Below are 57671 nucleotides of genomic sequence, written 5' to 3' on the forward strand. Positions count from 1 at the left end.
CTCCTGAGACTGTCATAGCGGGCGCAGTCGGCGACCGGCTCGTGAGCCAGCGTCAGGGCCTGGGGAATGGAAAGGATCGTGCCCGGCGCCGGATCGCGGCTGCGGGCCAGGATGTTGAGGATCACCGCCGCCGAACAGACGCCATGCTCGAGCGCTTCCTGGCAGGCGCTCTCGACCGCGCTCAATCCGTCGGTCAGAACGCAGGTGAGGATCGACACCATCTGCCGGTCGCCGTCATCGGCCGCCCCTAGCTTGCGGCGCACCTTCTCCATGGCTGATGGCAGAACCCATTCCCGGAAAGGCGCGCCGTTGCGCAGGCCGTTCGGTTTGCGGGCCAGCACCGGCACGTAGTGCCAGGGATCGTAGACGACCTCGTTGCGGCCGAAAGAGCGTGCGTGCTCGCCGACGACCGCGCCATCCTGGCGGATGACGATGCGGTCGGCATAAGCATGGATCTCGACCGGCCGACCGACGGCGCTTGACAGCACCGAGTATTTGTTGTTGTCGAAGCGCACCGTGCAGGTCTTCGACACCGACGCGGGAATGCAATGGTAGCCGTCGAAGCGACCGGCATAGGGAATGAAGCTGGCGCGTTCTTCTTCGAATACGTCCCAGATCGTGCGCTCACCCTGTTCGGGATGCCGACGCGCCTTGGCATTAGGCAACGCATTTGTCGGCCAGCCAGCCGTTGAGATCCTCCAACGTCTTGAAGCGCAGCCTCGGTGTGAAGAAGCGCTCGCGCACCAGCCCGACCTGGTTCTCGACTTGCCCCTTCTCCCAGCCGGCCGCCGGTGTGCAGGCCTCCGGCTCGACAAGGTAATGCCCGCACATCTGCGCAAAGCGGCGGTTGTAGCGGCGATCCCTGCCGATGAAGATCGCGTCCACCGCCGTCTTCATGTTGTCGTCGTAGATGCCGCGCGTGCAGGCGCCACGGAAGAAGGCGAACGCCCGGTCATGCGCGTCGAACACCATCTCCTGCGTCTCGCGCGGATAGGCCTTCACGAAGAACATGCGGCTGTGGCAGAGCCGCATGTGCGCGACCTTCACTGTCACCGTCACGCCGTCGAGCAGGACGATCTCGTGACTCCAGTCGAACTGGTAGGCCTCGCCAGGTGCAAAACTCAGCGGAATGTAGGCCTCGGCCACGGCGCTGCCGCGATCCGCCGCCCAGCTCTGAGCATGCCGCCACCCCGAACTGTAGCTGCCGTCATAGCCGAGGCCGCGAAGCTCCTCGAAAATACGGATCAGCGTCAGCCGCTCCCGCTGCGGCTTGGCCGCATTCGCCGACAGCAGCCGGTCCAGCGTCTCACGCCAAGCTCCCATGCGGGGATAGGGCTGGTGCTTGCGCTCGTAGCGGAACTCCGTCTCCTCAGAACGCAGGACCTTGCGCACCACCTTGCGCGAGATCTTCAGCTCACGGCAGATCGCTTTGATCGACTTCCCCTGGACCAGCGACAGCCGACGTATCTTTGCAATCGTCTCCAAAACCAACATCCAAAACACAAATGCCTCCGATCAAACCGGAGGCATCTTGATGACCCCATCGTTAAGGGGTCCCGTTTGGACGAAAATCACCCCTTAAACAGGGTCCTCATTCCACGAAAAATCAATGCACTACCTTCCAAAGCTGAGAGAGATCGCCACCGACCGCTTTGAAGGGGCTTTCGGCGGTCTCGTCAGCGAGGTTGTGGACATGAAGAAACATCAATCCACCGCATTGGGCCGAAGCATGCCACGGGCTCATGCCGCGGAGAGCGGGAAGATATTCTTGAAAGAAGCGGTCTCCGACATCAATACCGACAGGATCGGCAGCTTTCTCACGTCACTTGAGGTCGAGCGTGGCAGTTGCGACCCGCAATGCAAGGCTGGCGGCGATGCATACCTTTGCGCGGTCCCTGATCTCGGAGCACCCCGAATATATGGATACGCTGCAACTGGTGGTGACACTTCCCTTCAAGAGGGCGCGCGGGTGGCACCTGTCGAATATCTCGAAGGGCCCGGAAATCAAGAGCGTCCTGGCGCGTATCGACCGCCGCACGCCTTCTGGACAGCGGGATTACGCGCTGTTCTCGCTGATGTTCAATACGGATGCACGAGTTCAGGAAATCCTGAAACTTCGAATTTTGACCTTCGTCTGGTATCGCCCTGTCCCGCCGAGCAAAGGGGCTTTCTCAACGACCGCGGCACACCGCTGACCCGGTTCGGTGTTGGATACTTGCTGCGCAAACATTTTGATATGGCTGCGGGGGAAGGAACCACCCTGGCGGAAAAAAGCATCCATCACCGCTCTTTGCGGCACACGACGGCCATCCACCTTGTCAAGGCGGGTGTTGACATCGCCACCATCAGTCAATGGCTAGGCCACTCGGGGCTGAACTAACGATGCGCTACGCCCGGGCCGGTATCGATATGAAGCGGCAAACGCTCGAACAAGTCTTTCCCGACGTGATGTCATCGGCAAAAGATCAGACGATCATCGCTATGATGGCGGGATGTTAGGCTGGCTGCACCGCTTGTAGACGCTCAGTTATGTGGAGTTGTATCGTGGGAAGTCGCGCGTCTGTGGGCTCTTGCGGTGTCAGCTCCACATCTCTCCGCAGTGCACGTTGTCGCTGTCGAAGAGCCGTCTGTTCATGTCTTCGTGCTGGCACGGCAAGGATTGTCCATATTGTGGGCGTCTTGCGCTTGCCGAGCTTGTCCGAAATCCAGCGCCGGATCAGGCGTGAACACTGTTGCGTAGTTCGTCAGCCAGAGCGAGGAGAACGTCGGCGCTCCCTTCCAGCGCCGTAAAAGCGTAGGGATTGAGGAACTGTCGGCCCCAGAACAGATTGCGATCTGTGCCGGATAGCGTAGCTTCCTCGCTGACACGCGGCCAATTCTCCGCAATGCATCGGAGCTGGCCTTCAACAATCGCAAGAGCTTCCGGCGCGCTGAGCAGGAAGTGATGCGCGGCTTCAAGGCAGGACGCGATCCGGCTCATGCGGTTATTGCCGCTGATGAGCATGGCCTGGCTGGCCTCCTGGCCACTGCGGGCCTGCGGACAAATATCGTAAGCAGGCGTGAGGGTGAGCTTAGCCCCGTCCCAGAATGCCGCATGGTTGCGGGCATGATCGTCGGTGTTGCCGCAAAGTATGTTGAAGACAATGCGGCTGAATAACTCGCGCAGAGTTTCCGACGGCGCGGTGAATCGGTGGCGAATGATCTCCGCCAAATCCTGGTAGCTGGCGTAACGCGCCATCATCTCATCGAGCGCGAGCATCGTCAGCGCTGAGACCATGGATTTGCGTTGCCAGCCGCCCGTGACCTTGATCCGGTCGAATCGCTCGACGAGCAACACGTCCTTGCCTGCGGCGCGAACGAGCGAGACGGATGCCGCTCTGATGCCGCACAAGGCGGCAAGCCGCATGGCTATGAATTCTCCTTTGACGACGCTGTAAAGGTCGGCAGACGAGGAAAATTTCGCGACATGCTTGATGGCGTCGTCCTCGATCAGCGCCTTTGGCCTTGCGCCGCCGATCGAGCTGCCGTGATGCAGCGCCTGATCTAATTCGGGGGTGAGCGGAATACCTTTCTCTACCCGCTCCGCCGATTGGACAAGCTCTTCGAGAGTGGCATTGGCCAGTGCGCGCGGCTCGTAATTCGTGGGCGAAAACTGAAAATCGAGCGCGCCGATGCGGTCCGAGCCTGATTCCAGCAGGAACGTCAGTTCTGAAATATCGAGCCGCGCGATTTCATCGCCCTTCACACCGAATTTGCGGTTTAGGATAACCCGTCGTCCCCAGGCATCGGGGGCAGCATCGCGGATGCATCCCGGCATGGTTAGGCCAGGAAGCAAAGGCAATTCGCCTGCCTTCAGGGGCAGTTCCGGGAGATAAAGCGGGATCGCGCTGCCCAGTTCACGAAAGCTCCTGCCATAGTTGAAGCTGACGAGTCCGTCATGGGCATATAGCCGCCCGGCGACAACCGGCGCGGTCTCGCCCGGCAGCCAGACCCAGACATAGGCTTCGTCGTACTTGGGGACCTTAGAACTCATCGACGATCTGCTTGCCGGCCTTGTAGACGTGCTTCGGCAGCAGCGCGATGCGATCGTCCATGCGGCCTGTGAGGGCTGTGATGCCCTTGCCGTCCGCATCGAACAGCTTCACACCGACAATGGCAGCAGCTTCGAACATCAGTCCGATTTCAACTTTGGGATCGCCCTTCTCGATGCGCTGCAGGGTGCTGCGTGAAACACCGATTCTCTCGGCTAACTCCTGTGCGGTTAACCGGTGCTGCATCCGGCCTAGCCGGATGGTCTTACCGAAAAGGCCAAGCGCTTCCATTGCGTAGCGCGAATAGGTGCGTTTATGCGTTGCCGTCATTCGGGTCTCCGTGACCTGTCCATGAGCCATATCACCTCATTTCGACCTTTATATAGGTAATGTCGCAGAGCGACTGCCAAAGTCAAGCCTCCGTATTGTATGATCCAAATCCCCCTGATTCGACTTTATATGCAGCAAGAGTTCGCATCACGGCTACGTTCGGAAAGCGAGGTAGAATGCGACGGGAGACGCAAGCGTTACCCATCCGAACAAGGACGGCGAATATTGCCTACGGCTCCTGCACAACCGGCCAGCTCTGCGCGCCTCGGGCGAGGCGGAGATCTGGCGCTGGACCGCGGACAGCCTTGAGATGCCTCGCATGAGTCATTCGATGGGCGGTCCCTGGTGCCACTACGCCAAGCGCGATGAAGCGTTGCGGTCTTCGTCGCGCGCAACGGCGAAAGCGTGCAGGAGGATGGCTCGGGTCAGGGTGGACAAGCATCTGCGTAACAATTTGCTTTTCGAGGACGGGACGAGTCCAGGTTGGCCGCTGCTCAAGGCGCTGGCTCCGCAGCAGAGCCGAGTGAACTGGAGGGTCTGGTCCGGCGTCGAGGCACGGCGCAAGGCCTGCCGCGACGGGCGCGGATAGTGCTGCTGGCCAGCGAGAGGATGTAGAACAAGGAAATTGCCTTACGCCTTGGTGCAACGCCCAATACAGTGGGCACATTGCGTCGGCGCTTTGCCGAACAGCGGCTCGATAGCCTTTACGATGAACCGCGTCCCGGCGCGCCCGATGAGGAGATTGCCGAGACGATCCGGTTGACGCTGGGAGACGACGCCGCGGGACGCAACCCACTAGCCTGACTCTGCAATCTTGAGGAGCGCCAAGTTTATTCTGGCGTGCGGCGAGCTCAACGCCGAGCCGCTTGGCATCGATGCACGACACGACGTGATGCGGCGGTGTCGCACGGGTTCTCACGGTTTGTGGCTTCGGGATCGCGCGGAAGGCCACGCTTTTCTGGCGGCTCGCGCACCGGTGCCAGACGGCCGTCGGGACCTTAAAATCGACGGGATGACCGGCGGACAACACCTCCACGCCGGCCATACCAGGCCTGGCGGACCGCCCGGACAATCCTGAGATCCTGGCCGACGTCGGCGCCGCTTGGATAGCCGCGATTGAATGGATTGCGCGCAGAGGCATTGTGCGTCCTTAATGCACGCATGGTCTTACGTGCTCAGCGTCAGAAATGACTGCGCTTAAAACGTCAGCTTGAAGCCGGCCGACAGGGTCAAGGCATAGAAGTCCATGCCAGCGCTATCCTTGTGGGCTCCTTGTTCGCCGGTCGCGATGCTGTAGGCCGTTTTCTAGCCTTTGTTGCGAAAATATTTGTCGACATTGCCGGCCAGGAAGACGCTGGCGCGGTCGGTCATCTGATAATCGATCTTGGCGCCGGCCGAGATGAACGGCACCGTGAAGAAGTCGTCCTCAAATCGCAGGCCGCGCCCCTCCTCGCGCAGCCAGTGATGGTCAACAGCGCTTGCATCAACGGTGAAGCCGCTGCGGAGCAGACCCGAGAGCGTCAAGTTCCCGAGCGTCGTGGTCGCTTTCGCGCCAAGGAACAGGCCGAAATAGCGCTGTTCGTAATCGATGACCGGTTCGCCGTCCGGGAACTTGCCGCGATCCTCGCGAAAGCCGAAGCCGTCCCCACTCTATATGTACGAACCGCCATAGGCCTTCCACTTCATGTTGGTGTATTTGAAGCCACCATGAAGGTTGATAACCGTGGCATCGTTGATCACGAAGTCTGGGCCTGCTGCCATGTCAAGGTTGATGTAGCGGTCAAGGCGGGTGTCGGGGTGGATTGACTGATCCGACCAATCCTGTCCGGCAATACGCCGTTGTCTGAGATGGTCCAGTTCTTCCAGACCTCGGCCTTTAGCCCGGTGGTCAGAACCGGCGCGCCGGTTTCCCAGATCAATTTGCTGATACGATTGCCCACTTCGTCGTAGAAAAGCTCGTTGCCCTTTAGCCAGGTGTAGCCAACGCCACCAAGAAACACGACGCTCTTGTCGGGCGCTGAATAGGTGGTCGAATGCGCCGCCATGGCGATGGTCGACGATGTGCAGAACGTGCCGGAAGCAAGAATTGCAAATGCTGATGTGCAGCGATTCATGGGGCCTCCTCGGGACATCCGTTGGTGATCTTTCGTTGAACGACGGCGGCTCACAGCGCCCGTTTGCAGGCGTTGTTTGTCGCGGCGACCATTGCTGGGCATTGGTGCAAAGACGTTGAACTCCGATGCGATGTCCGGGACGGCTTTGGTCATTGCCCTTTGTCTGGTGCGCTGCATAGAACGGCTTGGTCCGCCCACTACCGCGTTGCCGGACCATATAAGAGATTTGGCCCGACGCGAGAGGCGGCACTCGTGGCCAGAGAACGGGATCGCACCGGCCGCCACGCTGTCAAAATGCCGAAGTTGGTGATCCGGCACGACGCTTAGCTTCTTCCCGCTCTTTGGCGATGAAGCGTTCCAGCGTGTGAATCTTGAGCACACCTGAAATCACTTCGTCGCCGAGAACCAACGCCGGCGTGACGTTGATGTACAGCTCCTTGGCGAGCGCGCAATTGCGCTCGAGGACGTTTTCGATGGCGCGGTCTTCCATGTCCCGCTTGAGCTGCTCAACCTCGAGGCCAACGTGTCGTGCGATAGTCAAGATGTCGAATTCGCTGAGCTGCGCGACCGCTCCGGGACGTGGGACTTTCAGTAAGCGCCCCGAACCAGCCTATTTCCTTTCACAGCCAACCGCGCCGCTTGAAAAAGAGATACGGAACCACGGCGGAGAGCACCATCAGACCCAGCGCAAAAGGATAGCCCAGAAGCCATTTTAGCTCGGGCATGGCATCGAAGTTCATGCCGTAGATCGAGGCAACCAGCGTCGGCGGCAAAAACACGACGGCAGCGACCGAGAAAATCTTGATGATCTGGTTCTGCTCCAGATTGATGAGACCCAGCGTCGCGTCCAGCAGGAAGTTGATCTTGTTGGACAGGAAGGTCGCATGGTCGCTGAGGAACGTGGCATCGCGCTGGACGAGCTTGATACGTTGCCGGATTTCCTTCTGCAACTTGCGACCGGACGACGCGACTGCCCAGCTGGTCGAGTCACTCGCGCTATGGTAGGCGACGAGCCGCGCGATGCTCACGAGACTCTCCTGAATTTTCGTCAGCAGCTCACCCTTCCGGCCGATTCGCTCGACAAGGGATTGAAGGTTGCGTGTTTTCTTCGAGGCGCTCGGAGACGTGTTGCGAAAAATTTCGCGTGAGAGTGCATCAATCTCGTCGCCGATGCGCTCAAGCGTGTCGGCCGCGCGGTCGATGATCGCTTCGATCAGACCCAGCATCACCAATTCGCCGGACGTGCAGGGAGGGCCGCTAGTACGCTGTGCTTTCGCCGCATAGATCAAGAACGGCTTCGGTTCGGCGTGGCGGACAGTGACGAGCGTCTGGCCCTTGATAACGAAGGTAACCGGCGCTTTGACAGGGTCCTCGCCCTCGATATTCGCGACCGCGGTGATCGTCATGAACTCGGCGCCGTCTTCATGATAAAGACGGTCCGACAACTCGATTTCCGCCATCTCGTCGCGCGTCGGGATATCAATGGCCAGATGCGCCTTAACAAGCTTCACTTCCTCAACAGTCGGGTTGAGGAGGTCGAGCCAGAGAGCACCGAGAGCTTCGGCCTCCGGCAAGCCGTCAATTGCTGTCAGATGGCCGTTCTGGCCCGTGTAGATGCGCAGCATTTATGGCCCCTTCGGCAAGGCAGTATGCCGCCCGCGGAGCCTTTCCGTAACCGGGGCTGAAGCGCTCTACACTGATCTCGGTCATTTCGGCCGCCGGCCGATTGTGCTGGCTTGGCTGGCGATCGCATTTCCGTGCCTGCTGCTTAACAATTTCGGGCAGGGCGCGTTCGTTCTTTCCCGAGGCGGGACGATCTGACATCCATTCTTCGAGATGACCACGGCTGGACGTTGGTGCCGATGGTGGTGATGGCTACGGCGGCAACTGTGATCGCCAGCCAAGTCGTGATTCCGGCGCTTATTCACTTGTGCGACAGGCCGTCCAGCTCAACATGCTTCCGCGCTTCGAAATCCGGCATACATCCGAAATGCAATTCGGGCAGATATACCTGCCGCGCGTCAACCTGCTGCTCGCATGGTCGGTCATGTTGCGGTCATCGGCTTTGGTGAGTCCAGCGCCCTCCCGTCAGCCTATGGCATATCGGTCACGGGCGAAATGGTTGTGACGACAATCCTGCTCCACATCGTGATGAGGCGTATCTGGAGGTGGACGCTCCTCCCGGCGCTCGGCCTTGCGCTCGTCTTCGGGGTGGTCGATGTCGGCTTCTTCTCGGCGAATATCATGAAAGTGCTCGACGGCGGCTGGGTCTCAATCCTTGTCGCCGGCGTGTGGTCGCGATGACTTGGGTTCGCAGAACCCGCCTCCTCTTCGAGAAGTCCCGCAAGAGCGAAGTCCCGCTCGATTTGATTGCCGAGCAGATGACTGCCAAGGTGCCGTCGCGGGAGTGGTTGGAATTGTGAGTTGGCGTAGTCTCCGGGGTGTCAACCTCGAATCATCCGGCCTTGCGGTGCCGGACAGGATACTACGCCATGACAAGGACTACCATGAAAGCCGAAGCCGTTCATCCCGGGGGATGAGGCGACGAGCTATCTTTTCGACAACTGGTTTGATCCGATCGAAGCTGGCCTGCGCGAGCGGGTGCGCGGCTTCATCGAGACGATGCTCGAGACCGAGTTGGAAGCGGTGCTTGCCCGTCCCCGTTATGGCGGCAGCCGGCGGCGCGCCAGTGATGAGACCACCGGTGTCGCCGGCCACCGCCACGGCAGCCGGACGCGCACGCTGACGGGGACCTTCGGCACCACTGAGATCACGGTTCCGCGGGCGCGCCTTGATGTCGACGAGGACAAGACGGTGGAATGGAGGAGCAAGGCTCTGCGCGCCTATCAGCGGCGCACGAAGGCCGCCGACGCACTGATCGCGTCGAGCTACCTGGCGGGCACGAACACGCGACGCGTCCGTCGTGCGCTTGCCGCCTTGTTCGGCGGCGCGATCGGCAAGGACGTCGTCAGCCGCACCTGGCGCAAGGTGAAGACGGACTGGGACGCCTGGAATGGTCGCTCGCTGGCCGACGAGCCCGATCGTGCGCCTGATCCTCGACGGGACGGTGGTTCGTGTCAGGCTCGACCGCAAGGCGACCTCGATCTCGCTGCTCGTTGTCATCGGCGTGCGCGCGGACGGCCAGAAGATCCTGCTCGCGGTCAAGAACATGGGCGGCGAGACGACCGAGGCCTGGCGGGCGATCCTCGACGATCTCGTCGCACGCGGCCTCCGCCGCCCTGAGTTCCTCATCGTCGACGGCGCACCCGGCTTGGACGGGGCGATCGCCGGGCTGTGGACGGGGTGCCGGTTCAAAGATGCACGGTTCACAAGCACCGCAACCTGCTCGCCCACGCTCCCGAGCGCCTGCACGAGGAGATCAGCGCCGATTACACCGACATGATCTACGCGGCCACGCCGGAGGAGATCGAGAGCCGCCGCAAGGCGTTCCTGCGCAAATGGCGGCTCAAGTGCCGGGCGGTGGCCGACAGCCTGGAGGAGGCCGGTGAGCGCCTCTTCGCCTTCACGCGCCTGCCGCCGAGCCAGTGGAAAAGCACCAGAACTACAAACGCGATTGAGCGTCTGCATGAAGAGTTCAAGCGGCGCATCAAGACCCAGACCGTGCTGCCTTCGGCCGAAACCGCGGCAATGTTGTTCTGGGCGTTGATTGCGTCCGGCCAAATCTCGATGCGAAAAATCGACGGATGGCACACGCTCCCCGCCAAGCCACTCGATCAGCAGATTGACCTCGCCGCATGAACCGATAACCTCAATTTACCGGAGGCTGCTCCGCCAAATTCCAACACGATCCGCTACGGCACCGACGCCAGGCCTTCTATGACAAAATATTACACGCCCAGCAACGCCGTCCTAGTGGTGGCCGGCGATGTCGAGCCGGAAACGGTCAAGGCGCTGGCCGATAAGACGTAGGGAACCGTGCCGACGGCTCCTGGTCTAACCCGCATCCGCCCAGTCGAGCCGGAGCAAAACGCCAAGCGCACGGTGACGCTGACCGACGTGCGCATTTCGGTGCCGCGCTTTTCCACGCAATGGATGCTGCCGTCCTATCATACGGCCGCACCCGGCGAGGCCGAGGCGCTCGACTGCTGGCCGACATCCTCGGCGGCGGGACCCGCAGCCGGCTATACCAGCAGTTTTCGACCGCATACGCGCCCAGCTTCTCTCCGAAATCATTGCCGATGAGCGCGAACCTCACGCGATCCCCGAGCTGGCCTGGCGGCGCGGACTCTACGGCACGCATCCGTATTCGAGACCGCCCAAGGGAGCCTGACCAGCGTAACGCCCGCCGATCTAAGCGCCTTCCACAAAGCCGCTTTCGCCCGCGACGGGCTGCATGTGGCGGTCGTAGGCGACATAGATGCCAAAGCCCTGAGAGCAAGGCTCGACCAGCTGTTCGGCGATTTGCCTCAGAAACAGGCGCTCGCCCCCGTACCTGATGTCACCCCGAAGCGGCGAGCGGACGCAGGTCGCAACGCCCTCCCCCAGACTTCGCTCCAGCTGGCTTTTCCCGCCATGGGACGCAACGACCCGGAATTCTACGCGGGACAGCTGATGAACGATATAGTCGGAGGCTCACGATTTACCTCACGTCTGTTCCAGGAAGTGCGCGAAAAGCGCGGCCTTGCCTACGGTGTCTCGTCCAGCTTGGAAGACTACCAGCCCAACATGCTTGTCGTGACGACGTCGACGCGCGCCGACAGGGCGGCCGAGACGCTCGACCTGATAAGACAACTAATCAAGGAGTTGGTGGACACAGGCCCAACAGCGGCCGAACTCGAAGCGAGCAAGAAGTATCTGATCGGCGCCTATGCTATCGACAATCTGGGTTCCTCCAGGCCGATTTCCGCCACGCTTGTCGGGTTGCAGCTCGACAAACTCGGCATAGACTACATCCAGCGCCGCCCGGCCCTCATCGGGCAGGTGATCCTCGAGCAGGCAGGGCGGCGGCGAAGAAGCTGCTTTCGGCCGAGCCCGCGATTATGGGCGTTGGCCCGTGACAGCGAATAATCCCACGCTCTACAATAGCTGAAGGACTCGCCGACCTACGTGTGGCTGATCCGACTATGGTGTGGCAGAATGAACGCCTTGAGTTCTGCCTGCTCGCCTTCGCAGACCAAGTTCTCTCCCGTGGTTCGATTCCCGACCCGAAGAACGCCGTCGTTCCGAGAAAGTATTCTAACTTTTGCGTATACCAAATACGGGAAAGTTAGAAACTCTTGAATATGAAGCCGATTATGCTAGCTTTCCCGTATATCAGATACGGGAAAGTTAGAAAATGGCCCTTCACCTCGTTGGGGAAAACATCGATAAAACCCGCAGCCACTATCAGGCTGAAACGGGCAAGCTCGTCCAGCTAATGCGCGGCATCTATGTCGATGCCGGGGAGGATATCGAGGCCACGATACTCAAGCACGCCGTCCGCATCGCCAAATACCTGTATCCCAACGCTTACCTCTCGGCGGCGAGCGCTGTGCTTCTCGGCCCGACCCGGGATGGCCGCCTGTTCCTGAGCGGGCGACGAATACAGCGCAGGCGCTTGCGCTTGCTGGAAATCATTCAGAACGCAGCTCCCGACCACCCATCAGTCGCTCAAGCGATTGTCGATGATGGAATGGGAGAAATCCGGATCGACGTCTCCTCGATGCGCCAGCGCTTCCTCGAAGCTTTCCGCCTGCGCAGCGAACACGCGGCATCCATCGACGAGACGATGCGCGAGGCAATCGCGAACCGCCTCATAGAACAATACGGCAGCGCCCAGGGCGCTGCCGACGCGACATGGGCGCTTGCCCGCGCGAACCAGTGGTATCGCGAGGGCGAGCACGCCGAGCGCTTTTTCCTCCGCCCTCCACTGACCACAGAACCGGCACGCAACGGAGCCGCGCTCGATCTGATCGTGGCGTGGCACGGCGCTCCGCTCGGAAATCTCACACATGATGGTTTTGAGTGGCGCTGGAATGCAGACGATCAGGGCCCGCCACTTGTTCGCCAGACCACGCCGGGCAAGCTCCCTCCTTTCATTCTGTCGCTGCTGCCTGAAGGCTGGCTTGCGTCAGTGTTGAACGACCGCGACGAGCGCGCGACGCTACGCTCGGGCAAACGCTACATGTCCAACATCACCATCGTCGAGCGTGCGAGCGATCTCTCCGCCCTGCCGCCCGACATCCTGTTAACCCGGCTCAATGGCTTCACTAGAAACACTGTCTTCACTGGCCAGTATGCAGGGCCGGGTCGCGGCGACCTGGAGCAGAGTTTCGAACGCAATCTCGCACAGATATTCGAGCGTACTGATACGCCTCGCCTTTCGGGTGTTCAGATCAAAGCGCCTATGTTCCTCAGTGCGGATGGCACCCTCTCTCCCAGTATCGGCCGGCCTTTTACCCACATTCTCAAACCTGCGGGTACGGGCGGATTTGAGGCCCTGCCAGTTATCGAATGGCAGTCGCTCGCTTTGGGCAGCGCGGCCGGTTTCAAGACGCCCGCGACAGCGCTCGTCCCGATGCCTGACGGGATGCCTCCGGCGCTACTCGTGGAGCGGTTCGATATCAGAACGAGCCTTGAGGACAAACACCTGCTCGCGCTTGAGGACTTCTGCTCGGTACTTGGCGTGCCCACCGAAGCAAAATACGACGGCACGATGGAGCGCATCGCGCGGGCACTAAGGCCGCTATCGACCTCTCCCGAAGAAGACGTCCTGCTTGTCCTGAAGCGATCCTTATTCGCCTGGCTGATCGCCGATGGCGACATGCACCTGAAGAACATGGCACTGCTGGAAATCGCAGAGCCCGGCAGCACGCAATTCAGCTCAGTTCGCATGGCTCCGCTCTACGACGCGGTCACGACTCGCGTGTTTCCACGCCTCGAAAAAGACCGGATGGCCCTCAAGCTGAACGGCAAGGACGATCGTCTGCGGCGCGCCGACTTCAAGGCTTTCGCGAGCACGGCTGGCCTCAAGGCAGCCGATGCGGATACCAGCATCGACGATCTTGTTGCAGCCCTCTCACGCGCGCTCAACCACCTCGAATTGCCGCCGCCTCTATCAGACGGCTCTCAAGGCGCGAAGATGGCGGAGCAAATGCGCGCGATTGTCCACGAACGCATCGAAGGGTTTGCATAGATGATCGATCTAACTGATACGCCGGTTTCCATGGACCGCACTTCCCAGCCGTGATGGGCGAGACCGCCCCGACAAAGCTTGGCAAGGGCTCGAAAGTTCAGGCTAATGATAGATGCTCAGTGGAGGGCCTATTTTCTAGCGCCGGCGACGTAACCGCTCGATCGTCTGCACAATCCCTTCGGGCGTCGGCTGGCGCAGTCGATGCGGTCGAGATCTCTGCTCGTCGTGGCAATGTTCACGGTGGTCTTTTTGGAGATCCATCCATTCCAGGACGGCAATGGAAGGCTATCGCGTTCTGACGACGCTTCTGCTGATGCGCAGTGGCTATGCTTATGTGCCTTACTCTTCGCTCGAAAGCGTGATCGAGAACAGCAAGGAGGGCTACTATCTGGCGCTTCGGCAAACTCAAAAAACGATCCGCAGTCCGAGGCCTAATTGGCAGCCCTGGGCTGTTTATTTCCTGCGCGCTCTTCAGCAGCAAAAGCAGCGGCTTGAGAAGAAAATCGAGCGCGAGCGTCTCGTGCTCGGTACGCTTCCGGAACTCTCCCTTCAAATAGTTGAAGCCATCAAGGAGCGCGGGCGAATGACCATTGGCGAGATCGTCAACCTGACCGGTGCAAACCGGAACACCGTCAAAAAACATGTGGCAACCCTGGTCGAAATAAACATCTAGCCCCAACATGGAACCGGCAAGGGAACGTGGTACGGCAGACGTTAACACAGACTACTTTATGTGATTCAACCCACGAAACGCACCACGTCCATTTACTTTGAACACAATATGATAAGGAACACTCTTTCCGAGCTTAAGCCCCCGGGCAAAAAGTTTTCGAGGGCTGGTTGCCGCCGCCCTCAGTGCAATTAACCGGTATTGAGTTCCAGCTTGCCAGCAGCGGTTATCAGCGTGGCGTCGATGGCAAGTCCTCCTTTGAAGGCGGTCGCATTCGAGGGGAATGCTCTACAGGGACGACCCGCCGTAAACGACGCTCTTTCGAAAATCCCCGACCTCTTCCACCACAACGACCCCCCTTCTCGTTTTTTGGGGCGCGACCTGCACGGTCCCGAGCCCAGCTGGCAGATGATCTGCGTGCCTACGGTCGCAAAGAAGGCATCACCGTGCTGATTCTCGATTGTGGTCCCTTTTGATTTTCCACGCCCGTTTGTGGCGCTCGCGATGGGGGGCGGCAAGATCGAGGACTTTTGAAAGCAATTTCAATCCGATGATGCTCAAAAAAGGCATTTGGCTGCACTGCTGCTATTCGGACCGATGGCCGGTACGCGCGGTCGGGAAGCCGATGTCCATTGTTCAGTTTGCACCTGATGAGAACCGCAAGCCATCGACCAGAAGCGTTCAAGAATTCTCCCTTTCAAGTTGAGTGGATGGTCTACCAGCCGTATGGCCGAGGCCCTATAAGGACCCGCAGGTGCGGAGTACACGCCGAGGCTCTGCCGATTATACATATCAGCTGCCTTTGAGAGGAACCCGGTTTGCCCCTGTGCCTGCCGATGATCCGCCACTGAAATCCCCGGACCTGTTTGGCGCCGTCCATCGCCTGCCGGCACTTGGCACGTCAGTTCGCGAGCGGTCATTTGTGGTCCTCAACCCGTCGAGCGGCGAAGTGCTGGCAGGACGTCCGACATGGGCGTGGAGGAGACACGGGCTGCGGTAGACGAGGCCTATGTCGCGCAGCCTGGATGGGCGGCGCTGACCGCCCGAGAGCGCAGCGACCTTCTTTGGCGATGGCATCAGCTGATCATCGCCATGCAGGCGATCTCGCCGCGATTCTGACTGCGGAAATGGGCAAGCCGTTTGCCGAAGCCAAGTCGGAGGTTTCGCATGCGGCCGCGTATCTGCAATGGTACGCCGAAGAAGCCAATTGCATCTATGGCGAGACGATCTCCGCACCGTCTACAGACCGTCGGATGATGGTGATCAATCAGCAGATCGGTGTCGTCGGCACGATTACGCCATGGAATTTCCCAGCGTCGATGGTGGCGCGCAAGATCTCGCCGGCCCTGGCGGCGGGCTGCGCGATCGTGCTCAAACCTGCTGAACAGACGCCGCTCGTGGCAGGTGCAATGTTTGCCCTCGCGCAGCAAGCCGGCTTTCCTGACGGCGTTGTCAACCTGGTCTATGCGTCCGAAGGTGATCGCGTGGGGCCGCGAACTCTGCTCCAATGCCAAGGTCCGAAACATCAGCTTTACAGGCTCCACCGAGGTTGGCCGACTGCTCATGCGCCAGTGCTCGGACTAGATCAAGAAGGTCAGCCTCGAGCTCGGCGGCAATGCGCCCTTCATCGTCTTCGACGACGCGGATATTGACGCTGCCGTTGACGGGGCGATCCAGGCGAAGTTCCGCAATGCCGGCCAGACTTGCGTTTCATCGAACCGGCTTTACGTCCAATCGAGCGTTCACGATGAGTTCGTCGAGAAGTTCGTGGAGAAAGTCCGGCACTTATCGGTTGGCGACGGCTTCGCTCCGGGAGTGGACGTCTGACCACTCATCGACATGCATGCTTTGGCCAAGATCGAGTCCCACATCGCAGATGCCGTTGCCAAGGGTGGGATAATTCGATGCGGGGCCGAACGTTTTCAACCCACAGCCTTCACCGAGATCTCCAGCATCATGGCGGTTGCGCAAGAGGAGACTTTCGGGCCGTTGGCGCCGATCATCCGCTTCCACGATGCGGATCAGGTTGTCTGTGAGGCAAACGACACGATTTACGGGCTCGCCGCCTATTTCCATCCCTCGAACCTGAGGCGTGTCTGGCGCGTGGCCGAGGCATTGGAATATGGCATGATTGGCATCAATACGGGGCGTATGTCTTCGGAAGCGGCGCCCTTTGGCGGCATGAAGCAGTCCGGCATCGGGCGGGAGGGTTCCCGCCACGGGCTCGAAGACTACCTCGAAATGAAGTACCTCTGCATGGGTGGAATCTAAATGACGTCGCCCCGAGTTTCTCCAGTTTTGGGTTCGTTTCCGGCGTGGGTTGTGCGCTGCTGGGCGGGTGAAGCGACGGGGGCTGGCGCGGAGCCTTTCGCATAGCGCAGCGCGAGCGACCGTCGCGGATTGAAGGTGGTGGCGAACTTGGCCGGTGTCTGCCAGGCGATTTGGGAGTGCGGCCGCGCGGTGTTGCAGTCGGCGCGCCACAGGCGATAGCGATGCTTGCCATGCGCATGGAATGCCATTCGACCGGTTCTGATCCGCGCAGGAGAGGATGGCGTTCGAGATGAACTGGCTGGCATTATCACTGACCAGTGATGAGCCGGTTCAATTCCCGGGCAACCAAGTGCCCTCGACCGTGCTGAATAGTGCGCCTTTGCCATACCGGCGGATTAGCGCGGCCGACCTTACTTCGGCATGATGCGAGCAATTTCTGCACCAGGCGCGCAAGGTATGCCACTCCCTCAGATCGCCCAGCGATACGTCTGGGCCTGCATGTTTGCTGCCTTCTGCGATGGCTTGCCGACACTTTCGGCTCGCCGGGTGTGATGATCTTCTTCTGCGTCTTTCCCTCTCGGCGATATTGCCGTTCGGCCGTCCCGACCAAGGCCAAACCTCGGGCCGTTTTCCCGTTCCCGGGTCGAGCTTGAACGTCTCGTCGATGATGTTCTGGCGTGCTGCGAGCTCAACGCCGAGGCGCTTGGCATCGATGCATGGCACGACATATTGCGGCGGTGTCGCACGTGTTCGACGGTTTGGGCTTCAGGATCGTGCGGATGGGCCACGCTTTTCTGGCGGCGCGAAACACGGGCAATGCGCGTTCAAAACCTGACAAAGGCAGAAACTTGTCAGGTTCAATCCAACCGCCATCCGGGCACTGCGGAGGTTTTTCAAAGCATATTCATGCACTTGCGCGCTGAGCCCGCTGGCATGGACCTTGCAACGCTTGCAGCAGGACGGTATGCAATGGAGCAGACGAGGATGTTCTCTCCCCTGAACCGTGTGCCGTCTCTGAGAGGGAAATAAGCTCGTGCAGAAAATCTCACAACCTTTGACAACGGCTTTGGAGAACAACGTGGTGTTGCAGATCGAGTCCCCGGCTCCTTCGATTCAAGCGGAAACCTGGCTGCGTGGCGAGCCCCTCACCAGCTTCGAGCCCGGCAAAGTGTACATCGTCGAATTTTGGGCAACTTGGTGCGGTTCGTGTGTGGACGGGATGCCCCATCTGATGCAGCTGCAGGAGAAATACAGGGAAAGCGGCGTTGAGATCGTAGGAGTCGCGGCTAGTGAACGCGCTCCAACGGCCGATGAGGCCCGAAGCACGTTGGACGCTTGGTTGACGGAAAAGTTCCCGAATCTGAACTATCGGATCGCATTCGACTCCACAGGCGAAATGGACAAGCTTTGGATGGAGCCCAGCTTTTCTTTCTGGATTCCCACCAGTTTCGTGGTCGACCGAGACGGCTGCATCGCCTTTATTGGTGAACCGACGGAACTCGATGAGGTCTTGCCGAAGGTGCTTAACGGCAGCTGGCGCACCAGCGATCAGGCAAAATCCGCCGATGCGGAGCGGATCGCGGAAGGCGAACCCATAGCGCGCGAACAAGCGCTGAAGAAGCCGATCAAGGACAGATATCGGGCGGCGGTGGAGAAAAAGGATTGGAAGACGGCGCTCTCGGCGATCGAAGAAGGCATCGCCTTGATGCCGGACAACCTCGGTTTCCGCCGTTCTCATGTGAATCTGTTGCTTCACAAAATGAAGGACATGCAGGTCGGCTTGCCCGTCATGCGCCAATTCGTTCGCGACGCGATCAACAGAAACTCCGAGAATTGGATGGTTGCGGCGTTAGACGAGCTCTTCTTTCCGAACCTTGACCATTCGCACTTTCCGTCTGCTGAGCGCTTGGCGATGGGAAAACAGCTGTCCGAACACATCCTGGCACTGAATCCCCCGGAAAGCGACAAACGTAAGCTCCTGCCTTATCGTTTGGCAGCCCTGTACTATCACGAGAGCGGCAACAAAGATCGGGCGATCGAGTTGATCGAGCTGGCACTGAAGTCGCAGGGCGGTCCGGAGCTTATCCGGGACGAAGATGAACAGCGCGAAATATCGCATTTACTGCAGTTCCTGGCCTACTTCAAGGGTGAGAAGGTTTGTTACGGCGCTCTGTGTGCGGTTCCAAACAATGGCCGATTCGACAGCTGGTATACCGTTTGCGGCTGATTGTCAGGTTTATGTAAGGGACAGAATTGGCCGGGCGGACAGCTCTTGATGCGAACGGCGCAAACCCCCGCCCGGCTTGCGAAATCACCTGGGCCGCTCTTTTGGACCTAAGTCCGAAGGACTGCGGCCTTCTAAGATGCCCGCCTTTGTTTAGGCGGGCTATGAGCTGAGCTACGGGTTTTGCTCGCTTCTAACCGTTCGCCAGCCTGGCGCAGGTGCCTCTCAACACCTCCACCACACCGAGGTTTCATGCCGGTAGCGAATTCGATCTTGGCGGGATGGCCATTAAGCACATGGGATGGCCTCGCTGGCGGCATGCCTGTGATCTGGTGCTGCAGCCCACGCTTGCCTCCGCCAGCGGTTCGATGAGGCAGCCTGTCGCACAATTGATATCAGGACTTCAATGCCGGAACACCGGCGCCACCCTCAATTCATAAATGAGGTGTCGCGCACCACGGTTGGCTGCTTGATCCAGGCAATTCAGGCCGCCGTCATCCTCAATGAGGTGACCTCGACCAGAGCCTCGGCCTTGAATGGCATGATGCAGGTGCATGGGATGCGGCCACCGTCATTTTCGTCTTGCGACCGCTTTGCGGCTTTATCCAACACGCCAAGGACCACAATGTCGACAGGCGGCGCGAGCTTGGCGCCTAGGCGTCCACGTCAACAGATTCTTCTGACAATCGGGACTTGTACGATCACCCCAGGGGGGCGAGAGCCCATGACGATCATCGTCGCGCCGGCCGCGATCTGAAGCAGGCGTCGGCGCGCCTCCCGCCTATCTTCTGGCGAGGCTTCGGTGAAAGACCCCGATGGCGGAACGGAAACACCACCGGCTGAATAGATCCCGAGCTGTGCGATCGCGTTCGGCCAAGTTGAGGAAAGCGAGCTGAATGCAGGACTTTGCACGCTGGCACCGCATTGCGGGCCATATAAGAAATTTGGCCCAGCGCGAGAGGCGGCACTCGTGGCCAGAGAACGGGATTGGACCGGCCACCACTTTCAAAATGCCGAAGTTGGTGATCCGGCACGACGCTTAGCTTGTTCCCGCTCTTTGGCGATGAAGCGTTCCAGCGTGTGAATCTTGAGCACACCTGAAATCACTTCGTCGCCGAGAACCAACTCCGGCGTGACGTTGATGTACAGCTCCCTGGCGAGCGCGCAATTGCGCTCGAGGACGCTTTCGATGGCGCGGTCTTCCATGTCCCGCTTGAGCTGCTCAACGTCGAGGCCAACGTGTAGTGCGATAGTCAAGATGTCGAATTCGCTGAGCTGGCCGCGAGCAGCCATAAGGGCGTGATGGAACGCCTCATATTTTCCCTGTTTGCTGGAGGCGAGCGCCGCCAGTGCGGCAAATTTGGAATCCGGTCTCTTGCCCGGACAATGTTTGTAGACAACCTTCAGCATGGGATCATGCTTGAGGGCTTGCTGGATTGTACGGTCTTCCGCCCGGCACCGCGGGCAGTTGTAGTCCAAAAATAAGACGAGAGGGACGTCGCCATTCGGGTTGCCAGCAGTTGGCGCAGCAGCGTCGTTTAAGAGTGGTCGCGCCGCTCTGGAATGAGCTTCCACCAAAACGCGACGAGCCGGCTATGGTTTTCATGCTGGCGCACGTAGTCTTTGGCAACTGGACCATATCGCGTCGCCAGCCCGAAAAAAGGCAGGGCTAGGGCTGAAAGAGCGATAAGGCCGGCTTTTGGCGTAAGGCATGGTTAGGCTCCAATTAACAGTGAACGGCAGGGCGGCAACGGGCGGCCTTTTGACGTCAAAGTATGCACCGCTTTAATGCCTCACCCGCTGTTCGCGGATGACGGGAGGTCAAGGGGCTCGTGCTATTCGAAGAGATGCGGTGGGATGGCTGCGCCCAACAGTCGACCCATCCGTGAGCGGCGCTGTGTGCGTGCGAACTGCCCAGCCGCGGTCGCCGTTCGCCGAGCGGCTTCAGGCGGCCGAGTGCGATGGCTGAGCGTGACTGCAGCAAACACCTGCACGTAAAGCTGGGATAAGAGGGCTTAGGGGGCGCGGGACTCGCGCTGCGGTGTGCGGGACTATATTCAATAATTCTTGTCTCCTAACCGGATCGAGGCAGGATCCTCCCTCCCGGGCATCTCCCGTCGCTGCGCTCCGGTCGAACGTTGCACCAAGGGTCCTTGCAAGCCCCGCGCCAATCGCGATGTCGGCACTTCAGGAAGTGATTGCGCGGGCGGCAGGTGGGCAGTGGTCAGCGCGCCTTTCCAGAATATCGCTCGCAAAACGTCCGGCGAGCGGCTCCGAGCGTACCTGCCATCGCCCGGCTCTGCGACAGCCTGAAATCTATCTCGAACCAAATCCGAATCGCTCGTTGAGTCTCGTCCCTCCCAGCGCGGTAAACCGCGCCTCGATCTCGGCATTCCAGCAAGCCTCCCACGAAGTTCGCCCGCTGGACAGGGTGAAGGTCTGCTGTCCGATTAGCTGGTTTAAGATCAGCTCAGGCTGCGGCGGCCGCTCGATCTCGCAAAACTCTACAATTCTGCGAATGGTCTCGAGCTGAACTTCGCGTCCTTGGTCGCCTATGATCTGCTCATAGCTCAATCCAAGAACATTCTCCTGATCCGCCCACGGTGCCACTGGATGGCAGCGATCATTGAAAATGAAAGGCGCGATCTCATCGAAGTACTTCAGCATTTTGTCAGGTCCGTCCGGCTCATTGCGCCACGTAATCTCAGCCCTCTCAGGCGGGCACCAATCGCTGTCACCTACATATCGCATCTGCGACACAATTGCCGCACGCATTTCGCGCGAAAGAAAGACGATCTTGAAATCCGCTAAACAATGGCGAGTGCCGATGTCGCACGGTAGATGCCCATAGCCAAACTGACCGGGCTGAATAAAGCGCGAGGATATCTCGATCGGTATCCATAGAATATTTTCGGAATGAGTGAAGCGAGCTCGCTCGACATCCACAAAGCGGAAGTCTCCAAGATAGTCTTTATTAAAGAACACATCGGACTGTACAAGCCCGAGCAGTCCAAGCAGACGGGCATATAGGTGGGTGCCCGCCTTCGGAATGGAACATATCATAACCCGCGAGCTTGAGCGGCCGGCCGTCGGCTTGATTGACCAAGATTCATTCGAGCAGGGATAAAGTGGAAAGGGTTGACCCGCGATATCGCGCAGCTCTTCTGGAAGCGGGTGAAACATTGTGGTTTCCTCACTGTTGCAGCGGCTTTTTTAAACAGCCGGAGCCAATGCGCGACAGGACAAGTTCCTGACCAGCTTGACCCCAAGCAGTCGCGCCCTCTGTTGCCGTACCAGAGAAGTAAAGCCCGTCGCATGCGCTAGCCGCGAGACGAACCGCTAGTACGGGTGGCATCGGCGAGCTCGTGGCCAACTTGCTGAGATGAGCTATTTACCAAACGCCACGTCGGCGTTCCCTAGAGATGTAGTCACCTTGTCATACCCCCGTTTTCGATCGGACGATGAACCTAATCATAGAATAACGCAAGTAAGATTGGTTATGTCGCCAATATACTAATGAATATATTTTCCCAGACGGCACCGCTTGCGTTGCCGTGCAGTCGTCCCCACTGCCCTGACGACGAGGACACCACGGTTTGCGCGGCGCATGCGCAGCCAGTAAAGTAAGCTCCATTGACAGCATCGGGCCAGGAGACGTCGTTAAACGAGGCCACTCGCAAGACCGCCTCGCGAGCGGCCGAGCGCATGCCCTCGCGTCCATTGCCCCGACTGCCGAGACATGGGCGCGAACGGAGCGGCAGCCGGAATCCGATATCAACCTTGTCTATGATCTGCGTCAGTGAACCGTCAGCGAGACTCGAATATGCAGGGCTTTGCTAGGCCTTCGCGGGTCGACTGCCAGCTTGGAACGAACACTAAGACACATGCGGAAGCCCCGACATACACAGAAATTGCTGCTAGACATCATCTATGATGCAATTAACACGGCTCCGAATGCGCTCGCACGTATAGCTCTGTATGTTGCACAAGACCCCGAGGCTGTTCTGGCGCTGTCCATTGCCGACCTTGCGCGCAACACCGCTACCGGTTCTGCTTCAATTGTAAGATTTTGCCGAACCTTGGGACTCTCGGGATTTCGCGAGTTTAAGATTGCGCTCAGCGGCGAAATTGAGCGGCGGAAGTTGAGCGGCGAACTGGCTGAACGCGCGCCATCAGAAGCTGTAGACACAGCTCCTCGGATCGCCATCCTCAGTTCTGCTTTACAAAACTCAATTTCCGCGTCCGCTCGTGGTTTTGACGACCTTCAAATTAGTGGGCTTGCCAACCGCATCCGAGCGGCCCGACGCGTCGAACTGTTCGGCACGGGGCCGTCATCCGTCTGCGCTGATATTCTGGCCATGCGACTGATCTGCCTAGGTTTCCCCGCACATTGCTCGGGGTCCGCCACCGTGTCTCACGCTCTCGCGCGAGGGCTTGGCTCGTTGAGCCTCGCCATTGGCATTTCGTCGCGTGGCCACACTGTGGAAACCAAGGATTTTCTGGCCATTGCGCGCGAAACCGGAGCATACACGATTGCCATTACGACCCGCGTTGACTGCCCGATCGCCCGGACTGCGGACGAGGTGGTCTTGTTTACCTCGGCTGAGGCTTGGCCACAGGCCGGGTCGGCGATGCACGTGCCGCCTCTGGTGTTGCTGAGCGAATATCTTTGCCAGTGTCTGCAGATGGCGGAAGTCTGAATCCCCACCAAGGCCAATTCGGGCAGTTCCGAGGTTATTTCCGGATCCCACCTCGGTCTTCGTCGCGCGTGCTCGCGTGCACGAGCCATTGAAGCGATAAACTTGAACCGCACTTTCGACTGTGCGTACTGCGTGCTTGTTACATGGAAACGACGAACTCACCGAGCAACCCTCTTGCCACGGCGCGGGGGTGTTTGGTGATCATAGGGGAAGCTTCAACAATTGAGAAGCTGACGAACTACTACACCGGGATCAAACCGGAGGACAAGGCAGGTTCCTCGTCGTTGGCAAGGCTGCAGCACCAGGTCGACTCCGTGCCCTAGGCGGTCCATGCGCAAGGTTCGACGGCGCGCTCGCCGACTGAGTGGCGCTGGAGGGCCTCGAGAGGGCATGGGTCGGCCGCAGCAGCGTGGGACGCAGGAAGGCAGGCAAGATCCTGGCTTCCTTCTTCACCGACAGCAAGTCAGCGGCTCCTTTTGCCGGTCGGCAGATCGGTGGACCAGGTCGAGCTTCTTCCATGTCCACTTCTACGTTTGCCACGGTGTTCGGGAATTCCTGGGAGATTGGGGGCTGACATCTATCGGGTGCTGCCACGAAGGTTGGTATTGACGTATTTCGCGAGGTCTAGCGCGGAGATGCTACCAACCAATTGGTCCAGACTCATTTCGGCCGAGATTGAGGCGGAATGCTCCAGGAGTGCAAGGAGATCATCCCTGTGCTTCGAATGGTGGTTCTCCAGGTGCATCTCGACCTTTCGCGCGATGACGTCCGCGAAACTCGCCCTTGTCCCAAAAAGCGGATCGTTGATTAACGCCGTCGGTCGTTCCTGTTCGAGAACCCAATTTATCGCCAGGGTCCCGTTCGATCTCAAGAATACGATCTCCAGCTCCGCGTCGGCAGGTCGCGATGTGGCAATGGAGAACCCCGCATCCGCCAGAGCCCTGGTATCCTTATCCACAGCCTGAGTGAATGCGGCCAAATTGACATGATGAATGTCAATGTCGTTCGGCGCACGCTGGATGAACTGAGAAAGGACGCTACTGCCCGCTACCCAGCTATCTTTGCTCCGATTGCGCGAAATGGCGACTAACGCAATGCGCATCAGCTCGGGCATCATGCGCTTGTGGCCTTCTTTGATATTGAGAACAGCCTGTAAGTTACGTTGACGTCGGGATAGGTCCCGGCTCGCAGAAGCACAGATGTGAGATCATTTGAACCCGCAATCTTTTCAAGAAGGTCGTCACGGGCATTAGTGCCGAACCCAAGAACGATACGACCTGTTTCCGTAAGGAATCTTGGGCCATCTGAAAGAAATCTCTCGAGCAAGTTGTACCCTGGATCGATCGCACCACCTTCGAGGTCGTGGACAAACTCGTAATCTTCTGGAGCGTAGCTCGACGGGTAGTTCCAAAATATGATGTCGAACCTTCTGCCAGGTGGAACATTGGTAAATATATCGCTTGCGATGACTTCGACGTTCCTAATGCCGTTTCTTGCAGCATTCTCCAACGTGTTCTTGACGGCCCTCGGATTGATGTCGCAAGTCAGCAACGACAGCGCGCCAGTCTTTGCCAACAGAAGGCCGGGAAGACCGAAACCGCAGCCGATTTCTAAGACGGTCTTTCCGTCGAATGGGGGAAAATTCTCGCTAATCCAACGCCAACTCTGGAAGTGCTCTGGAGGAAAAACCCCTTCCTGTACGACCAGATCCAGTCCGAATGCCTGCATCTGACGCGGGAAAGTGGCTTGTTGACTTGTCCGAAGCGTTGTCCTGATACGATCAAGTTCGCTCATTGTTCTCCGGCCTTCCGGCGCGGTGCCATGCCTGGTTGTTTTCCCGGCTCGACGGCATCAACGGTTCGCTTCAGTAAGCAATTCCAAAGAGGCATTGAAAACAGACCGGCCTCAAGAATGAGGCGGTCCCAAGATGAGCGGAGGGGTGCATACCGGAAGAGGCCTTCTAGACCGGCTCGATCCCCCTGGAAATACCGCTGGACGGCTGTCGTTAGGCCCGACTTTGCTGCGGTTAGGAGTGCTCTGTCGTAACAGAATCTTGCGTGGGCAAAGGCGCTACCATCACTCCGATTGTCCGGCATCGGCGCAGCTCCCCTGTCGCCGAGAACGTTTAGCAACATTTGGAAAGATGAATGGGCAATGTAGCCGGAATCGAGAGAAATCCAAGCAGTCGCTTCGTCGCCCAACGACCGGCACCTAAGTATTCTCAGCTCAGCATCCATTACTTGATGACTATCGCTCACATGAAGGAGGTTCGTCACGGGATTATCGCAGAAAAAGAGACTACGTACGGTGCCGCATAAAGCCTGGGCCGGCTGTGTGTTACCCTTCAGTTTTTGCGACAAGTGCAGCGCATTAGGTCCGCTCCAGATCGTGGCGCAAACCGGACGCATGTCGAATAAGTCCAGCACCAATGGCCAATGCTTCCCGCCGGTGGAACAGGTAAGGGTATAAAACGCATCAATGGATTTGCGACTATGAATCGAAAAGAACCGTTCCGAGAGTTCCAAACCGGTTCGCCGGCGAATAAATTCGTCGAGCAGCGAGGTTAGGCCAGAGCGCGCGACTTCCGGGCCATACACTATCAGCGCCGTGGATGACATCATGCCGCCCCCCCCAAAGGGTCGCTTGTGATATGGGCCTTCCTGCTCGCGACGGTGATCCTAGTCGCTCTAACGCGTCTCCCTTCCAGCCAATCGGCGAGACGAGCGGGATGACGGGCATTAATCACAACGCCGGGAAGGCTTTTCTTCGCCATGAATTCGACCGCGCAGGCGTCAATCGAGGTGTGGCCGAGAAGGACAAGATCTTGAGCAGCGATCTGCTCTATAAGTGCAGCGGGATCGTCGGTTGCTCCACCGCGATGCACGCCATCGACATCTGTCAAAATCACCAGCTGTGGTGCCCCAGTTAACCAAGCGATCCACGCGGCAACGGCGTCGGATGTGACGTCCCAACTCCATTCCACTGGGTCAGCCGCAAACAGCAAACGGGAAGGCAGCAGCACTGGAATCTTCCCAAGTCTCGCGAGAGTTCGGCATTCGCCTAGGCTGGCCGATGGAACTAGTTTGGAAGAGAAGGCGGCATCCGCAAGCAAATACCCCGTTTGGTCCTGTGCTAGAGCACACGCATGATGCGCGGTACACGGATCTAATCGCTCGGCTGCATCAATCGCCTCAATTGCTTTGTCCGGGATGCCGCCGCCTGGAACAAGTAGGATTCGATGGCCCTTATCGGCGAGACGCTCAAGTTCAGCCAGTGCGAGCTTACACACGGCAAGATCACGCATGATGCTCCCGCCGAATTTGAGAACAATCGAAAAGCCATATGGTGGAAAACCTTTTATTGAGCAGTCCATCGGCTTGCCATCCCGCCCTCAGGCAACAGATACGATCTCAGGAATTTTTGAAGCTAGGTTTGGAAGCGCTGCCCAGACCTTTTGAAACGCGGCCGCGTACAATTTCATCACTTCAACGTCGTTTGGTGGAGCGATCTCCGACACGTAAAACATGGTGTTCAATATCTTCATGGCGTTTGGAAAATCGGTCCTTGACCATTGGCCGCAGATATCCGGCAGATATTCAAAGACGGGCTTCGTCAGCCAGACCGCAACGGGAACTCCCTCGGCTTGAAGAAGCTTAATGATGAAATCCCTGGCCGTAGGGCCAGGTAGAAAACCGAGCTTTTCCGGCTCAAGACGCAACGGGAGATTCAGCATCGATTGTTGATGATCTGCTGGATCGAAAAGAGGCAGAAGCCCTGAGAGGTGGCCAATCTCCTGCCAAAGGAACCTAGCATTCCTTCGCCTTTTTTTAAGCTGCCGGTCAAGCTGCTTGAGCCTGTGATTAGCAATGGCAGCAGAGAATACATTGGGTCGGTAATTGTAGCCTTTGGAGTTCGGGGAGAATATCCTAGCTCCACATCGCGACGAGCTTGTCAGCGAAACATTATCTACATGGTGGATCAGAGCAGGGTCCCTCGTCAGGACAAATCCAAGCTCACCTGCCCCGAGGTGTTTAGCTCCGTTGCCGGAGAGAGAGAGTGCATCGCTCTCCAAGTAAGCTCCATTGACAATATCTTTCGCAGCGCCAATTGATTGGCAAACATCATCGATAATCGCCACGCCTCGCGCTCGCGCCGCCAATCTCAAGCTGGGAACCAAGAGGTTATTTCCGAACAGATGAGTTATGAGCGTCGCCGCGTCACCTGGCTTGATGAGGGAGGCCGCCATCTTCTCATCAACTCCGGCAAGGTCTGGCTCAACATCGACAAAGACCGGTTCGAGTCCACTGATCGCGATTGGGCCTACGGCTCCCGGCCAGTTCAAAGCCGACGTAACGACTCGGCGACCTCGGTTCCGGTAGTAGTCGAGAGCCACGTGAATAGCGGCTGTGCCGCTTCCAACGGCGCGCACAGACCAGTTACCCGACCAATCCGCTAGCCGCTTTTCGAGCTCAATCACCATAGGGTGATTGACGCGATGATATTTGCCGCTTTCGACAACATTTGCGAGCGCCTTCAAATGTTTACGTTTCGCAGCTGGCCAAAGAACAACTCGCCCAGCCGGCACCGTGGGATCTCCTCCAAAGAGCGCAAGAGAAGTGTCCTTCTGGTGGACGCATCGTGTGCTTGCTGCCGTGGCTAAGCTTACATCCTTGGTCATATGATCTAGCCTGGTTGTGTTACATCGGCCATCGGCCACTCGCGAAGTCACGAGCCGAACCGACCCGTCTCTCGCATACTTTTGCGTCTTGCAACGAGGCTCGGCTAACCCACAAGAGCAGAGTCGCTCCTGAGAACAGGCTGGGCGCCGTAGCGCCCTCGCTACGTTGAGTTCAGGAAAGAGCTTTCAAGCTCGCAACCGGCTTATGAGGCGTCAACCTCGTCGGAAATGAACTCGCTGAACGATGCAGTCCCTCCTTCGTAAATCAACACCTAATAGCCCTTGACAAGAAGGGGAAGTGGTCCTCTGAAATATATTTATGGATATACTATTTATTCTCCGCCGACCTTTAGCCTCCTATCTGAGATATTTTAGTATCGGAAGTGACAACGCGAGGTTGCTTTTTCAGCCTCTAGTACCGGCACCATTTAAAAGATAAAAAGCGCAGCGCGGATGCGCAGGAATATCATCCCGCCAAAGCCGCGGGCCAGATAATCAGCCAACCTTGGCGAGCTGGAAGCACCCCGAGCTTCCGTAATTGGTTGAAGCACTCGCCGGACCGAGGGCCGGCGTCCAATGTTAGTAGCCCCTTTCGCGAACACTCCGGCTAGTGGGTTTGTGTCAGAATGACCTCCCGGGATCGTATTCTGAGCGCTCAGTGAGGATGTATCTCGTTGTAGTCATCCCACCGGGCGATCTGGCGGAGAACCATGGGTGATCATGCAAGGAGTGATGCGAAGGCAATCACGCTTGAAGGTTTTGACCCAGGCTTCCGAAACGTCGCTGGAGTGGGGCGCTTCACGGGCGTGGAGCAAGTAACGCGGTCAGCGCAGAGGCGAAGGCGCGTGTTCCTTGCCGGTGTAGGGGTGCCATTTTCCGACAGGTCTCGATCGGATGAGGCACCCTCGTCGATCCGAAGCGTGTCTTGACCGCCTCCAGCATCATATCGCACGGGACCCGCAGCCCTCCTGCGACGGCCCAAGCCGAATGGCTCAGCTACTCGGCTGATGTCGGCGAAAATCGCTCACCAATACTTCTTTGTAAACGTGAAGTTTGCCAGCTGTCTCCTGCTCATGTTTTGCAAAGCGCGCGACACTGCGCGCTGTTCTACATCAAGGTGGTTAGTCAATGCGGATGCCACTGCGCTCGTAGTCTTGCCGAGCTGAGGCATTGCGTCAGTTAGCCTTGCAAGACTGGTTCGAAAAGCCGGGGAAAGCTCAGACGCGGTTATTTCCATGCGAAGGGCATGAGAGCAGAAACAGAACTTGTCGATGATATGGCAGATTTCGCAATTACATGCCCCCAGAGCTATGTCAGTGAATATTTCTTCCGCTCGAAGAGCGAGCTCCGTTGGAGATAACTCACCAGAGGGGGCGGTTCGGTCGAGAGGGTGAGTCCGTGTACGAGTTAGGGCGAAGGTAAGTGTTTCGCGCGCCACCACATACGAGTCCAATAGAACCCACTCGACCAGAGGTCTCGTAAAGTAACCCCTTTGAGGAAAGGACACGATCTTCCCTTCCGCTGCAAGTCGGATAAGTGCTTCGCGTATAGGAGTCCGGCCGATGTTGAGGACGGACGCTAGCTCTTTATCGCTGAGATGCTGCCCCGGCATGTGGGATTTGCTGTAGAGCAATTGAAGTACCGCGTCGTAGGCTGCATCGGCTTTTGCGTTCTTCTTGGCTTCAATAGCCAAACTGGGCATTTCTGTCCGACGACATTGGGCCGCATTTTTGCAGAACCACATCTCTACGCTTCCCCTTTTTTCGACGTCCTTTGAACGTTCGATTAGCAGAATTTGAGTTTCTGCGGCGTGCTATTTCTCGACATCCGGACATGACGCATGCACCGCGCGCCGCCTCAGCTGCATACACCATGCGTATGAGGTGTGACCATGGCCAGCCGCGGCGCTCGGATGCGGAAGCCGGTTGTGTGCGTCAAGTTCTGCAAAAAGGGGCGGCCATGGTGCTGGTCATGCGGCTTGGCGCAGAGTGAGCTTCTTGTGCTCGCGCAGGTCGTCCATGTTGATGTAGCGGTTGGCCTCCATCCAGTTTTCGTTGGTTTCGACGGCCAGCGCCCTGACGAGGCGTAGGCAGCTCTGTGAGTTTGGAAAGATGCGCACGATATAGGTGCGGCGCCGGATTTCCTCGTTGAGCCGTTCAAGCATGTTGGTGCTCTTGAGATGCTTGTGGTGCTGGCGTGGCAGACGAAAGAAGGTCAGCGTGTACTCGATGGTCTCCTCCACCCATGTCGTCAGTCGTGGGTAGCGGGCCGACCATTTGGAAAGCCATGCGGCGAGATCGGCCTTGGCCTCGGCGAGATCGCGCCGGTCGTAGAGCCAGCGCAGTTCCTGCAGGCAATCGTCGCCATGCTTTCTCGGCAGGTGATCGAGCGCGTTCCTGAGGAAGTGCACGTAGCAGCGCTGCCATGCCGCTTCCGGGATCACCTCGCCGATCGCCGCGACCAGGCCGGCATGATCGTCTGACACGACCAGCTCGACGCCCTTGAGGCCGCGCGCCTTCAAGCCAACGAGAAAGTCCCTCCAGGCCGAGCGGCTCTCACGATTGGCCATCTCCACGGCCAGGATCTGACGCCGGCCGTCCCAGTCTATGCCGACAGCGATCAGCACCGCCTGGCTCATGACGATGCCGGCCTCGCGCACCTTCTCGTAGCGAGCATCGAGGATGAGGTAGGCAAAAGGCTCTTGAAGCGGGCGCTCGGCAAACGCTTTCAGGCTCTCGTCCAGGCGTTTGTTGATGGCCGAGATGGACGAGGCCGAGAAGGCATGGCCGCACAGCTCTTCCGTTATCGCCTTGACCTTGCGGGTCGACACGCCCTGCACATACATCTCCGCAAGCGTGGCCACCAAGGCCCGCTCCGAACGCTGGTAACGCTCGAAAAGCTCGGTGGAGAAGCGGCCGGCCCGGTCCTGCGGAACTCGCAGCTCAAGCTTGCCGACACGGGTGACAAGAGTGCGGCCATAATAACCCGAGCGATAGCCGAGCCGCTCCGGTGTGCGCTCGCCTTTCGAAGCACCCAGAGCCTCTGTCCATCTCGGCCTCGAGCATGCGCCACCCCAGAGACTGGCGATTTGTCACGCGTCGTTATTGCAAGCGTATGCGCTCCTCGGTCGTAAGCGGTGTTTCCGGACCACCTTTCGGGAGTGGTCGCGATCTGTGAGGTTGCCGATCCTGTATTGGGATCGGAGATCGGCTTGTGTCTGGACTTGACCTTACGCTTGACCCGGAGCGGCAGCTTCGGCGTTTCGAGGTGATCAACGGTGCCGGCGGTCGGCGTCACTGGTCGGTGGATGACAAGGCGCGGATCATCGCGGAGACGCTGGAGCCGAACGCAGTCATTTCCGAGGTAGCCCGTCGGTATGGCCTTAGGCCGCAGCAGGTCTTCGCCTGGCGCCGCGAAGCGCGCAAACCGGCCACTTCGGTGCAGCAAGATTCTCCTGCCTTTGTGCCGGCGGTTTTGGCGGCGGCGGAACCTGTAGCCAGCCGTTCACCGAAGCAGCGGAAACGGCAAGCCACCCGAGGTGCCGGCATGATCGAGCTTGAGATCGACGGCGTCTCGATGCGCGTTGGGCGGGGGGCGGATGCCAAGACGGTGGCGGCAGTGATCCGGGCGGTGAAGGGGACGTCGTGATCGGGCCGACGGGTGCGGTCAAGGTCATGGTGGCGACGAAGCCGGTGGACTTCCGCAAGGGTGCGGAGGGATTGGCCGCACTTGTGCGCGAGACCATGGGCGCTGACCCGTTCAATGGGGCGGTCTATGTCTTTCGGGCCAAGCGGACTGACCGGATCAAGCTGATCTTCTGGGATGGCACCGGGGTTTGCCTCTATGCCAAGCGTTTGGAGGATGGGGAGTTCCGCTGGCCGAAAGTGCATGACGGCATGATGCGGCTGACGGCCGCGCAACTGTCGGCGCTGCTCGAAGGTCTCGACTGGCGGCGTGTCCACGAGGCGCGCCGGACTCGCGTTCCAGCCCAGGCGGGCTGACCCGCGACGAAGTGAATCAGCCTGGATTCCGCTGTCGCGGACTGTCGGCGAATATGGTCTGATCCGCTCATGGCGATGACGGCTGACCAGCTTCCCGACGATCCGGATGCGCTGAAGGCGATGGTCCTGGCGCGCGACGTCGAGAATGCCCGTCTGATTCAGATCATCAAGGAATTGCAGCGTCATCGCTTCGGCCGGCGTGCCGAGACGCTCCCCGAGGATCAATTGCTGCTGGGGCTCGAAGAGGCCGAACAGATCGAGGCCGCCGGTGACGAAGAGCAGGCACAGACCGCTCTTGGCGAACGTCAGGCGCCTGTCGCCAAGCGCAGGGCGAACCGCGGCGGGCTGCCACCCCATCTGCCGCGCGTGGAGATGGTCGTCGACATCGAGGATCATGCCTGCCCGTGCTGCCGCAATGGCTTGCATCGGATCGGCGAGGACATGAGCGAGCGGCTCGACATCGTTCCGGCGCAGCTGCGCGTGATCGTCGTGCGCCGGCCCAAATATGCCTGCCGCGCCTGTGAGGATGTAGTGGTTCAGGCTCCGGCGCCCGCCCGGCTGATCGAGGGCGGCCTGCCGACCGAGGCGACGGTCGCCCAGGTGCTGGTCTCAAAATATGCTGACCACCTGCCGCTCTATCGTCAGGCGCAGATCTATGCCCGGCAGGGCATCAATCTCGACCGGTCCACGCTCGCCGACTGGGTCGGCCGCGCCGCCTGGCATCTGCGTCCGGTGCATGAGCGGCTGCTTGGCAAGCTGAAGTCCTCGCCAAAACTCTTCGCCGACGAGACGACCGCGCCAGTGCTCGATCCCGGCCGCGGCAAGACCAAGACAGGTCAACTCTGGGCCTATGCCCGCGATGACCGACCTTGGGAGGGGAGCGACCCGCCGGGCGTCGCCTATGTCTATGCGCCGGATCGGAAGGCCGAGCGTCCGATCGCTCATCTGGTGGGCTTTACCGGAATCCTGCAGGTCGACGGCTATGGCGGCTATCGCGTGCTCGCCGACAAGAGCGGCGTGACGCTCGCCTTCTGCTGGGCACATGTGCGCCGGCGCTTCTACGAGCTCGCCGCGGCCGGTCCCGCGCCAATCGCCAGCGAGGCGCTGAGACGGATCGCGGAACTCTATCGCGTCGAAGACGACGTCCGTCGACGATCGGCCGAGCAGCGCCGTGTCGTGCGCCAGGACAGGAGCCGCCCGATCGTCGTCGAACTCGAACCATGGCTTCGCGAAAAGCTCGGGCTGATCAGCCAGAAGACAAAGCTCGCCGAGGCGATCCGCTACACGCTCTCGCGCTGGGAAGGCCTCTCGCGCTTCCTTGACGACGGCCGCATCGAGATCGACAGCAACACCGTCGAACGCTCGATCCGTCCGATCGCGCTCAACCGCAAGAACGCGCTCTTCGCAGGCTCTGACGGCGGCGCCGAACACTGGGCAGTCATCGCCTCGCTGATCGAAACCTGCAAGCTCAATGGTGTCGAACCGCTCGGCTATCTCGCCGATGTCCTCACCAGGATCGTCAACGGCCACCCCAACAGCCAGATCGACGATCTCCTGCCTTGGGTCTACATCAACAAGCTCCAGCTCAAGGCTGTGGCCTAAGAACACCGCTTACCCTCGGTCGCGGCCAGTTCTGAGAAAGGCGACGGCCTCTCGCTCATATCTTTCATAGGAGATGCCGATAGCATAAGCCGAAGCGTCCAGCCCATGAGCCAGACCGCGAGCGATGTTCACAATCCGGGGTCCCCAGCCAGATCAGGCGGCTGTGACAGTAGCTCTGCGCAGATTGCGGAGACGCCCATACCAAGAGCTTCGACACGCGTAGCACTCTGTAGTCGCTCCGTCAGGCGCTCGATCTGGGCGTAGTCGAGAAGGCGAGCTGAGGCCTCAACCGAATGTAGGAAGGCCGCGCTCAGGTTCGCAATTTCCGGTCTTACATGCGAGTTCAGTGGCGAGGTGCTGTGTCAGTCGCCGGGCTTTATCGCGCTCAATCTCCCCGGTAACGCCACCCTGAACTCGCGAAACCCAGAGAGGCCAAGAGTACGGCAAAAACGCAAAACCGACGCTTCTCCGCTGTTTGTTTGACTTACGAGTTTGGAGATAGATAAGTCCCCAAGAAGCTCGGGGTTTTAGGCAACAAAATGCGCGATTCTGGATTGTGAGCTAGGCCCGCTGGCGACCAGACCGCATACCGCATCCCGCACCAAGCTTGATGACCTGTCCGCCATTGCACTGCCCGCCGGGGTATGGTGTTCCGGATGCAGGCGCGGGCGGACCGTCCACGCCGCTGCCCTCTTTCTACATTGGGCAAAGCAAACCTTTAAGTTCCGCCAAGTTCAGCAACAATGCCTCCGGCTCAAAGGTCCGGAGGTCATTCCTCAGTCGACTCGTATGGTGGCGGGCGCCCCCGAATGCGCAGTAGCGCATATTTGCATTTCGCGCGGCACTAAGACCGATGACGCTGTCCTCAATGACAAGGCACTCTCTGGCAGACACGCCCATGATTTCCGCCGCCAATAGCAGCACAGAAGGGTCAGGCTTCCGGACACCGATGTCATCGGAGGAGAAGAACCGTGAGCCTACAAGCCCCAAGAGATTGGCGGCTCTCATGCGGTGGATGAGTTCGAAACGAGATGTGTTCGATGCGACACAAAAGGGAATGGAAAGCCACTGGAGCAGTTCAACCGCGCCAGGTGTCGCCGACAGGATCCCAGAGGCGGCCAGCTGGATCTCAGCCGCGGCCGTTTCCATGAAGTTCTTCGGCAGGCTTACACCGACAAGTCTTTCCAGATGCCGTTGTTGATCGTCTCGCTCAACACCGGAGAGCGTTGCCGTTATTTCATCTGGATGCACCTGGAAACCTTCCGCGGCAAGTTTTGCCGAAATCACCTCCGATGCTACGATTTCCGTCTCCGCAAGGGTGCCGTCAAAATCGAAGATGATCAGTCGAGGCCGCGACCGATCGGACGTTTTGATCGATGGTGAAGCCATCATTTCGGATCACCGGGACGAATGACAGGCAGCTGATCAAGTCCCTCGTGACGATGGACAACGACATCCGATCCGTCCAACATGACGACATCGTATGATGGCGCAGCCGCCACAAATATGGGCTTGCCATATTGTTCCCAGTCCAGAACGATATGCTGCGCCGTGCCACGGCTGGCAGTAAACGATATGCCCGACAAACTGCCTGCTGCAGCAACATGCCGGTGACCAAAGAGCATGTGGCGGACCGATGCGTTTTTCCGAAGGATGGAAAGGAGCCGATCGGACTCCTTCATATCGCTCGTCTTAAAACAAGGCACATGCAAATCCGCCGGCGTATGGTGCATAGCAACCACGACTGGTCGGCCGGCGGCACGGAAAAGCTGGTCCTGCAGCCATTCAAACCTGCCACCGTCAAGACAACCGAAATGGCTGATGTCGTCCTTTGTGTCGAGCAAGACGACGAGCCAGTCGTGCAAGTCGACAGCCGCCTGAACGAATCCTTCCCCGCCGAATACGCCTCGAAATGCGCCGCGGTCATCGTGGTTGCCGATCGTCAAATGGACCGGGAGCCGGACCTCCGACAAGATCTCGCGCAAGAGTGCGTAAGCGGCTGGATCGCCTGTATCAGCAAGATCGCCGGTAATAAGGATGAGCTTGGCATCTGCGTGTACGCGCGAGACATGGTCCAAGGTGTCGCGCAATCTCTGCGCCGGATCGATGCCGTAAAGCGTCTTGCCAGGGGCAACAAAATGAGGATCCGTGATATGAATGATTTTCTGCATTGCTCCACACTCAGATTGGGCCCGACCCTGGGAGGAAGTGGGACAAGAGACCGCTGCTGCGTCAGGCCACTTGATTGCCGTCGTTGTGGTGACCATCTATTCCAGGCGTCTGACAGCGAACCGTGAGCAGTGAGGGGTCGACCCTCTCTGCCGCCCGGATCGAGGTGTTCGATTCCAAGCAAACAGTTGACCGACGAACGGCCAATAAATGTCGCGAGTTGTAAATGCTCGGGCCGCATAAGGGACCTCGGTCGCTATCGCTTTCGGTTGATCATGAAGTAACTCGTCCATCATCGAAACGGTGCCACGGGCCTGTGCTTCGAGCTCCGGTGAGTTCCCCCACGCAGACACGAATGCTCCTTCTTGACCCTCAATTGTAATTTGTGAGCAGCTCGGTCGAACACCGTTGAGTGTCGCTTGCGCGCGCCCGCCCCATGCCGCATCCGCCTGTCAGACTTCGCCGATATCGAATGCAAGGGAGCTTTGTTCGGATTTATGTCAAGTGGACGGAATCGCCGGGACAGTCGGTATAGGAAGACATTTTTGTGGGGTTGAGTGGATGGGAAGCTGCTGCAGTTCACCTTACGGCACCTGCTGCCACCGGGTCCGCCTCCTGCCATTTTGTATTGGGCTGGACTTCGCTCGTCATCAGCAGGACGCTAAGTTCTTCGGCTGATCGCGCGACCACCGCAGCGCCGGCTGACAGCAATCGTTGACCGTGGTCGTCGTGGCAGTGGCCGCCCGCGGTGAAACCGATCACCATCATCCCCGCGGCCACACCGGCTCGAACGCCTGCAATGCTGTCCTCGACAACGACGCAGCGCGCTGCCTTAGTGCCCATCTGGGCGGCAGCGAACAGGAAGAGGTCCGGTGCAGGCTTACCGGCCTTTACCATGGCGGAGCTGAACACGTGGGGATGGAAGTATGCCCAAAGTTCCGTCAGTTCAAGACCAAGCCGCAGCTTGTCGGGGGCGCTGCTCGATGCGACGCAGCGCGGCAATCGCAACTGATGCAGGAGTTGGTCAATGCCGCTGATCGCTTGCAGTTCCGTCTGGTAGCTTTCCTTTATCCGGGATTGCACGATGACGTCGAAGTCGCTGGGTAGAGGGCGGCCCCAGTCTTCTTCGATCATTTTCCGCATGGTGGCTGAGGAAAGGCCGGTAAACCGCAGAATCACATCAGAATACGACATGGGATAGCCAATGCGGGTAAGTTCTTCGGCATCGATTCGACTTGCCAGCGTCTCGCTATCGATCAGAACGCCGTCGCAATCGAAGATGACCAGTTCATAAGAGGCCTGTTGATTCATTGCATGCCCTCGGGAACCCAACCTTCTGCGGAGACCTCGACCACATGTCGGTCGCTAACTTCGAAGCGATGCACCAGGACCCCATCAACGTCGATTATCGCGATGTCAAAAGCGGGCGCATCCTCGACGAAGTCCGCGTCTCTCCGCGTGAAATGTGGAATGATCTGATGCGCCACGCCGCGGTTTGCACTGAAAGGGATGCCGCTCCAGGTGCCGCCAACATCGACATGCACATGGCCGTGGAAAATGTGCCGCACATTGCCGGCGCTGACAATCGCCTGCATGATCGGGCGCCAATTCTCGGTGCTCCAGGGTTCGAAATGCGGCAGGCCGATCGGCTGCAGCGGATGATGGACGAAGAGGTAGGCCCGCACATCCGACGCCTCGGCCACCCGGGCCAGCAGCCACTCGAGCCGACCATCGTCCAAGGAGCCATGACCGAAACCTTCCACCAATGTGTCGAGAAAAATGAGGCGCCCGGCAGATCCGTCGTGAACCGACTGGATAAAGCCGTTCTCATCGCGCGGCTCTCCAGGAAACGCCCGAACAAAATTCTCGCGGCTGTCGTGATTGCCGAGCAGAAGGCGGGCGGGCACGCGCAGTTCCTGCAGCACCTCGCGAAGTAGGACATAGGAAGCGAAATCTCCCTCGTCAGTGAGATCGCCAGTCACGACGCAAAGCTCGGCGTCGGCGTGATCGCGGTTGATGCGCTCAATGGTCTTGCGAAGCCGTTGGGCAGGATCGAAGCCGAAGAGCATGGCGCCTAACGGCACAAGATGGGGGTCGGTCAGATGAATGAGTTTCATGGATAATCCCGAAAAGGGAGGGATGCCGCACAGGAGCGTGCAGCGTCTCGGACGAGGCGATCAGTTCGTTTTCGGCAGGAGTGCGCGAACCTCGGACACCATGTCTGCGAGAGCGGCTTCCGGTTCCTTGGATCCAAGCGCAATAGCCGTCATCTCGTCGCGGAGGACCTCCCCGATCTGCACGCCGTTATCACCAGGCCAGGAGAACCACGGGCGGGCGCGGGGCGTCTGAAGCACGCTGGTGTACCAGTTCGGGTGCTTATCGTAGAAGCCGGCGAGATGATCCTTGTCGAGGGCAAGCGTGTTGGTCGGCATATAACCAGTATTCGGCACGACAATGCTCTGGCCTTCAGGACTTGTGGTGAACTTGACGTAGTCCCAGGCGGCGGCGCGCTTGGCGGGATCGTCGGTAAGGATTATCGCAACCATGCCGCCCGTCGGCATCGTCGCATCTTCAGCGCCGAGCGGCTGCTTGGCTGTGCGGAGCTTGAACCGATCTCCAATTTCACCTTCGAAACCGCTCACACTGCCGGCAGAGGCGAAGAAGAAGCCGAGCTTGCCAGAGGTGAAGAGCTGCCGGGCGGCATGGGAGTCGATCGCCGGCTGAGCGCCGTCGGTGTGGAACCGCTTGAACAGCTTGACGGCAGCCTGGCCTGCAGGACCGTCAAAAGCGATGTCGCTCTCCTTGTCGTTCATCATCTGGCCGCCGAAGTTGCGTACCAGGTTCTGCGTGGCCCAGTCGTCCGAGCCGAGCTGGTAATACATGCCGGACGTTCCATTGCCGAGCGCACCGACCTTGCCGGCCAGTGCGACGAAGCTGTCCCAATCGGTCGGAACCTTGTCGGGGTCGCCGCCCGCCTGCTTCACGAGATCGGCATTGTAATAAACGACCGGCGTCGACATGGCGAAGGGAAGTCCGTACAGATGGCCCTCGATTCTTGCCAGAGACAGGATTTGTTCCGTGTAGCCCTTATCGGCCAGGTGATCGGCGGCAACGAGATCGTCGATGGGCTTTACGAGCCCGCGCGTGACGAGCGGACGGAGCACGTTAAAGCCGACATAGTGAACGTCCGGCAACTCGCCTGCCATGCTCTGACGAATCAACGTCTGGACAGCTTCGTCATAACTCGGCGCAGCAGCGCGGAAGCTGATCTTGATTTCCGGGTGGTCCGCCATGAAGCGGTCTGCAATCGGCTTGTGGATCACTTCGTGTTCGGGCCAGGCGTAATAGACATTGAGTTTCGTCTCGGCTTGCGCTGGCATGGCTGCCGCTGCGACACCGGCAGCAAGGATCATTGCAACTGTTTTCACATTGCTCTCCTGAGTTTTGAGATGGAGGTTTTTAGAGACGGAGCTAGTGTCGGCCGAGCACCAGACCTCGGATGAAGTGTTTCTGCATGAGAAGGAAAAAAGAGACCAAGGGAGCAGTTACGAGAACGCCCCCCGCCATCAGCGCACCGACATTTCCGGCGCCCTCGCCGGCCTGCCGGAAATAGGCAATGCCGAGCGAAGCCGTCATCATGTCGGGATTGGTTATCACCACCATTGGCCAATAAAGATCGTTCCAATGGGCCACGATAGAGAAGATCGAGAAGGAGACGACGGCCGGCCAAGCTGCTGGCAGCATGATCCGCCAGGCGATCGATAGCTCGCTGAAACCGTCGAGCCGCGCCGCGTCGAGCACCTCATCGGGAAAGGTCACGAAGAACTGCCGGAACAGGAAGATGGCAAACACCGAAATGATCCAGGGCAGAACCAGAGCGGCATAGCTGTCGAGCAGTCCGGATTTTGCGAGGGCTATGTAGATCGGGATGGTTGGTATCTGCACCGGCACCAGAAGGCCGAGCAGGACGCCGACAAGCAGAATAGGGCGGCCCGGGAAGGACAGCTTGGCCAGCGCATAGCCACATGGGATGGCGATCGCGATCTGCAACACAAGAATTGCCAGACACACGACAAAGCCATTTGCCATGAACCGAAGCAGCGGAATTGCCGAGAGCGCAGTGCCGTAATTGTCGATTGCGCCGTGAAGGGTCGGCGTTGGAAGCAGGCTGCCGTCAAAGATCTCGCTCTGTGGCGTCAGCGAGGCAAGGATCATCCACAGAAACGGAAAGACCATGATGATCGCGCCGGTGACAAGCACAGCATGCGAGACAATGCGGGAAGAGGAAGATTGCCCCAGGATCATCACTGGCCTCCATTTGCTTTCCAGCGCGCCCGACGCTCGGAGACGCGCATCTGGACGAGCGACAGGAAAGTCACGAAGACAAAAAAGGAAACGGAGATCGCAGAAGCATATCCGACGCGGAAGAAGCGGAAACCTTCTTCATAAAAAGTGTAAAGAACGACGGAGGTAGATTTCATCGGCCCTCCCTGTGTGAGGACCGCGACCGTTTCGAAAACCGAAAAGGCGCGGATAATTGTCATCACGGTGACGAACACCGTAACTGGCGCCAGCATCGGCCAGGTGACCAGAAGGAAGCGCTTCAGTCCCCTGTCCGCCCCGTCGATAGTCGCAGCTTCGTAGAGCTCCTCTGGAATGGTCGAAAGGCCAGCCAGGAAAAGGATCATGTTGAAGCCAACCAACTGCCAGACGCCGATCGCCGCGAGCGCATATATGGCCGTCGCCGGGTCGGACAGGAACCTGACGGGCGATGCGCCCAGGAGCTGCAGCAGCGTGTTGGCAAAACCCAGACTTGGATGCAGGATTGCTTCCCACGCGGTCGCGAGAGCAACCAAGCTTGCAGCCACGGGCAGAAAGTAAGCGGTTCGATAGAGAACTGCGAACCGTGATCTAGCGATCAAAACGGCGACGAGCAGCCCCCACCCGATTGCCGTCGGCACGACCACAGCCACATAGAGCGCGGTGTTGCGCAGACTCTGAGCAAAGCCAGGGTCGGTCAACATGCGCGTATAATTAGCAACCCCGATGAATTGGATTCCGGCCAAGCCGAGCGACGCATTCGTGAAGGACAGAAAGAAGACAAGAATGGCGGGTCCGATGACAAGGGCAACAAGCAACAGCGTCGCCGGCACGGACAGAATTATGCCAGCTTGCGCCTGGGCCCGAGTCGGCCGGTAGCTGCCTGCAGTGTTCGGAGCTAAGGAACTGAGCGGAATGTCGTTGGCTAAGGCCATGTCAGGCTGCCCCGCTGTGATCGCCACGCTGGCGCGAGCCGTTGGAAGGAAAGAACCATGCCTTTTCAGCGTCGATGGTCAGTCCCAGATTATCGCCGTCACGCAGTGATCGCGCGCGCTCGGCGGAAATGCGGGCGACGAACTGAGCGCCGGCCTCGGCATCGACAAAGACGTGAGCGTCGATCCCTGCGTGCTCAATGCGCGTGACGCGAACCGGCAGGGCTCCTGGATGATCCTTCTCAGCCAGGGTCGCATGCTCGGGGCGGAAGGCCAGCGTTCCGGCCAGCCCGGATCCGAGCGCGTCGCGAATGATGATCCTGCTGCCGCCGATCATGAGCCCGCCGCCTATAGGTGCGGCCACTGCCAGCTCGTTCAGGAATGGCTGCGCCAGGAAGCGCGCTACGTCTAGATCGACGGGTTCGCGATAGAGATCGGCAGGGGCTGCGACCTGACGGAGTTCGCCGCCAAAGATGACTGCGACGCGGTCTGAAAGCGCTGCCGCCTCGGCCTGGTCATGGGTAACGAAGATAGTCGTCGTTTCCATTTCCTTGTGAAGCCGTGCGATCTCGCCACGCGTATGGATGCGCAGCGCTGCGTCCAAGTTTGCCAAGGGTTCGTCCATGAGGAAGATCTTCGGCTTGCGCACCATGGCGCGTCCCAAAGCCACGCGCTGGCGCTGCCCGCCCGACAGCGCCGACGGTCGACGCTCGAGCAGCGCGTCGAGCTTGAGAAGCCCTGATGTCTGCCGGACCCGCTCCTGGATCGAGCGTTTGCGTTGGATGGCTCCGGGCAGCAGCGCGCCAATCACAGGAAGCCGTTCCAAGCTGCTTAGCTCACGCATGACCAGCGGGGCAGCAATGTTGTCGTGCACGCTCAGATGCGGATAAAGGGCGTAGCTCTGGAACACGAAGGCTAGGTCGCGGTCCTTCGGCGCCACCGCGTCCAGCCCCCTGCCGCCTGCACGCACATGGCCCTGGTCGGCACGCTCCAGCCCCGCGATGATCCGAAGAAGCGTTGATTTACCACACCCGGACGGCCCCAGCAGTGTCACAAACTCCCCCGCAGCAACCCTTAGACAGATGCCGCGCAGGACATCAATCGCGCCAAACCGCTTGCCGATGTCGTCGATGTGAAGGTCTAACGCTGCCATTCCGAGTTCCCTTTCGGTGGGCGTGACTTCTATCGGTGCTTTATTTCATTTTCGTGACAATATGGAGTTTAATTTCATTTGGCAACCGGTTTATCCATCGCCTTTCCGAGCGCCAGCATGAGGCTTTCGATCACAAAGATCTTGCCGATCGTCGATGTTAGGGTGCCGCCGATCGGGTGGTCTTGAAGGCCGGAGGCCTGCAGGGTGAAGTCAGCCGCTTTCTCGAGCGGGCTGCGGGCGCGGTTGGTGATGGCGACGGTCAGTGCCCCCGCAGAACGGGCGCCCTTGAGGAACTGGACGGTGTCAACCGTGAGGCCGGAGATCGAAAGGCCGATCGCAACGCATCCGGGACTAAGCCCGCTGGCGACTTCGTGAGCCATGTTGGAATTCCTGAACGCAAAGGCCGTTAGCCCGACACGCAAAAGCCGATAGGCAAGCAGTTCTGCCGTTATACCGGACATTCCGGCGCCGTAGAGGTCGATCCGTCTGCTTGCCGCAAGCGCGGCGGCGACCTTCGCGAGAGTTTCGGAATCGGCATTGTTGTGTGCGATGCTGAGGTTTTGCGCCATGGTGTCGTGCAAGGATTGCAGAGCGCTATCCGCAGTTCCAGCAGCAGTAGGAGGCAGTCCCGGGCGGCCAATCTCGGCCGCCAATGCCAGCTTGAAGTCGCGGAAGCCGGAAAAGCCTATCTGCCGGCAAAGCCGCAATATGCTCGCTTCACCACTGGCCGCGAATTCACCTAGCTCCGCGACCGATTGGTGCAGCACCTTTTCCGGGTTTTCCAGAATGTATTTGGCAATGCGAGCGAGCGCATTGGGCAATCGATCGATGTCGTCCTGCAGGCGAGCCAAGATGCTCTCGTGCGATGCCGCTTTCATTGCAGGTGAGTTGACGCTCATTTCCACAATCCTCACCCCTTATGAATGAAGGAAAGAGCAGCGAGATACCATAAATTATCGAACAATTTCTGGACAATCGACCGAGGGCGGCCCCAAGGTCGCGAGAACAATGCCTCGCTCGTGACCGTCCTGGCGTCGGTCCGCCAAGGTCAATAGTCCTCAATTCTCTCCGGGCCGGATCCACTTCTAAGCATCATTGCGGAAAAGCTGCGGCCTAATAGGTCGTATTTCAACCCCCTGTGATGGTGGCTATCCCATAGGTCATAATGCTCATTGGGATCCTCTTTATGATCGAACAGCTCTCCTATTCCAACATCGTGATATACATTTAGTTTGTGACGTCCATCATAGTACATCGATGCGCGGGACCCTCGGCTGCCGCGGAACCTGAGGGAGTTGTGATACTCACTGACAACGTATGGCTTATGGCAATCCAGTGAAGTGTTCCCAAGCAGCATCTGGTCGAGTGACAGCCCCTGCATGGCCTTTGGGACCTCAAGCCCCGATAACGAGAGCAATGTGGGCGCAATATCGACCAGCTCGACAAGTGCATTCGACACCGATCCTTGGGCTGGGCTGCCAGGCACGGAAATCACAAGTGGGACATGCACCACACCCTCATAGAACCGGCAGCCTTTGTAGAGCAGGCCGTGGTCGCCCATCATATCACCATGATCGCTCATGAAGACGATGATCGTGCGATCCAGCTGGCCGGTTTCCGTCAAAGTGTCTAGTATCCGGCCGACCAGATCGTCCACCTGTGCCACCTCGGCGTGATAGGCCGCTCTCATCTCCCAAATATTGAACTTCGTTGGTGGCGCTTCATGCGTAGGTCCTGCCAATTCGTCGTTGTGCGCCTCACCCGCGTCTGTTGCTGCGTGCCAAGGATCCACCGCGAATTTCGCTTGCTGATCGACTCGTTCAAATTTCTTCTGGTGCTCGAGATCAATCGGCTTGAACGCAGGATCAGGCATATCATTTGGATTGAACCGCCTGAGGTAGTCTGGCGGGGGATTGAGGGGCGGATGAGGCGCGTCGATGTTAACGCCTAAATACCAACTACGATCAGAATGCATCTTGATGAAGCGCTCAGCCCGATCGCCTGCCCAACGCGCCTGCCGATATTCTGCGGCTGGTCCCGGACCATAGTGTTGGTCAAGATAGGGTTTGAAGTAGGCTTCGGGATTGACCCCTTTTGACCACATCCACGCATGATAGTCGTGGTTGCCTGACCACTCCGGAAATGGCTCAGGGCTCCAGTAGAACTCGGCAAATCCATCATCGGGGCGCTTTTCTATCATGCCACGTGTGGCAGACAGGTGCAGCTTTCCTATGTGCCCTGTATAGTATCCGGCGTTCGCCATCAGTTTTGGGAGCAAAACGAGATGCGAAGGAAATGTGCCGGCGCCGTTCTGATGCACTTGGTGTGCGATCGGATACAAGCCTGTCAGAAAGCTCGTTCGGCTCGGCGTGCAGATAGGGCTCTGACAATACGCACGGGCGAATGCCGTGCCCCTCGCCGCCAGGCGGTCAATATTGGGCGTCTGCGTGCCTTTGAACCCTAGGCACTGCAAGGTGTCCCAACGCTGCTGATCGCTGCAAATCCAGACTATACTAAAGTTCCTCAACTCTCATCCCACGCGCTATGAAGGTTCAGTTCGCGCGCGCACCGGCGCGCAAAACCGCGCCGGTGGCGACGTGTAACGGCTATTTCAGGTATCCAGCGCGCTTCACGATTTCGACCGCATCACCTTGAGCATCGTCCAAGGCAGCCTCTGGGCTCTTGCTCCTGACAACCGCTTCTTGCAGGGCACGGCCAAGGCGATCGCCGATCTCCTTGAATTCTGGAATGCGAGGATAATACCACTCGGGCGCCCCGCGAAGCGTTTCTGCATACGTTGCCGCAAACGATCCATGGCCATAATCATAGTCATGTTTCGCACGGATTTCCGGATCGTCCCACAGCGATGTCCTGGTGATGGCGACAAAGGTGCTGTCGAGCGAAATCCGCTTCATGAGATCTTTACTCGTCGCCCATTGAAGGAAGGCCGCTGCAGCTGCCTTGTTTTCTGATGCAGCTGGAATGACATACGCCTGTCCCGCAAAGGGCGGGAACCTCCCACTTACGCCGCCAGGGGGCAAAGCAAACCCAAGCTTGCCGACGACCTTCGACAGCTTGGGATCGAGAATGCGACCTGCGGTGGGAGCGCCTTCGACAGTCATAGCAATGCGGCCCTGCTGCATCGCGATGACAACATCATCGAAGGTTGCTGAGATGCTCCCAGGCACAGTGAAATTGGTCATCACATCCGTGTACCATTTCAGCGCCTCCACCGCAGCGGGCGAATTTACCGTGGGCGTCAGATCCGCTGGTTCGTTCGCAAAATATTTACCGCCAAAACCATAAAGAACCTGGCCCCAAAACCATATATTCTCGCCAGTATCCGGTTGACCCCGTAGCGCCGTGCACTGAATGTCTGCCTTTCTCAGCAGATCACAATCATTACGGAACTCTTCCCACGTTTGCGGTGGCTGTTTGATTCCGGCTTTCTCGAACAAGTCGGCACGATAATACAGGAGCTGTGTCGCCGCGAAATGCGGAAATGCCAGCTGTTTGCCGTCCTTATTGTAGAGGCGCAGCACGGGAGCGATGAAATCCTGTACGTCCGCACTCTTCATGTCTATGTAATTATCGAGCGGCTCCAGGATATCGCCAGATGCGTATCGCCCGAACTCCTCGCTCCCTAAGTATACCACGTCGTAACTATCTGAACGCGTTAGGAGCTCGACCGACACTTTTTGAACGGTCGGCGCATAACCGAAGAGATCAAACTGCACTTCAGCGCCAGTCTTCTCTGTGAATTCGTGCGCGAATTTTTTGAGCTCCAAATCGTATGCCGAGTTTGTCGATAGGACCTTTATTTTCACGCCGTCATAGCGCTGCTGAGCCGACGCTCCGCCGCCGACGGCAACACCTAATGCAACAGCAAGAATTCCAAGACATCTCATTGCTTTTCTCCTTGAGCTAGCGTTTCACCCTTTCACGGAACCGGTCGTTGTTGGGCCGGCGACGTATTTTTTTACGAACGGCACGAACACCACGATCGGGACCAGCATAAGCACGCATGCGGCTGCCGCCTTGCCCCAATCGGTCCCCTCAAATGGGATGAAATTCAGTATTGCGACGGCGGCAGTTTTCGCGTCATCGCGTGTCAGTGTCAGCGCGAAAAGAAACTCATTCCACGAACCAATAAATATCAGTATTGCTGTTGCCATGATACCAGATTTGGCGATGGGTATCGAGATGAGCGTCATCGTCTGCAGCGTTGACGCGCCGTCTATCATCGCGGCTTCTTCAATTTCACGCGGCACTTGGTCAAAAAACGCCGACAAATACCATATCGCAAGCGGAACCGCGAACATTGTGTTGACGATGATCAGCGCAATCTTCGTGTCGACGAGGTGTACTTGGCGAAAAAAGAGAAAGTAGGGGATGATGTAGATCATCGCTGGCGCCGCCCGGAGTGCCAACACCAGCGTCAATAGCCTTCGCATCGCAGTTTTCTGCAAATGAGAGATGCCAAAGGCTGCCGGGATCGAAAGCGCCATGGTCAATATGATGGTGCTGCATGAGACCACAATTGAATTGATGAGCGCGGAAGAGAAGTCCTTGTCAGCGATTATCGCGGTATAGTGCTGAGCGGATGGCTCCCCCACGATCACGGGCGGCCATTGAAACATCTCGGTCGGCTGCTTGAGAGATGTCGATAGGGTCCACAATATCGGCGAGAACAGGAATAGCGCAAAGGCAGCGGAGACAAGGTATCCGTAGATGCGACGTCCGAGGTCCCGACGCATGGGCTCACCTCCCAACGCGAGGGGCCGAGATTTGGCGAGTGGATGATATTCGGAGATGTGACGTCCAAAGTATCGATGCATCGGCTTACCTCCCAACGCGAGTGGCCGAGATTTGGCGAATAGACCAAAAACACACGCCGACGATCGTTGTTGTGAATGCCACGAGAATTGCGGCGGAATAATCTAGATCGAGATATGTAAATGCGGTCAGAAAAGCGTAGAAGTTTAGGGGTTCAGTCGCCCCAGCCGGCCCGCCACCTGTCAACACGAAGATCACGGGGAAAATCCCAAGGACCTCTAAGGCTTGAAACACGGCGACGGCTCCCATCGCAGGTAAGACGAGCGGTATGGAAATATGCCATTGCGCCTGGGCCCAACTTGCTCCGTCGAGGTTTGCCGCCTCATAAATCTCGTCTGGGATCGAGTCCAAAGACGAGAGAAGCAGCAAAGCAACGATGGGAACGCCAAACCAAATCGATACGATGATCACGGAGATAAGCGCTGACGTTTTGCTTCCAAGTAAGTCAGCTTCGAAATTGTGACCGAACAAGCTTGCGAGATAAGACAAGCCGCCCACACCAGGAATGAGGAACAGCTTCCACACAATTCCGCCTACCGCTGGCGGAGTTATTGACGGAAGCAGGAAAGATGCTCGCATCCACCGTGTGCCAACGAGATTTTCCTTAAGCGCTATTGCCAACGCTAATCCACACAGTAATTGGAGGACGACGGGGACGACGACCAAAATGAACGTAACCAGCGCGGCGTTGATAAACCGACCGTCGGACAAGAACCGCGCGTAATTGTAAAGCCCGATAAAGCGCGTCTTTTCCGGGAAGGCTATGTTGAAGTCCCCGAACGAGAGGGCAACGACAGCTGCAATCGGGACGAGCGTCGCGAGACATAGGAACCCGATCGCGGGTGTAATGAGCGCCGAAGACACTTTAGGCCGGGAAGATGCCATCGTCCGTTAGTCCTGGAGTTATTTATTCTCGCCCTGAATGGGTCCCCAAGCTGCTGCCAGCAATGCTAAAGCGGGCTTCAGTAAGCAGAGGGCGTCACGATGCAGTGTTCCCCGTGGTGAGCTATTCGCGGCCGTCGACGTGATGAAGTGCCGAGACAATTCCACGGTGTATAGTTTTATTGTAGGGTTACCTTTCCAAGTTTCATACGCCTTTGGAAACAGAATGCTGCGCAGCATTCAATCGGCAGGCGAAGCACGACGCATTCTTGCCCGTCAACGGCCTCGAGACAGCGGGATCACTGCCACTGGCTCGCCATTGCTGTCTTGATCAGGGCCAAGAAGGATGCCCGGAACGTGTCATCTCGTGACGCGCGTGCTCAGACCCGGGGCTCCGATTCATTCACGGTCACCTTTGTGTCATTTTGGCTATAACGAAACTGGGCATCAGTAAGTCCGGCCGCGTCGGACAGTTCTGCGGCTAGCAGCTGAGCGGGCAGGATGTCCACGATTGATCGTCCCACACGGTTCTGCAAAGATGGCACCTTCACAACTGCTAGGTTTTTGGCGTCCTGAGGCGACTCGCTTGCGGTTACCAGAAGAACTGCACAGCCGATTTCAGCCAATTCCTGCGCCAATCGCACTTCGCGGCCGTCACCAAATATCAAAATCCCGGTTGCCTGATCCATCGATTCCATCGGGCCGTGCAAGTAGTGCAGCGTGTCTGCGACGCCGGTGGGCACCCTCGCAGCCTCGCGAATGAGCAAACAAGCCTCGCCCGCCGTACCCAAAGCCGATATCGCGCCAACGCAATCGATCGCCCGCTGGTCATGAAACATTTCTCCAATGCGTGCCATCCTTTTCGCAGAGGTTTCCAAGACCTCGCTTGCTATCAGAGGAATGTCGTTCCAATTGAAGCTGTCTTCACCGCAGAGCGCATCTATCAGCAGCCCGCCTGCCAGCAGCGAGCCTGTGTAGCCGGTGCTCGACGGCAGTGAATCCGGACCGGACTCGAAGCGAAGTGCTGCCGAAGCGGTGCGTGACAGCGGGTCGTTGCCTCCGCTTGTAATCGCGAGGGATGGTAACGTGCTGTGGATGGTGAGTGCAGCGATTGGCTCGATGCTTCTTCCTCCGACAGAAAAGACTATGATCGCGTCGCCAGGGTCCCCCGGCTCCATGAGATCGACTGCGCGCCAAGTATTTGCTCGTCTGCCGCGGCGTTGCAGCTCACCGGCCACTACCCCCGCTGCCTCGTAACTCGCGCCTATTCCTGTAACGACGACAGTCCCCTTTTCAAATGGCGCGAGATCAAGGTCGCGAAGCTGCGTTCCGACCACTTCCAAGGTATGGCGAAACTGATTGGGTTGACGGGCGATCGTTGACCTGTAAATCATTGGATATCCATATGTTGAGAGACAATTGAGGTCTCTGGGCCATCCCCGGCACTGCAAAGTTGCCGCGCCAAGACGCAGGCGCCTAAGACCGGCGGCTTGTCGAGGAAGGTGACCGCCACTGTCGCCCCGAAACGATCGGAAATTTGATGGGAGAACGCATTGGCTAAAAGTGGCTGGGCGAGGATGACCCCTCCGCCTACCACCACATCTTTGTCGGACACGCCCGCCAACTTCAGGTGGTGAACTAATTGGGTCAGGGCCGCTGCGCCCTCGTCAATAACGCGCTTAGCCAACGACGAGCCTTCATTGGCTGCGTAGAAGATAACGGGTGCGTGTCGCCCCAGAGCCGAGGCACCGCCTTCCTTCGCGATAGCGGTGCCGATGTTCGTGGGGCTATTCAGTCCAAATGCGTCACAAAGCGCTTCGACAAGCGGCTCTGACCTTGCCCCTCCGAGGTCAATGTGCCGTCGCACTACTCGACCAGCCTCACGTACTAAACCGGGAGCGCTCCCTTCGTCTCCGATTGCCCAGCCCCAACCGCCTGCGACATGCATCCTGCCTTTCTGGTCCCGAGCAACGGCGATTGAGCCAGTTCCCGCGACGACACCAATTCCGCTGGAAAGCCCCATGGCTAGGGGAAATAGCTCTGCATCGTTGACGACCCTCAACGGGCAGGCAAAATGATTGGAAAGTGGTTTTTGCACGATGGCACACTCGGCCTCATCATCACATCCATGAGAGCCAATCGCGATGCCGTTGGGAGCGGCGCCATCCGCAAATCCGCTGATTAGCGCGATTAGTCCAGGAATATCGTGGTGATAGGCTCCACAACGCCATTCACTGGTCCTCACCACCAAGTCGCGGCCCATGCCCTGTTCCAGGCAGCTTCTCAAATGCGTTTTGGTGCCTCCGATGTCGACACCAATCGATATAGAACCCATCTCGTCATCTCTGTTCGCATTCGCGCCCAGCGGCCGCGGTTCCAGTCTCTTGCTGAAGGAATATCACTTTCTTTTCGTCTGCGGAAGATGGTTTTTTTCATCATGCGCGACTCTCTCCCCGCGCGGCGATGATGGTCAAATGCCGTGCAAAAAGGCTGGCAGGCGGCTGGGGGCTCTAACGAAAACAGTGTTCACGGCTTGGCAATCTGCTGAAAAATTCCTATTGCTTTCACTGCCCGTGTCAATCAAGCCTAGGGAGCTGGAGCTCGGCGACATCAAGGGAATCGTAAATGCAGGAAAAGATCTTGGCGCGCTTGCGTTCGTCTCAGCCCAGCCTCAGTCCGGCGCTCCTTCGCATCAGTGAGTACGTCCTTAACGATCCCGCGAAGGTCGTGAACCAAACTATCACGGAGGTTGCTGACGGATCCGGATCGAGCGAAGCGAGCGTCTTGAGGTTCTGTAGAGACATCAAATTTTCGAGCTTCCAGCGTTTCAAACTGGCATTGGGGATCGAACTCTCCACTCACCAGACAATCAGACACGCCAGCCCGTCTGGTGACGTCATCGACGACACGCTGTCGACGGCCATCACCGCGCTCAAGCAGACAAAGGACCTGTTGAACCACGCCGCTCTCGAATTGGCGGCAAAACAGATCATACGAGCAAAAAGCATAGATCTGTACGGGTTCGGCGGCTCTGCGAATGTGGCCCGATACGCGCATTACTTGTTTGTTCGATTCGGACTGGTGTCGCGCGTGCTGGACGACCCACATCTCGCCGTCATGAGTGCAGTGAATCTCGGGCCGAAGCAAGTCGCACTGGCAATTTCGGAATCTGGCTCGAGCAAGGATACAATCAACTCACTTATGGCGGCCAAGGCGGCTGGCGCATTTACCATCGCAATCACCTGTCATATACGCAGTCCGATCGCTGCCAACGCGGACGCTGTACTGGGAGCATCCTCAACAGACACGCCCATCACGCGAGGAGCATTCTCCAGGGTCGCTGGACAATATTTGATCATCGACATCCTCGCCAACATGATCGCTAAAGATGGCAGCAAGTTCCAGGCGGCTATGCAGCGAACCGCAGAAGCCACCATAGATAAAAGCTTTTAGCTGAAACGTTCGCGCAGGTAGTCGTTCAGGAAGCGACCGTCCGGGTCGAAGCGAGCCCTTTGAGAAATAAAATCCCCGTATCTTGGGTACAAGCCTTCGATCTCGGACCGGCCCAGGCTGTGAAGTTTGCCCCAGTGCGGACGACCTTTTACCCAGGAAAAGATTGTCTCGCAATCGCGGATGAAATCCCAGTAGTCCTCTCCTGCTGCGCCGGACACCGATATCATTGCGGTCTTCCGCTCAAAGTATGGACTCAACCAAATATCGTCAGCCGCCACGGTTCTATACTCAACCGGGAATATCTGCGACGGATGCTTCGTCTGGATCAGCTTGCGTATTTCACGCAATACCGCCGGACCGTCCTCGTAGGGCACCGAGTATTCGCATTCGTTATGGTTCGGCATCGGAATTGAACCCGGAAATATCCGATAGCTGGGCCCTATTCTCTCGCCGGCCTGTGCTTCGACAGCTGCTGACGGCTGAGTTGTGACGTTCAGCGTTCTGATTTCGCAGACATCAGCTTTACTGCGCGTACGACCAATGCCAGACGTGTCGGGCAGGCTGTATAACGATGCCGAGTGTTCGGTCGGGCACCAGAACACGCGGAGGCTCCGGTTTTCCTGACATAGCTGATCCAAATGATCCATGCATTCTTCAAAATCCTCACGCCATATTTTGTCATGAAGATCAAAAGCAGGAACAAGCTTCATCGTGACGGAAAGCACCACGCCAAGCATTCCGAGACAAACTTTCGCAGCGTTGAGGACATCGATGTCTTGCGAAGCATCGAAATTGGCGATGGATCCATCGCCCATCGCTATCCGCATTCCAATTATCGGGCCCGCTAAGCATTGCAAACTATCGCCGCTGCCATGCGTACCCGTCGATACGGCCCCGCTCATCGTCTGCAGATCGATATCGCCCTGGTTGGGCAATGCCCAACCAGCAGAACGCAGTTCAAGGCCAACGTCACAAATCCGCGTTCCGCCGCGGAGGGTTACGCTGCCGTTGGTTGGGTCGATATTTTCGATCCCTGTTAGACGCTCCGCGGAGATTAGAACTCCGTCCGTGGGGACAATCGGCGTATAAGAGTGCCCCGTACCCACTACGCGGACGCGCAGATTGGTTGAAGCTGCTGTCTTGATCGTTCTGCAGACGTCATCGTCCGAACTTGGCATTTCAAAATGCTTCACCCGACAAACCTGATTGCTCACCCAGTTCCGCCAAATCATGCTAGGGCCGAGTGTCTGCGCTCTGGTCTCTGAAGAAGGCAATGGAGTTCTCCTTGCGTGTGTTTTCTCGCTGCTAGGTGCTAGGGCAGCCGCCTCGGCCCGCCAGAATAGGGTCGTCACGCTGTGCCCAGCGCCGACTCATTTTGGGCAGGCATGACGGATATCATCATCGACATAGATACAAAAGAAGATTATCTCCATTATAACTCGGTGCCCCGGCAAACCGACCATTGGCGCGGGGCAGCGGTGACCGCTGGTGGTCCACACTTGCTTCTCCCGTCGATGCGAACGGAAAATTATCGTTTCAGAGCCTTCACCCCACAAGAGCCGACGACTGGCACCGGCCGGTTGCGTCGGGCCTCACCACGTATTTCGTGCGAGGCTTTCGCCGAAGGACGCGTATGCTGTCTTGTGCACGTCAATCAGCCTGTTGGACAGTTCTGGCTCTTGGCCCGGCGGCCTTGCAGTGCAGGAGCGTTTGGCGAGTCCTGGCCCCAGCTCTTGACCTTGTCCTTGCCCTTGAAGCGCATCATCAGACGCCGCCTCATAGAGCGCGCGCCGCACGTCGACGTCGCCTGCCTTCGAGATGCGGCCCTGAACGTCGATCGAGGTGCCCGACTGCCGGCGTCGCGACCTCAGCCCGAAGTAGGCCGCGACGTCGCGCGAGCGGCGGAACCGCGTGGGATCGTCCATCGCCGTTCATGAACGAAAGCGCCGTCACCGGACCGACGCCGGGGATGAACGCAGCGCTCGAACCGTCGTGACGCACTCTTCCATCGGACGGACGGAGCATCGAAATCGAGCGCGGTCCGGCTGTCTCATTGTCGGCGCGGCGGCAGGCAGGATAACGTGGTTCAGTTGTTTCTGGTTTGCATCGGTGCTCATCCGCCGGAGCGGATCTCCTTGCTCAGATGGGGTCCGTCAGCGCGCCGGCGCCATGCGTTTTATCTGCCGCCGCACCGCTCATCGATGCGCTCCCAGCAGCTTGCGGTCCTTGACATGGGCGCGCCGCGTGGCATCGGCCTCGCTCGCGGCCGCATCGCCGACGTAAACGTCCATCGCTCCACATGGCGTGTATGATCACCGCCAGCTTGCGCGCCACCGCGACGCAGGCCTTGCGGTGGCAGGAGCGTTTGGCGATGTCCCGGCCCCAGCTCTTGACCTTGTCCCTGCCCTTGAAGCGCGTCATCAGTCCTGACGCCGCCTCGTAGAGCGCGCGCCGCACGTCCGCGTCGCCGGCCTTGGAGATCCGTCCCTGAATGTCGATCGTTGAACCGGACTGCCAGCGCCGCGACGTCAGCCCGAAGTAAGCGGCGACGTCGCGCGAGCGGCGAAAGCGCGTGGGATCGTCGATCGCCGTCATGAAGGAGAGCGCCGTCACCCGACCACGTCGGGAATAGCCATGAAGCGCCGGCACGGCTCGCTGTGCGCGACGATCCTCACGACGAGATCATGCAGCCGGCAGTACTGTCGCCACAGCGCCGCGCGCGCCGTCAGCATGGCGTCCATCAGCTCGGCCGACAACGGATTGTCCGCCACCGCCTGGCGTACCGCGCGTTCGAAGGCGCCACGTCCGACCTTGCCTAAGGCAGATGCCGAACGACTTCAGCGAGTGGCGGATGGCGTTCTCCAGGTCGAGGAACTTCGGCCTTCAGTTTGCGCCGGTGCGTCAGCAAAAGGCGCGTCCGGTAGCTCAATGGCTCGACGGACACGAACTCCGACGCCATGCTCGAACATCAAGTCGGCAAGTTGGCGCCCATCGAGCAGAATGACGCGTTGAGACAGGTGCTTCACGAATTCGTGGGCATGTGGGCTGAATGTCGAGGTGGTCACGAAAACACCCTTCGTCGCTCCTAGCCCTACCAGACTGCCGACGAATCCTTGAACATCAGGTCGCCCAATAGCGTTTGCGACAGCATAACGCTTCGCTTGAACATACACCCGATCGAGACCGAGCCGATCCTCGTTGATTACGCCATCAACCCCGCCGTCGCCCGAGCGCCAAGCTGGGCGGCTGCGTTCTTATGCGATCCGCCATAACCCATGGCGACAAGTAGATCGACAATGAGCCGCTCAAAGAAGGCCGGGCTGTTTTGGCCTATCCTGTCCAAAATGTCTGCCCGCAAAGCGGTTAGTACCGCCTGATAGGCACTTTCGATCTGCTCTTCCGGCGTCGCCTCCGTCGCGACGTCGGATGGCGTCTCCCCTGCACTATCATCGGACCCGTTGCCCTTGTAAAACTTCCTAAACTCTGGGTGTTTCAATAGCAGCTTCACGTCGATGCGGTCAGGGTCGCTGGTGAGCAATGACCGACCTGCTTCGGTGGCAACGAACCGCCCTCGTGCGGGAGGCGAGCAGTCCCGCTTTGCTCATGTAGAATTTCGCCCAGTGGATACGGTTGTGTAGCACGTGCTGCTTGCCGCTCGGCAACAGCTGCTCACGCTCTTCAGCGGTGAGACCAAACCGTGCAGCAATCTCGGCCTCGGCTAGTGGGCGGAGGTTTCGTCCTTCGAAGCGACCTCAAGAACCGGGAGCATGAGCGATTGGTAGCCAGGGATCGGCATCGTGCTTTCAGCCCTCGAATACACGGAATGCAGTTGAGGCGGCGAGCGCTGACACGTGGGAATATCCCCGACTGTCGGGGGCATTGCTTAAGCAAATTGATCTTTTGCCAAACGTCTTTATAGACAAAATGGGCTCTGGCGTAGAGGATTAGAATAGCCAATGGGAGGGGAACGAAATGCACAATGGTCGTAAAGAGAGCGAGCGGCTCGCCCATGCAAGACTGGTCCACCGCAGCGTAGAACGACCAATACAGGGCCGCTAGCCTGAACAAGGATGTGACGGCCGCGCAGCATGTTACCCAAGTGGCCAAACTATCGTCATTGATGACGATCTCTCGCTTTGCCGATTCCAAACGTGCCCGAAGGCTGCCGGCTGATGAGGGGTTTCTCACCTTTCTTGATCCGATTAGCGTTTCGATTGCCGCGATCTGGCGTGCAAGCGGTCCTCGAGGAACGATTGCCAGCTCTCTAAAAATCGACAGCGCCAAATTCAATAGTAAGCGGTGTTTCCGGACCACCTTTCGGGAGTGGTCGCGATCTGTGAGGTTGCCGATCCTGTATTGGGATCGGAGATCGGCTTGTGTCTGGACTTGACCTTACGCTTGACCCGGAGCGGCAGCTTCGGCGTTTCGAGGTGATCAACGGTGCCGGCGGTCGGCGTCACTGGTCGGTGGATGACAAGGCGCGGATCATCGCGGAGACGCTGGAGCCGAACGCAGTCATTTCCGAGGTAGCCCGTCGGTATGGCCTTAGGCCGCAGCAGGTCTTCGCCTGGCGCCGCGAAGCGTGCAAACCGGCCACTTCGGTGCAGCAAGATTCTCCTGCCTTTGTGCCGGCGGTTTTGGCGGCGGCGGAACCTGTAGCCAGCCGTTCACCGAAGCAGCGGAAACGGCAAGCCACCCGAGGTGCCGGCATGATCGAGCTTGAGATCGACGGCATCTCGATGCGCGTTGGCCGGGGCGCCGATACCAAGACGGTGGCGGCAGTGATCCGCGCGCTGAAGGCGACGTCGTGATCGGGCCGACGGGTGCGGTCAAGGTCATGGTGGCGACGAAGCCGGTGGACTTCCGCAAGGGTGCGGAGGGATTGGCCGCACTTGTGCGCGAGACCATGGGCGCTGACCCGTTCAATGGGGCGGTCTATGTCTTTCGGGCCAAGCGGACTGACCGGATCAAGCTGATCTTCTGGGATGGCACCGGGGTTTGCCTCTATGCCAAGCGTTTGGAGGATGGGGAGTTCCGCTGGCCGAAAGTGCATGACGGCATGATGCGGCTGACGGCCGCGCAACTGTCGGCGCTGCTCGAAGGTCTCGACTGGCGGCGTGTCCACGAGGCGCGCCGGACTCGCGTTCCAGCCCAGGCGGGCTGACCCGCGACGAAGTGAATCAGCCTGGATTCCGCTGTCGCGGACTGTCGGCGAATATGGTCTGATCCGCTCATGGCGATGACGGCTGACCAGCTTCCCGACGATCCGGATGCGCTGAAGGCGATGGTCCTGGCGCGCGACGTCGAGAATGCCCGTCTGATTCAGATCATCAAGGAATTGCAGCGTCATCGCTTCGGCCGGCGTGCCGAGACGCTCCCCGAGGATCAATTGCTGCTGGGGCTCGAAGAGGCCGAACAGATCGAGGCCGCCGGTGACGAAGAGCAGGCACAGACCGCTCTTGGCGAACGTCAGGCGCCTGTCGCCAAGCGCAGGGCGAACCGCGGCGGGCTGCCACCCCATCTGCCGCGCGTGGAGATGGTCGTCGACATCGAGGATCATGCCTGCCCGTGCTGCCGCAATGGCTTGCATCGGATCGGCGAGGACATGAGCGAGCGGCTCGACATCGTTCCGGCGCAGCTGCGCGTGATCGTCGTGCGCCGGCCCAAATATGCCTGCCGCGCCTGTGAGGATGTAGTGGTTCAGGCTCCGGCGCCCGCCCGGCTGATCGAGGGCGGCCTGCCGACCGAGGCGACGGTCGCCCAGGTGCTGGTCTCAAAATATGCTGACCACCTGCCGCTCTATCGTCAGGCGCAGATCTATGCCCGGCAGGGCATCAATCTCGACCGGTCCACGCTCGCCGACTGGGTCGGCCGCGCCGCCTGGCATCTGCGTCCGGTGCATGAGCGGCTGCTTGGCAAGCTGAAGTCCTCGCCAAAACTCTTCGCCGACGAGACGACCGCGCCAGTGCTCGATCCCGGCCGCGGCAAGACCAAGACAGGTCAACTCTGGGCCTATGCCCGCGATGACCGACCTTGGGAGGGGAGCGACCCGCCGGGCGTCGCCTATGTCTATGCGCCGGATCGGAAGGCCGAGCGTCCGATCGCTCATCTGGTGGGCTTTACCGGAATCCTGCAGGTCGACGGCTATGGCGGCTATCGCGTGCTCGCCG

At 58.7% G+C, this 57671-nt stretch carries 45 protein-coding genes and 11 pseudogenes (1 of these 56 running past the window's edge); 19 read left to right on the forward strand and 37 right to left on the reverse strand.

Annotated elements, in window-relative coordinates:
• Positions 1 to 1494 (reverse strand): annotated as a pseudogene (istA, locus tag EN859_RS20360) (IS21 family transposase); the annotation flags it as partial.
• A 115-nt stretch (positions 1495 to 1609) separates the two neighbouring features.
• Between istA and EN859_RS20365 the strand changes: the two are divergent.
• Complete coding sequence (locus tag EN859_RS20365; RefSeq protein WP_126089920.1) at positions 1610 to 2380, forward strand: tyrosine-type recombinase/integrase; 771 nt, start codon at positions 1610 to 1612, stop codon at positions 2378 to 2380.
• 336 nt (positions 2381 to 2716) lie between these two features.
• On the opposite strand, the gene EN859_RS20370 is transcribed toward EN859_RS20365, so the two are convergent.
• Both EN859_RS20370 and EN859_RS20375 read right to left on the reverse strand, forming a co-directional pair.
• On the reverse strand, positions 2717 to 4033 hold the full coding sequence (locus EN859_RS20370) for a HipA domain-containing protein (protein ID WP_126089921.1): 1317 nt from the start codon (positions 4031 to 4033) through the stop codon (positions 2717 to 2719).
• Positions 4023 to 4361, reverse strand: a complete 339-nt coding sequence (locus EN859_RS20375; RefSeq protein ID WP_029354813.1) for a helix-turn-helix transcriptional regulator — start codon at positions 4359 to 4361, stop codon at positions 4023 to 4025. The genes EN859_RS20370 and EN859_RS20375 overlap by 11 nt, the downstream gene beginning before the upstream one ends.
• Before the next feature lie 1272 nt (positions 4362 to 5633).
• On the opposite strand from EN859_RS20375, the gene EN859_RS40275 reads away from it, so the two are divergent.
• Positions 5634 to 6167 (forward strand): hypothetical protein, encoded by a 534-nt coding sequence (locus EN859_RS40275; protein ID WP_245500214.1) that lies wholly within the window; start codon positions 5634 to 5636, stop codon positions 6165 to 6167.
• Here EN859_RS40275 and EN859_RS39375 read toward each other — a convergent pair.
• From EN859_RS39375 to EN859_RS20390, 3 genes are all read right to left on the reverse strand, one after another.
• Positions 6098 to 6628, reverse strand: coding sequence for a hypothetical protein (locus EN859_RS39375; protein ID WP_245464989.1), 531 nt, complete (start codon positions 6626 to 6628; stop codon positions 6098 to 6100). The genes EN859_RS40275 and EN859_RS39375 overlap by 70 nt on opposite strands.
• Before the next feature lie 136 nt (positions 6629 to 6764).
• A complete protein-coding gene (locus tag EN859_RS20385; RefSeq protein ID WP_236370651.1) occupies positions 6765 to 7016 on the reverse strand; it encodes a DsbA family protein in 252 nt (83 codons plus the stop codon).
• 79 nt (positions 7017 to 7095) lie between these two features.
• Positions 7096 to 8100 (reverse strand): magnesium transporter CorA family protein, encoded by a 1005-nt coding sequence (locus EN859_RS20390; protein WP_029354811.1) that lies wholly within the window; start codon positions 8098 to 8100, stop codon positions 7096 to 7098.
• A 40-nt stretch (positions 8101 to 8140) separates the two neighbouring features.
• On the opposite strand from EN859_RS20390, the pseudogene EN859_RS20395 reads away from it, so the two are divergent.
• From EN859_RS20395 to EN859_RS40285, 8 genes and pseudogenes are all read left to right on the forward strand, one after another.
• Positions 8141 to 8877 (forward strand): annotated as a pseudogene (locus EN859_RS20395) (KUP/HAK/KT family potassium transporter); the annotation flags it as partial.
• Positions 8878 to 9001: 124 nt separating this feature from the next.
• Positions 9002 to 10234: pseudogene (locus tag EN859_RS20400) on the forward strand (IS256 family transposase).
• An 84-nt stretch (positions 10235 to 10318) separates the two neighbouring features.
• Positions 10319 to 10626, forward strand: a pseudogene (locus tag EN859_RS20405) (insulinase family protein); the annotation flags it as partial.
• Between the two features lie 199 nt (positions 10627 to 10825).
• Positions 10826 to 11503 carry an insulinase family protein gene (locus EN859_RS20410; protein ID WP_348632937.1) on the forward strand — a complete coding sequence of 226 codons (678 nt, stop codon included), beginning with the start codon at positions 10826 to 10828 and terminating at the stop codon, positions 11501 to 11503.
• 268 nt (positions 11504 to 11771) lie between these two features.
• Positions 11772 to 13610, forward strand: coding sequence for a HipA domain-containing protein (locus EN859_RS20415; protein WP_126089922.1), 1839 nt, complete (start codon positions 11772 to 11774; stop codon positions 13608 to 13610).
• A gap of 277 nt (positions 13611 to 13887) precedes the next feature.
• Positions 13888 to 14283, forward strand: a complete 396-nt coding sequence (locus EN859_RS20420) for a helix-turn-helix domain-containing protein (protein WP_245464779.1) — start codon at positions 13888 to 13890, stop codon at positions 14281 to 14283.
• Positions 14284 to 15249: 966 nt separating this feature from the next.
• Positions 15250 to 15932 (forward strand): annotated as a pseudogene (locus tag EN859_RS40280) (aldehyde dehydrogenase family protein).
• Positions 15907 to 16551, forward strand: a pseudogene (locus EN859_RS40285) (aldehyde dehydrogenase family protein). Before EN859_RS40280 ends, EN859_RS40285 begins: the two co-directional pseudogenes overlap by 26 nt.
• Here the strand turns inward: EN859_RS40285 and EN859_RS20430 are convergent.
• Positions 16548 to 16869 (reverse strand): annotated as a pseudogene (locus EN859_RS20430) (hypothetical protein); the annotation flags it as partial. The pseudogenes EN859_RS40285 and EN859_RS20430 overlap by 4 nt on opposite strands.
• 715 nt (positions 16870 to 17584) lie before the next feature.
• Between EN859_RS20430 and EN859_RS20440 the strand changes: the two are divergent.
• Complete coding sequence (locus EN859_RS20440) at positions 17585 to 18778, forward strand: TlpA disulfide reductase family protein (protein ID WP_245464780.1); 1194 nt, start codon at positions 17585 to 17587, stop codon at positions 18776 to 18778.
• 1002 nt (positions 18779 to 19780) lie between these two features.
• On the opposite strand, the gene EN859_RS20445 is transcribed toward EN859_RS20440, so the two are convergent.
• Both EN859_RS20445 and EN859_RS20450 read right to left on the reverse strand, forming a co-directional pair.
• Entirely contained in the window at positions 19781 to 20350 is a 570-nt protein-coding gene (locus EN859_RS20445) for a DsbA family protein (RefSeq protein WP_245464781.1), read from the reverse strand.
• Positions 20351 to 21091: 741 nt separating this feature from the next.
• On the reverse strand, positions 21092 to 21958 hold the full coding sequence (locus EN859_RS20450; RefSeq protein WP_108722861.1) for a sulfotransferase domain-containing protein: 867 nt from the start codon (positions 21956 to 21958) through the stop codon (positions 21092 to 21094).
• 728 nt (positions 21959 to 22686) lie between these two features.
• On the opposite strand from EN859_RS20450, the gene EN859_RS20455 reads away from it, so the two are divergent.
• Entirely contained in the window at positions 22687 to 23475 is a 789-nt protein-coding gene (locus tag EN859_RS20455; protein ID WP_189350281.1) for a MurR/RpiR family transcriptional regulator, read from the forward strand.
• Positions 23476 to 24052: 577 nt separating this feature from the next.
• Here the strand turns inward: EN859_RS20455 and EN859_RS20460 are convergent.
• From EN859_RS20460 to EN859_RS20490, 7 genes and pseudogenes are all read right to left on the reverse strand, one after another.
• Entirely contained in the window at positions 24053 to 24592 is a 540-nt protein-coding gene (locus EN859_RS20460) for a hypothetical protein (RefSeq protein ID WP_126089924.1), read from the reverse strand.
• Entirely contained in the window at positions 24589 to 25269 is a 681-nt protein-coding gene (locus EN859_RS20465) for a methyltransferase (protein WP_126089925.1), read from the reverse strand. Before EN859_RS20465 ends, EN859_RS20460 begins: the two co-directional genes overlap by 4 nt.
• Complete coding sequence (locus EN859_RS20470; RefSeq protein WP_245464782.1) at positions 25266 to 26096, reverse strand: nucleoside-diphosphate kinase; 831 nt, start codon at positions 26094 to 26096, stop codon at positions 25266 to 25268. The genes EN859_RS20465 and EN859_RS20470 overlap by 4 nt, the downstream gene beginning before the upstream one ends.
• A complete protein-coding gene (locus EN859_RS20475; protein WP_051695332.1) occupies positions 26093 to 26848 on the reverse strand; it encodes an aspartate kinase in 756 nt (251 codons plus the stop codon). Before EN859_RS20475 ends, EN859_RS20470 begins: the two co-directional genes overlap by 4 nt.
• A gap of 18 nt (positions 26849 to 26866) precedes the next feature.
• A complete protein-coding gene (locus tag EN859_RS20480; RefSeq protein ID WP_126089926.1) occupies positions 26867 to 28153 on the reverse strand; it encodes a DegT/DnrJ/EryC1/StrS family aminotransferase in 1287 nt (428 codons plus the stop codon).
• Positions 28154 to 29177: 1024 nt separating this feature from the next.
• A complete protein-coding gene (locus EN859_RS20485; RefSeq protein WP_126089927.1) occupies positions 29178 to 29897 on the reverse strand; it encodes a GntR family transcriptional regulator in 720 nt (239 codons plus the stop codon).
• A 225-nt stretch (positions 29898 to 30122) separates the two neighbouring features.
• A pseudogene (locus EN859_RS20490) lies at positions 30123 to 31218 on the reverse strand (IS256 family transposase); the annotation flags it as partial.
• 148 nt (positions 31219 to 31366) lie between these two features.
• Here EN859_RS20490 and EN859_RS20495 point away from each other — a divergent pair.
• The 3 genes from EN859_RS20495 (at position 31367) to EN859_RS20505 (ending at position 33756) form a co-directional block, all read left to right on the forward strand.
• The gene (locus EN859_RS20495; RefSeq protein ID WP_189502130.1) at positions 31367 to 31801 is read left to right on the forward strand and encodes a transposase; all 435 of its coding nucleotides are present in this window, start codon (positions 31367 to 31369) and stop codon (positions 31799 to 31801) included.
• Entirely contained in the window at positions 31798 to 32154 is a 357-nt protein-coding gene (gene tnpB, locus EN859_RS20500; RefSeq protein WP_027154943.1) for an IS66 family insertion sequence element accessory protein TnpB, read from the forward strand. The genes EN859_RS20495 and tnpB (EN859_RS20500) overlap by 4 nt, the downstream gene beginning before the upstream one ends.
• Positions 32155 to 32223: 69 nt before the next feature.
• On the forward strand, positions 32224 to 33756 hold the full coding sequence (locus EN859_RS20505; protein ID WP_126089929.1) for an IS66 family transposase: 1533 nt from the start codon (positions 32224 to 32226) through the stop codon (positions 33754 to 33756).
• A 696-nt stretch (positions 33757 to 34452) separates the two neighbouring features.
• Here the strand turns inward: EN859_RS20505 and EN859_RS20515 are convergent.
• From EN859_RS20515 to EN859_RS20585, 15 genes are all read right to left on the reverse strand, one after another.
• A complete protein-coding gene (locus EN859_RS20515; protein ID WP_091597848.1) occupies positions 34453 to 35148 on the reverse strand; it encodes an HAD-IA family hydrolase in 696 nt (231 codons plus the stop codon).
• Positions 35145 to 35927: a metallophosphoesterase gene (locus tag EN859_RS20520; RefSeq protein ID WP_029354781.1), complete on the reverse strand. Its 783-nt coding sequence runs from the start codon at positions 35925 to 35927 to the stop codon at positions 35145 to 35147. The genes EN859_RS20515 and EN859_RS20520 overlap by 4 nt, the downstream gene beginning before the upstream one ends.
• Positions 35928 to 36504: 577 nt before the next feature.
• Positions 36505 to 37236 (reverse strand): HAD family hydrolase, encoded by a 732-nt coding sequence (locus tag EN859_RS20525; RefSeq protein WP_051695327.1) that lies wholly within the window; start codon positions 37234 to 37236, stop codon positions 36505 to 36507.
• The gene (locus EN859_RS20530; protein ID WP_091597850.1) at positions 37233 to 38042 is read right to left on the reverse strand and encodes a phosphodiesterase; all 810 of its coding nucleotides are present in this window, start codon (positions 38040 to 38042) and stop codon (positions 37233 to 37235) included. The genes EN859_RS20525 and EN859_RS20530 overlap by 4 nt, the downstream gene beginning before the upstream one ends.
• Positions 38043 to 38102: 60 nt before the next feature.
• A complete protein-coding gene (locus EN859_RS20535; protein ID WP_236387751.1) occupies positions 38103 to 39338 on the reverse strand; it encodes an ABC transporter substrate-binding protein in 1236 nt (411 codons plus the stop codon).
• A 58-nt stretch (positions 39339 to 39396) separates the two neighbouring features.
• Positions 39397 to 40230, reverse strand: a complete 834-nt coding sequence (locus tag EN859_RS20540; protein ID WP_029354774.1) for a carbohydrate ABC transporter permease — start codon at positions 40228 to 40230, stop codon at positions 39397 to 39399.
• Positions 40230 to 41180 (reverse strand): sugar ABC transporter permease, encoded by a 951-nt coding sequence (locus EN859_RS20545; protein ID WP_126095611.1) that lies wholly within the window; start codon positions 41178 to 41180, stop codon positions 40230 to 40232. The genes EN859_RS20540 and EN859_RS20545 overlap by 1 nt, the downstream gene beginning before the upstream one ends.
• A 1-nt stretch (position 41181) precedes the next feature.
• Positions 41182 to 42330, reverse strand: a complete 1149-nt coding sequence (locus EN859_RS20550) for an ABC transporter ATP-binding protein (RefSeq protein WP_126089930.1) — start codon at positions 42328 to 42330, stop codon at positions 41182 to 41184.
• Between the two features lie 74 nt (positions 42331 to 42404).
• Positions 42405 to 43181, reverse strand: coding sequence for a MurR/RpiR family transcriptional regulator (locus EN859_RS20555; RefSeq protein WP_236387750.1), 777 nt, complete (start codon positions 43179 to 43181; stop codon positions 42405 to 42407).
• Positions 43182 to 43378: 197 nt separating this feature from the next.
• The gene (locus tag EN859_RS20560) at positions 43379 to 44857 is read right to left on the reverse strand and encodes a sulfatase-like hydrolase/transferase (RefSeq protein WP_091597859.1); all 1479 of its coding nucleotides are present in this window, start codon (positions 44855 to 44857) and stop codon (positions 43379 to 43381) included.
• Positions 44858 to 44936: 79 nt separating this feature from the next.
• On the reverse strand, positions 44937 to 46238 hold the full coding sequence (locus EN859_RS20565) for a sugar ABC transporter substrate-binding protein (protein WP_029354766.1): 1302 nt from the start codon (positions 46236 to 46238) through the stop codon (positions 44937 to 44939).
• Positions 46239 to 46262: 24 nt separating this feature from the next.
• Positions 46263 to 47087 (reverse strand): carbohydrate ABC transporter permease, encoded by an 825-nt coding sequence (locus EN859_RS20570; RefSeq protein WP_189350283.1) that lies wholly within the window; start codon positions 47085 to 47087, stop codon positions 46263 to 46265.
• An 85-nt stretch (positions 47088 to 47172) separates the two neighbouring features.
• Positions 47173 to 48051, reverse strand: a complete 879-nt coding sequence (locus EN859_RS20575; RefSeq protein WP_126089933.1) for a sugar ABC transporter permease — start codon at positions 48049 to 48051, stop codon at positions 47173 to 47175.
• Between the two features lie 377 nt (positions 48052 to 48428).
• Entirely contained in the window at positions 48429 to 49442 is a 1014-nt protein-coding gene (locus EN859_RS20580; protein ID WP_126089934.1) for a glucosamine--fructose-6-phosphate aminotransferase, read from the reverse strand.
• A complete protein-coding gene (locus tag EN859_RS20585; RefSeq protein ID WP_126089935.1) occupies positions 49439 to 50383 on the reverse strand; it encodes a BadF/BadG/BcrA/BcrD ATPase family protein in 945 nt (314 codons plus the stop codon). Before EN859_RS20585 ends, EN859_RS20580 begins: the two co-directional genes overlap by 4 nt.
• Positions 50384 to 50673: 290 nt before the next feature.
• On the opposite strand from EN859_RS20585, the gene EN859_RS20590 reads away from it, so the two are divergent.
• Positions 50674 to 51501 (forward strand): MurR/RpiR family transcriptional regulator, encoded by an 828-nt coding sequence (locus EN859_RS20590; protein ID WP_029354755.1) that lies wholly within the window; start codon positions 50674 to 50676, stop codon positions 51499 to 51501.
• Here EN859_RS20590 and EN859_RS20595 read toward each other — a convergent pair.
• The 6 genes and pseudogenes from EN859_RS20595 to EN859_RS38690 all read right to left on the reverse strand — a co-directional run bounded on the left by EN859_RS20595 (position 51498) and on the right by EN859_RS38690 (position 55163).
• On the reverse strand, positions 51498 to 52715 hold the full coding sequence (locus EN859_RS20595) for a D-arabinono-1,4-lactone oxidase (RefSeq protein WP_189350285.1): 1218 nt from the start codon (positions 52713 to 52715) through the stop codon (positions 51498 to 51500). The genes EN859_RS20590 and EN859_RS20595 overlap by 4 nt on opposite strands.
• A 486-nt stretch (positions 52716 to 53201) precedes the next feature.
• Positions 53202 to 53472: pseudogene (locus tag EN859_RS20600) on the reverse strand (IS110 family transposase); the annotation flags it as partial.
• A 224-nt stretch (positions 53473 to 53696) separates the two neighbouring features.
• Positions 53697 to 54427 (reverse strand): annotated as a pseudogene (locus EN859_RS38675) (IS110 family transposase); the annotation flags it as partial.
• 94 nt (positions 54428 to 54521) lie between these two features.
• Positions 54522 to 54674: pseudogene (locus tag EN859_RS39385) on the reverse strand (restriction endonuclease); the annotation flags it as partial.
• 29 nt (positions 54675 to 54703) lie between these two features.
• Positions 54704 to 55039 carry a hypothetical protein gene (locus EN859_RS38685; RefSeq protein ID WP_210211059.1) on the reverse strand — a complete coding sequence of 112 codons (336 nt, stop codon included), beginning with the start codon at positions 55037 to 55039 and terminating at the stop codon, positions 54704 to 54706.
• Positions 55020 to 55163 carry a winged helix-turn-helix domain-containing protein gene (locus EN859_RS38690; protein WP_245455145.1) on the reverse strand — a complete coding sequence of 48 codons (144 nt, stop codon included), beginning with the start codon at positions 55161 to 55163 and terminating at the stop codon, positions 55020 to 55022. Before EN859_RS38690 ends, EN859_RS38685 begins: the two co-directional genes overlap by 20 nt.
• A gap of 768 nt (positions 55164 to 55931) precedes the next feature.
• Here EN859_RS38690 and EN859_RS20615 point away from each other — a divergent pair.
• From EN859_RS20615 to EN859_RS20625, 3 genes are all read left to right on the forward strand, one after another.
• Positions 55932 to 56312: a transposase gene (locus EN859_RS20615; RefSeq protein WP_189350287.1), complete on the forward strand. Its 381-nt coding sequence runs from the start codon at positions 55932 to 55934 to the stop codon at positions 56310 to 56312.
• The gene (gene tnpB / locus EN859_RS20620; RefSeq protein ID WP_027154943.1) at positions 56309 to 56665 is read left to right on the forward strand and encodes an IS66 family insertion sequence element accessory protein TnpB; all 357 of its coding nucleotides are present in this window, start codon (positions 56309 to 56311) and stop codon (positions 56663 to 56665) included. Before EN859_RS20615 ends, tnpB (EN859_RS20620) begins: the two co-directional genes overlap by 4 nt.
• Positions 56666 to 56734: 69 nt before the next feature.
• Positions 56735 to 57671 carry the 5' portion of an IS66 family transposase gene (locus tag EN859_RS20625; RefSeq protein WP_126089929.1) on the forward strand. 596 nt of this gene lie beyond the right edge of the window, so 937 of the gene's 1533 nt are visible here — the first part of the coding sequence; the start codon lies at positions 56735 to 56737; the stop codon falls past the right edge of the window.

This window comes from Mesorhizobium sp. M00.F.Ca.ET.216.01.1.1, from assembly GCF_004010325.2.
Classification (GTDB): Bacteria; Pseudomonadota; Alphaproteobacteria; order Rhizobiales; family Rhizobiaceae; genus Mesorhizobium.

Excerpts from the sequence above, each read along its gene's own strand:
- EN859_RS20575 (WP_126089933.1), bottom strand. The coding sequence starts at position 48,051 with ATGGCATCTTCCCGGCCTAAAGTGTCTTCGGCGCTCATTACACCCGCG.
- EN859_RS20415 (WP_126089922.1), top strand. The coding sequence starts at position 11,772 with ATGGCCCTTCACCTCGTTGGGGAAAACATCGATAAAACCCGCAGCCAC.
- EN859_RS20520 (WP_029354781.1), bottom strand. The coding sequence starts at position 35,927 with ATGCAGAAAATCATTCATATCACGGATCCTCATTTTGTTGCCCCTGGC.
- EN859_RS20590 (WP_029354755.1), top strand. The coding sequence starts at position 50,674 with ATGCAGGAAAAGATCTTGGCGCGCTTGCGTTCGTCTCAGCCCAGCCTC.
- EN859_RS20570 (WP_189350283.1), bottom strand. The coding sequence starts at position 47,087 with ATGCGTCGGGACCTCGGACGTCGCATCTACGGATACCTTGTCTCCGCT.
- EN859_RS20540 (WP_029354774.1), bottom strand. The coding sequence starts at position 40,230 with ATGATCCTGGGGCAATCTTCCTCTTCCCGCATTGTCTCGCATGCTGTG.
- EN859_RS20545 (WP_126095611.1), bottom strand. The coding sequence starts at position 41,180 with ATGGCCTTAGCCAACGACATTCCGCTCAGTTCCTTAGCTCCGAACACT.
- EN859_RS20550 (WP_126089930.1), bottom strand. The coding sequence starts at position 42,330 with ATGGCAGCGTTAGACCTTCACATCGACGACATCGGCAAGCGGTTTGGC.
- EN859_RS20475 (WP_051695332.1), bottom strand. The coding sequence starts at position 26,848 with ATGGACTGCTCAATAAAAGGTTTTCCACCATATGGCTTTTCGATTGTT.
- EN859_RS20505 (WP_126089929.1), top strand. The coding sequence starts at position 32,224 with ATGGCGATGACGGCTGACCAGCTTCCCGACGATCCGGATGCGCTGAAG.
- EN859_RS20450 (WP_108722861.1), bottom strand. The coding sequence starts at position 21,958 with ATGTTTCACCCGCTTCCAGAAGAGCTGCGCGATATCGCGGGTCAACCC.
- EN859_RS20515 (WP_091597848.1), bottom strand. The coding sequence starts at position 35,148 with ATGATGGCTTCACCATCGATCAAAACGTCCGATCGGTCGCGGCCTCGA.
- EN859_RS20565 (WP_029354766.1), bottom strand. The coding sequence starts at position 46,238 with ATGAGATGTCTTGGAATTCTTGCTGTTGCATTAGGTGTTGCCGTCGGC.
- EN859_RS20390 (WP_029354811.1), bottom strand. The coding sequence starts at position 8,100 with ATGCTGCGCATCTACACGGGCCAGAACGGCCATCTGACAGCAATTGAC.
- EN859_RS20460 (WP_126089924.1), bottom strand. The coding sequence starts at position 24,592 with ATGATGCCCGAGCTGATGCGCATTGCGTTAGTCGCCATTTCGCGCAAT.
- EN859_RS20535 (WP_236387751.1), bottom strand. The coding sequence starts at position 39,338 with ATGATCCTTGCTGCCGGTGTCGCAGCGGCAGCCATGCCAGCGCAAGCC.
- EN859_RS20420 (WP_245464779.1), top strand. The coding sequence starts at position 13,888 with ATGGAAGGCTATCGCGTTCTGACGACGCTTCTGCTGATGCGCAGTGGC.
- EN859_RS20530 (WP_091597850.1), bottom strand. The coding sequence starts at position 38,042 with ATGAAACTCATTCATCTGACCGACCCCCATCTTGTGCCGTTAGGCGCC.
- EN859_RS39375 (WP_245464989.1), bottom strand. The coding sequence starts at position 6,628 with ATGACCAAAGCCGTCCCGGACATCGCATCGGAGTTCAACGTCTTTGCA.
- EN859_RS20580 (WP_126089934.1), bottom strand. The coding sequence starts at position 49,442 with ATGATTTACAGGTCAACGATCGCCCGTCAACCCAATCAGTTTCGCCAT.
- EN859_RS20370 (WP_126089921.1), bottom strand. The coding sequence starts at position 4,033 with ATGAGTTCTAAGGTCCCCAAGTACGACGAAGCCTATGTCTGGGTCTGG.
- EN859_RS20365 (WP_126089920.1), top strand. The coding sequence starts at position 1,610 with ATGCACTACCTTCCAAAGCTGAGAGAGATCGCCACCGACCGCTTTGAA.
- EN859_RS20585 (WP_126089935.1), bottom strand. The coding sequence starts at position 50,383 with ATGGGTTCTATATCGATTGGTGTCGACATCGGAGGCACCAAAACGCAT.
- EN859_RS20525 (WP_051695327.1), bottom strand. The coding sequence starts at position 37,236 with ATGAATCAACAGGCCTCTTATGAACTGGTCATCTTCGATTGCGACGGC.
- EN859_RS20375 (WP_029354813.1), bottom strand. The coding sequence starts at position 4,361 with ATGACGGCAACGCATAAACGCACCTATTCGCGCTACGCAATGGAAGCG.
- EN859_RS20480 (WP_126089926.1), bottom strand. The coding sequence starts at position 28,153 with ATGACCAAGGATGTAAGCTTAGCCACGGCAGCAAGCACACGATGCGTC.
- EN859_RS20485 (WP_126089927.1), bottom strand. The coding sequence starts at position 29,897 with ATGTGGTTCTGCAAAAATGCGGCCCAATGTCGTCGGACAGAAATGCCC.
- EN859_RS20465 (WP_126089925.1), bottom strand. The coding sequence starts at position 25,269 with ATGAGCGAACTTGATCGTATCAGGACAACGCTTCGGACAAGTCAACAA.
- EN859_RS20470 (WP_245464782.1), bottom strand. The coding sequence starts at position 26,096 with ATGATGTCATCCACGGCGCTGATAGTGTATGGCCCGGAAGTCGCGCGC.